The organism is Hymenobacter glacialis (assembly GCF_001816165.1).
GTDB classification, from domain to species: Bacteria; Bacteroidota; Bacteroidia; order Cytophagales; family Hymenobacteraceae; genus Hymenobacter; species Hymenobacter glacialis.
Window position 1 is genome coordinate 115,343 of record NZ_MDZC01000068.1, and the last position, 56,818, is coordinate 172,160.

Below are 56,818 nucleotides of genomic sequence, written 5' to 3' on the forward strand. Positions count from 1 at the left end.
GACGCCCTGGCGGGGAGCACTAAAGCTGGTAACCAGCGCGCCCGAAGTGCGGTTATAAATCTGCACCGTTACGTTGGCCGGTGGGTTGGCCACGGTGGGGTCGATAGTCGACAAGCCATTGCTATACAGCGTCACCGTGACTTCGTACCGGAATGGCGTGGTGCCGGGGCCGTTGGCGTCGAGGTAGCGGTAGCTCATCTCGCCGCCCAGCAAGTGCGAGGCCAGCGCCGGGCGCGCGCCCACCGCCAGCAGCGCCAGCAGCAGCAATGAACCAAGGAGCTGCCGTAGTAAAGATGTTGACATACTAACTATTAAAGAGGGGGGAAGCAATGAAGAAGCAATTGCCCAACGGCCTACTGTAGCAAGCCGTTGGGCAGGGAGAAAAAATCGCTGGCAGGAATGAGGCGAGGCGCAGAGGGCCTTACTCGCGTACTATCCGCCGCACGGCCGTCTGGCCCTGCGCGTCGCGCAGGTGCAGCACGTACACGCCGGGGGGCAGGGCGCTCAGGTCAAGCTCGGCATCGGCGGCCGGGCCCAGGCGCAGGGAGGTGCGGAGCACGGTGGCGCCCAGCACGTCCTTCACCTCAGTGGCATAGGGGCCGGCCGCGCGGGCATCGGGCAGGCGCAGGCGCACGCGGCCATCGGCCGTGGGATTGGGGAAGATACCGAGGGCGGGCAGGGCCTGGGCGGCACGGGCGGCCAGCGGCTGCACCCGCAACTGGTAGTCCTCCACTTCCGCGTTCAGCAGGTTCACGGAGCAGGGAGACGGCGTATTGGCGTTGGCCACGCTTAAAATGCGCATCCGGGTGTTCAGCGCGCTGGTCCGGGCGGGCAGCGCAATGCTGGCCGTGTAGGTGTTGGTGTTGTTGGGCGTCACGCCGGTAGCCACGAGTTCAGAAGAATCGAAGACCCCGTTTAGGTCGAAGTCAATCCAGACCGCCACGCGGTGGCTGATGGACAGGTTGGTGACCACGACCAGGCTGAGCACACTGCCCGAGTTCACAATAATGGGCGACCCGGTAAAGTCGGCGTAGCCCCCGGGGGCATTCGCAGTGTTATTCACAAAGGCCGGCAGCGCATTGGCCACCTGCACCGAAGTGGTGAATAGCGGGCTGGGCAGCGCCGTGCCGCCCGGCCCAATGCCGCCTGTGCCGTTGGAAGCGCAGTAGGTGAGGCAGGGCACGGTGATGACCACCGCATCGGGCCGGCTCGTGGCGTTGGTGCCAAAGGCATTGGTGGCCGTCAGGCTCACGGTGTAGGAGCCCGCGCCGGCGTAGGTGTGCGTGGGGTTCTGGACGGTGCTGGTGGTGCCATCGCCAAAATTCCAGAGCCAGGAAGTGGGCAGGTTCTGGCTGGCATCGGTGAATTGCACGGGGTTCACGCAGTTCCCGGGGCTGTAGTTGCTGGTGAAGTCGGCTATGGGCGGCCGCGTGTTGGCCAGGGCCACCACGGTGTAGTCTTCCACCTGGCCGTTGGCGGGGCTGGTGCACGGGCCGGGGTTGTTGCCCACGGCATCGGCCACCACGCGCAGGCGCAGGGGCTGGTTGAGCACCGTGTTCGCGGGCAGGCTCAGGCTAAAGGTGGCGCCGGGAGGGGGGGTGTTCAGGCGCTGAAACACCTGCTCGGCAGCCGTCAGCACGCCGTCGTTGTTGCTGTCCAGGAATAGCCGGATGTCGTGCGGATTGACCCCGCCCGTGGTGATGGTGACCGGGTAGGCCGCGCCCACAATTAGCTCGGTGCGCTGCAGGCAGGTGAAGTCCTCGTAGCCCGCGCTGCCATCTGCCGATGTGTTGTCGATGGTATTCAGCCGAACGCGGGTGATGCCGTAGTTGGCAAAGTAGTTCACGGTTTGGGGCGAGCAGCTGGCCGCCTTGGGCACGGCGCCGTTGTACAGGATGCTGGTGGCGGCGCTGGTGCTCGTGCCCGCCGCGTTGGTGGCGCGCAGCGTCACGGCGTAGGTGCCGGCGGCGGCGTAGCAGTGGCTGGGGTTTTGAGCGGTGCTGGTGGTGCCATCGCCAAACGTCCAGAGCCAGGCGGTGGGCAGGTTCTGGCTGGTATCGGTGAACTGCACGCAGCCGGTGCAGGTGGTGGTGCCGTTGGTGGTGAAGGCCGCCGTGGGGGCGCTGCTGTTGGCGGCCAGCGTCACGCTGTAGTCCTCGGTTTGGGAGTACTGCGGCGTGGAGCAGGGCGTGGGGATGGTGCCGTTGCTGAAATCGGCCGCCACGCGCATGCGCAGTCGCACGCCCACGGTGGCCGTGCCGGGTGGCACAATGCTGCCGGTGTGCAGGGTGGCATTATTGGAGCTGAAAGCCAGCTCGGTGGTGCCCGTGAATTGGCCATCGTTGTTGTAGTCTATCCACACCCGCACGTTTTCCGGGCTGTTGGCGCCCGTGCGAATGCTGATGGCGTAGCTCTGGCCCACTACCAGTGCCGCGTTGGTGCTGCAGCTCAGGTCCTGGTAGCCTTCGGCCTGGCCCACCGAGGTGCGGTTGATGAGGTTGTTGCCCAGCGTAACGTTGAGAATGCCCATGTTGAAGGCCGCGGCTTGCGCGTCGCTGGCTCGGCCCGGCGTGCAGGCCGCGGGTACAGGGCAGCTCCCGGTTTGGGCCTGCGCGGGTGCCCCGCCCGCCGCCAGCAACACCGCCACAACACCCGGTGCAAAGCGGGACCAGAAACGTAAAAATGGGGCCATACGGTATTCGAATTGTAAAGAATAGAATTCAGTGGCTAAATATAAGCACGGCAGGGGCTCGCTGGTGCCGGGATGGGCCGTTTGCCGGTTTTGTTTTCCGAATCGCTGAGCGGCTCTGCTTCTGCCAGGTTGGTTGAGCGTCTGGGCCTGGGCCGGCAGGACGCACGCGGAGCCCGGCGCACCTACAAAGCCATCAGCGGCCGTAATTTTGCCCGAACCCTTCTCATGCTGCTCACAGTTGCGGCGCGAAGCCACGGGTATTAAGCAGCCATGTCAACTTCCACAGTTCTTATTACAGGCGGCACGTCGGGCATTGGCCGGGCGTGCGCTCTGGCCTTTGGCCGAGCCGGCTACCAGGTAGCCTTCACCGGCCGCGACGAAGCCAAGCTGGCCGATACCGCGCAGGCGCTGGCCGCCGCCGGCATTGCGCACCTGGCCGTGCGAGCCGACGTGGGCGACGAAACCGCCGCCGAGCGCGCCATACAGGAAACCGTAACGCGGTTTGGCCGCCTCGATGTGCTCATCAATAACGCTGGCATCAGCATGCGCGCCCGCTTTCAGGACGCTGACCTGGACGTCATCAAGCGGCTCATGCAAACCAACTTCTTCGGCACGGTTTTCACCACCAAGTTTGCGTTGCCGCACCTGTTGGCCAGCAAGGGCAGCATCGTGGGCATCAGCAGCATTGCCGGCTACCGGGGCCTGCCGGGCCGCACCGGCTACTCGGCCTCCAAGTTTGCTATGAACGGCTTCCTCGAAGCCCTGCGCACCGAGCTGCTCGACCAGGGCGTGCACGTGCTCACGGCCGCGCCCGGCTTCACGGCCTCCAACATCCGCCAGATGGCATTAGCCGCCGATGGCGCCGCGCAAGGTGAGTCGCCGCGTGATGAAGGCACCATGATGAGCAGCGAAACCGTAGCCGACGAAATCCTGCGGGCGGTGCAGCAGCGCAAGCGCACGCTGGTGCTCACGGGCCAGGGCAAATTCACGGTTTTCATGAATAAATTGATGCCCGGCTTGATGGACAAGCTGGTGCTGAATCACTTTCGGAAAGAGGAGAAGGGGGTGTTGTAGGAAAGAAGAGAGTGTAAAATAGAACGTCATGCTGAGCTTGTCGAAGCATCTCTACCGCAGTAGTAATTCCTTACTTGCGCGGTAGAGATGCTTCGGCTGCGCTCAGCATGACGTTCTATTTGTCAGGTGCTCGGCCGGAGGGCGTCTTCTTACAGCGCCATCTTCTGCGCCAGCTTCACCGCCTCGTACATATCCACTACGCCACCAGTTATGGAGAGGGTGGAGAAGTCGACTTCCTTATCGGAGCCGGGCAGCTGCACTTTGGTGCGGTGCACCTGGGCCGACTGCATGATGATGCGCTTCAAATCAGCCGCAGTGAGCTTGGGGAAGTAGGCTTTGAGCACCGCCGCCACGCCGGCCGTGACGGGCGAGGCCATGCTGGTGCCGCTTTCGTTGCCAAACGTGCTGCCGGGCAGGGTGCTGAAAATGGCCACGCCGGGCGCGAACACGTCCACGGCTTTTTTGCTGTAGTTCGAGAAGTTGGCGGTGAGCTGAGAGTTGTCGCGCGGACCGGAAGCGCCCACGGTGAGCAGGTTCGGCACGGCGGTTTTGTCGATATAGAACGAGGCCGGGTAGTTGCCGGTCACGTCGAGGTTGGCGCCTTCGTTGCCGGCGGCGTGCACCAGCAGCACATTTTTGCCGGCCGCGTACTTAAAGGCGGCTTCCACCACCTCGCGCTGAGGCGAAAATTCCTTGCCAAAGCTCATGTTGATAATGTGCGCGCCGTTGTCCACGGCGTAGCGAATGGCGTTGGCAATGTCCTTGTCGCGCTCGTCACCGTCGGGCACGGCCCGCACCGTCATAATGCGCACCAGGTCGGGCGCGAGGCCCATCACGCCGAGGTTGTTGGCCCGCACCGCCCCGATGATGCCCGACACGTGGGTGCCGTGCATGGGGTCGGGGCCCTGAATGTCGTTGTTGCCGTAATAGCGCTCGGTCAGGTCGTTGGGGTTGTCCTTCACAATGTCGGCCCGCGGGTTAAAGTCCAGGTTTAACGAGTTCTCCAGCAGGCTGCGCTCCTGCTTGGCACCATCTTTCAGCTCCTTGAGCAGGGCGTCGGCGTCAGAGGCGCCGGTCTGGGTCATCATGTCCAGCATGCCTGCGATGGCGCGCTTCAGGTTGGGGTCGTCAGTTTTGGCGTTGCGCAGGGCGGTGGTGTCCAGCGTGGTAGTGCCCAGGGCCTGCTTCATGCCCGCTATCATCTGCGTGATGGGCTCGGTCATGCCCTCCAGCTGCTGGCTGCGCTCGGTTTCGTCCTTCACGCGTCTGGTGTAGGCCTTTTCGGCTTTCTGATAGAGCGCAAAATCCGCTTTTTCAGCGGGCTTCACAGTAGCGGCGGTTTTGCCTTTGAAGCGCTGGCGGCCGGCGGCCACGATGCGCGTCATTTCCAGGGTTTCGGCGTTCACGTTGCGGCCGTCGGTGCCGCCCAGGAAGTTCCAGCCGTGCACGTCGTCGATGTAGCCGTTCTTGTCGTCGTCGATGCCGTTGCCGGGTATTTCCCGGACATTCCGCCACAGCACGGACTTGAGGTCGACGTGCGCCGTGTCGATGCCCGAGTCGATAACGGCCACGATTACGGGCTGGGGCGTGAGGTTTTTCAGCAGCTCGCCGTAGGTGCGGGTGGCGGCTACGCCGGGCACCTTGTCCAGCCGCGGGTCTTTCAAATACCACTGCGAGGAGCTGAGGTCGCCCACCGGAGCCGGTTTGGGCGGCGTCGACATTACCCCCGGCGTGGTGGCCACCGCCGGCGCAGGAACCGGGGTGCTAATGGTAGTAGAGCCCGCGGCCGTGCTGGCCTGGGGGCGGCGGGCACACGAAGAAAGAAGCGTAGCGGCCAGCAACACCGGCAGCGACACGCGAGAAAGGTATAGCGTCATAAATCGGGAAAAGGCCGCGTAAAAGCAGCCAGGGTAAGTGGTAAAACCAAACTATCCGCAAATGAAGTTCAGTGCAGCTAAAAACGCGCATCCTAAGAGGATGTTGCGCGCCGCCCACCGGCCCGACTGGTTAAAGTTTCCGACCGGATGCAATAAGAACAGCACCCTTGGCTCAAACCCACCTTCCCCGCACCAGCGCCGGGTCAACCATGCCGAGCGATTCAACAACAAAATCTGATACCGCCTCCGGCAGCCCCAACACCTTTCTGCCCAGCGACAGGTCGCAAAGAGTGCCCTTGCGCAAGTTAGCGTAGTCCCGGTACGAGGAATAGGGCCAGTCGGCCAGCTCACCCGCCAACCCCGCCCGAACTGGGTTTTGGTGCATATACTGGAAGCAGAGCAGTGGGTACGCTGCCTCACAAAATGGACTGTCGAGCTGCTTGCCCTTGGTTTTGGGTTGAAACAAAGCGCCTCGCCGGCCCAACTGCTGGTTCAGCCCCTGGCTGTAGGCACTGAGCAGCTTGGCGATTCCGCGCACCATTGGCTGCCGCACGCTGCTAGTGGTTTCGTCCGCTGCGGTGCCCTCAGCTGTTGTGAGCAGTATAAAATGGAAATGGTTCGGCATCAAACAATACGCCACCACGTGAACAAACGGCGCCATATGCTGCCGAAAAAGCCGCAAAAAATGATGGTAGTGCGCCGGCTCAAAAAACAGTTGCTCTCCGTTATTACCCCGATTGTAGACATGGTAAAGCGAATCAGATTCGTAGTGCATACCGAGGGCTAAACCGCCCGGTCCGACCGCCCTAGGCGGTCCGACCGGTTGAAGTAAGAGGAAGCAAGATAGATACCCGACGAAATATAGCCAATTTCCAAACCAGCCCCCCTCCGGTCATCCGTCAGCCAGCCGGCCCCCCGTCGTTCTACCTGCAACCGGTCGGCCCGCCTAGGGCGGTCGGACCGGGCAGGCGTTAACTTCACGGCTCCAAAACCGGTTTCTCCCGCATGATTCGTTCACTCCGCCCGCTCGTCGCGGCCCTGCTACTGCTCACTGTTAACGGCTCCCTGTTAACTGACCTTAAGGCGCAAACGCCCAAAACCTACTCGTCTTCCGAAATCCTGCTGGGCCTCAAAAAGCTCAACGTCCTCGGCTCGGTGCTCTACATCGCCGCCCACCCCGACGACGAAAATACCCGCCTCATTGCCTACCTGGCCAATGAGCGCCTGCTCGAAACCGGCTACCTGAGCTGCACCCGCGGCGACGGCGGCCAGAACCTCGTCGGCCCCGAGCTGCGCGAGGGCCTGGGCGTGATTCGCACGCAGGAGCTGCTGGCGGCACGGCGCACCGACGGCGGCCGGCAGTTCTTCACCCGCGCCAACGACTTCGGCTTCTCGAAAACGCCGGAGGAAACCTTCCGCATCTGGGATAAGGAGCAGGTGCTGGCCGACATGGTGTGGGTTATCCGCCAGCGCCGGCCCGACGTGCTCATCACCCGTTTCCCCACCGATGGCCGCGGCGGCCACGGCCACCACACCGCCAGCGCCATCCTCGCCGCCGAAGCCTTCGACGCGGCCGGCGACCCCAAGCGCTTCCCCGAGCAGCTCCAATACGTGCAGGCCTGGCAACCCAAGCGCCTGTTCTGGAACTCCGGCAGCTTCTTCGTGAAGCCCGGCGACAAGATGGACGGCTTCCTCAAGCTCGACGCCGGCGGCTACAACCCCCTGCTGGGCCAGAGCTACGGCGAAATCGCGGCCCGCAGCCGCAGCAACCACCGCAGCCAGGGCTTCGGCTCGGCCGCCCAGCGGGGCGAGGCGCTGGAGTATTTCCAGCAACTGAAAGGCGACAAGGCCACCAAAGACCTGTTCGAAGGCGTGGACCAGACCTGGAACCGGGTGCCCGGCGGCGCGGCCGTGGGCAAGCTAATCGAGGAGGTAATTCGCAAGTATGACGCGAGCAACCCCAGTGCCAGCGTGGCGGGGCTGCTGAAGGTGCGGGAATATCTTTCTAAAAACGCTTTTCCCTCCGCTGATGGAATGGTTTGGAAAAGTCAGAAGGCTTCTGAACTGGATGAAATGATTAAACAGTGCTTGGGCTTGCGATTGGATGCTACCGCGCTACAATCTTCTGTAGTGGGTGACCAAAGAGTCAAGGTTGCTTTGGAAGCAATTAATCGGTCAAACTATTTGATTGAATTACGGAAAATTAACTTCGATGGGAGGGCTGGCAATGATTCAATCTTAAATCGGCAATTGGTCTCAGGCAAACCAGTAATTCTGAATCTGCAATCGTGCTGCGAACCGAATACGCCCAATGCCAGCACCTATAACAAGTCAATTACAGCCCCATATTGGTTGACTGAACTAGGAACGATTGGTATGTATTCCGTTCCTAGCCAGCTTCAGCGTGGTCAGGCTGAAAATCAGCCAGCTACTACGCTCGTTTGCACAATCAAATTGAATTCGCTGGATAAAAACACCGCTGGCAAGGGTTCGAAAGGTGAACTTAGTGCAGCAACTGAATTCCAATTTCTTGTACCCGTGCTATACAAGCACACCGACCCGGTGCTGGGCGAGCTGTACCAGCCGCTGGCCGTGGTGCCGCCCGTGGCCGTGAACCTGCCAGCCGCCCGCGCCTACGTTTTCGCCGATGCCCAGCCCAAGACCGTGCCCGTGACCCTCAAGGCCGGCCGTGCGGGCGTGGCCGGCACGCTGGCCCTCACCCTGCCCCCCGGCTGGACCAGCACCCCCGCCCGCCAGTCCTTCGCCCTCGCCACCAAAGACGCCGAGCAAACCGTGGAGTTCCGCGTGCAGCCCGGTCCCGGCGCCGCCCCCGGCAAAGCCGAGCTGCGCGCCGTGGCCACCGTCGACGGCCAGGCCTACAGCCGCGGCATCCAGCAAATCATCTACCCCCACATCCCCACCCAAACGCTGTTTCCCGAAGCCGTGGCCCCGCTCGTGAAGCTGGAGTTGAAGCGCCGCGGCCAGAACGTGGCCTACCTCATGGGTGCCGGCGACGAAGTGCCCGACGCCCTGCGCCAAATCGGCTACAACGTGACCCTGCTCGAACCCCAGGACCTCACCGCGCCCAACCTCAAGCAATACGATGCCCTGGTGGTGGGCGTGCGCGCCTACAATACCATCGACCGCCTCAAAACCCAGCAGCCCGAAATCCTCAAGTACATCGAGCAGGGCGGCAACGTGGTGGTGCAGTACGTGGTGGCCCGCGGCACGGTGATGCCCGAAATCGGCCCGTACGCCCTGAAGCTAAGCAGCGACCGGGTGACCGTGGAAGACGCCCCCGTCACGCTCTCAAAACACCCGCTCCTGGCCGCCCCCAATAAAATCACCGCGCAGGACTTCACCGGCTGGGTGCAGGAGCAGGGCCTGTACTACCCCAGCTCCTGGGACCCCAAGTACCAAACCGTCATCAGCAGCAGCGACCCCGGCGAGAAGGCCAAGGAAAGCGCCATCCTGGTGGCCGACTACGGCAAGGGCCACTACATCTACACGGGCCTTTCGCTGTTTCGCGAGCTGCCCGCGGGCGTGCCCGGCGCGTTCCGCCTTATTACGAACATGATTTCCTATGGGAAGGAGCCCGCGCAGTAGCAGCGGCTAACAGAACGTCATGCCGAGCGGAGCCGAGGCATCTCGCGTGCAGCAGTAATCAAAACCGAAAAACGATTGCTTTGCTGCCCCGCGCGAGATGCCTCGGCTCCGCTCGGCATGACGTTCTTTTGTAGGTAAAATCATCATCACCCACATCTGCACCTACTCGGCTCCCCCTCCCCACCGGGGAGGGGGGCGGGGGGTGGGGTACGCACATGCTCACAGTAGAAAAAATCGGCGGCACTTCCATGACCGCCTTCGCCGATGTCCTCCAGAACATCATCTTCCACAACCGCCAGGGCCAGGAGCTATACAACCGCATTTTCGTGGTCTCCGCTTACGCCAACGTCACCAACTGGCTACTCGAAAACAAGAAAACCGGCGCCCCCGGCGTTTACCACCGCATCACCCAAGGCCAGGAATTTGCGGCGGCGCTGCAGGAAGTGGCGAGTAAACTCCAAGAGTTGAACAAAGACTACGAGCCGCTGGGCCTCGACCTGTCCGTGGCCGATGCCTTCATCCAGCAGCGCATCGACCAGGCCCAGACCTACCTCGAAAGCCTCACCAACGTGCTGGCCTCGGGCTACGTGAACAGCACCAACATCCTGCAGGCCGCCCGCGAAATCCTGGCCTCGATAGGGGAGGCCCATTCGGCGTTCAACTCCGTGAATATCCTGCAAAACCGGGGCGTAAACGCCACGTTAATCGACCTCAGCGGCTTTGAGGATGCGCGGGCCCTGACCATTGACGAGCGAATTGAGCAGGCTTTCGCGGGCATCGATTTCGCCACTACCATCTGCGTGGCCACCGGCTACACCAAGGGCACCGAGGGCATTATGCGGGAGTTCGACCGCGGCTATTCGGAGGTCACCTTCAGCAAAATTGCCGTGGCGGTGCGGCCGGGCGAGGCCATCATTCACAAAGAATACCACCTTTGCTCCGCCGACCCCAACCTGGTGGGTCTGGAGAAGTGCCGCCCGGTGGGCTTCACCAACTACGACGTGGCCGACCAGCTCGCCGACGTGGGCATGGAGGCCATCCACCCCAAAGCCTCGAAGCCGCTGGAGATAAACGCCATCGACCTGCGCATCAAAAACACCTTCGAGCCCGAGCACCCCGGCACGCTCATCACCCGCGACTTCGTGTCGCCCCGCAAGCACATCGAAGTCATCACCGGCACCGACAAAGTGGTGCTCATCGACATTCACGACCCGCTGATGGTGGGCACCGCCGGCTTCGACCTGCACCTCATGCAGGTGTTTTTTGACCTCGATGTGAGCTACATTTTCAAGGCCACCAGCGCCAACAGCATCACCCTGCTCATCTGGCAGAAAGACCTGCACCCCCCGCTGCTGGAAGCCCTGAACGCCAAATACGAAAAAGTCACCATCGAAGAAGCCGCCCTGGTCTGCCTCATCGGCTCCAATATCGACGAGCCCGGCCTGCTGGCCCGCGCCGCCGGCGCCCTCGCCGAGGCCGGCATCAACATCCGTAGCGCCGGCTTCGCGTTGCGCAAAGTGAACATTCAGTTCATCGTAGGCCGCGAAGAGTACCAGCCCGCCATCGTGGCGCTGAACGCGGCGCTAGGCATGTAAAGAAGCAGTAAGCTCCACTTTCTGTCATGCTGAGCTTGCGAAGCATCTTGGCGCCGCCGAACGATTTGTTCCAGCTTGAGAAGGTCCTTCGCTCTGCTCAGGATGACAGACGAGGCGGTAGAAGGGCAATCAGCGTGAAGCCCTTACTATAACTTGAAATTCACTCCAGTTCCTTACATCAAGCCACTGCTGCTGCCATGACGCTTCGCCAGTTTCTAGCCTTCACGGCGGTGTCGCTGCCGGCTTGCGTGCTGCTCATTCTGTTTCTTGACCAGCCGCTGGCGTTTTTCTTTCATCGATACCTGGCCGGCGCTGTCCCTTTTTTTATAGCCTACACCAACCTGGTCGATGCTGGCTATGATGCCGTGGTGCGAATTCAGCTTTTCGGGTTTCCCGCCTTGTGGGTGCTGTTGTTGCTGGGGTTTGGGGTGGGGCGCTGGGGGCTGCGGCAGCGCTGGGCCACGGTGTTGCTAATCGTGCTGCTCACCCACATTGCTAGCCAAGTCAGCGCCAATTTGCTAAAAGGGGTGGTGCACCGTCTGCGGCCCGACGTGCTTTTTACCACCGGCTATTCCGGTACCGGTCTCTGGGCAGCCGGCCCGTATAACGACTCGTTTCCTTCCAGTCACGTGGCCGTTTATTTCAGTCTGTTTATGCCATTGGCCGTGGCTTTTCCCAGGTGGCGGGTGCCGCTGCTGGTGCTGCCCGCGCTGATTTTAGTAGGACGGCTGGTGCTGGGAATGCACTACCTCTCGGACGTCTGGTTTTCGGTGTGGCTGGTCGTTGCGTTCACCTTCCTGTTTGGCCTGCTGGGGCCCACCCGCGCGGCTAGTGCCGAAACGGCGCCCATTGATGCGGTGAACGCCGCTGAGTAGCCCCACCGCACGCCCCCTGCAGCAGTACTCGCCGCGAATTGGCAGTCTGCGGTACTGCTGCTACCTTCGTCGCGGCCGCGCGTGGTGGTTCATAGGCTTCATTCTGCATGAGAAAACCTGTTTACTGCTCCGCCGCCGTTGCGCTGCTGGGCCTGCTGCTGGCCACGGGCGCCACCGCCCAAACCCTGCCCGCCCCGGTGGCCGTCACCGATGCCGCCGCCGCCGCCCGCGCCGTGGCCGATACCGCCTACATTCACGAGCGCTACGTGAAGACGGAATATCAGATACCGATGCGCGACGGCACCAAGCTCTACACCATTGTGTACGCGCCCAAGGATGCCGACCAAGTGCGCTACCCCATCATGCTCAACCGCACGCCCTATTCCGTTGGGCCGTACGGGCCGGCCGGTTCAAAACCAACATCAGCCCCAGCAGCACCATGCTGCACGAGGGCTACATCTTCGCGTTTCAGGACGTGCGCGGGCGCTACATGTCCGAAGGCCAGTTCGTGGACATGCGGCCGCAGAAGGTGAAGTACGCTAGCAAAACCGACTTCGACGAGAGCACCGACACCTTCGATACCATTGAGTATCTGGTGAAGAAAGGGCCCAAAAATAACGGCCGCGTGGGCCAGTGGGGCATTTCCTACCCCGGCTTCTACACCTCCACCGGCCTGCTCAGCGGCCACCCGGCTCTGAAAGCCGCCTCGCCCCAGGCGCCTATCGCCGACTGGTTTTGGGACGATTTCCACCACAACGGCGCGTTTTTCCTGCCCCACGCCTTCAACTTCATGGCCAGCTTCGGCCTGCCGCGCCCCCAGCCCACGGCCGCTAAAAACCCGGCCTTTCAGCACGGCACCCCCGATGGCTACGACTTTTTCCTGCGCATGGGCTCGTTGAAAAACGCCGATGCCAACTACTACAAAGGCCAGGTGGGCTTCTGGAATGAGCTGACCCAGCACCCCAACTACGACGCCTTCTGGGAAGCCCGCAACCTGCGGCCGCGCCTCAAAAACATCAAAGCCGCCGTGCTCACCGTGGGCGGTTTCAACGACGCCGAAGACCTGTTTGGCGCCCTGAAAACCTACGAGAGCATCGAAAAGCAGAACCCCCGCATTGCCAACCGCCTCGTGATGGGCCCCTGGATACACGGCGGCTGGGCCCGCGGCACCGGCGAGATGCTCGGCAACGTGGCCTACGGCCCCTCGCCGTCCTACTGGTACCAGGAAAACGTGGAAGCCCCCTTCTTTAAATCCTACCTCAAAGACCCCAAGCCCACCGCCGCCGCCAAGCTGGCCGAGGCCTACGTTTTTGAGAGCGGCACCAACCAGTGGCGCACCTTCGATGCCTGGCCGCCCAAAGCCGCGCAGGACCGCACCATGTACTTCCAGCCCAACGGCAAAATCAGCTTCGAGCAGCCCGCCAGCGGCTCCGAGTTCGACCAGTTTCTGAGCGACCCGGCCCACCCCGTGCCCTTCACCGAAACCACCACCGTGGGCATGTCGCGCGAGTACATGACCGACGACCAGCGCTTCGCCAGCCGCCGCCCCGACGTGCTCACCTACCAGACCGACGTGCTCACCGACGACCTCACCCTGGCCGGCCCCATCCAGGCGCTGCTGCAAGTGGCCACCACCGGCTCCGACGCCGACTGGGTGGTGAAAATCATCGACGTGTACCCCAACGACACCCCCGACAACCCCCGCACCAAGCCCGGCGTGCGCCTCGGCGGCTACCAGCAAATGGTGCGTTCCGAGGTGATGCGTGGCCGTTTCCGCAACAGCTTCGCCAAGCCCGAGCCGTTTACGCCCGGCCAGGTCACGCCCGTGCCCTTCACCGTGCAGGACCTCATGCACACCTTCAAGAAAGGCCACCGCCTCATGGTGCAGGTGCAAAGCACCTGGTTCCCCCTCGTCGACCGCAACCCCCAGAAGTACATCGACAACATCTACCAGGCCGAGGAAAATGACTTTCAAATAGCCACGCACCGCCTGTACCATTCGCCCGCCAGCGCCTCCAAGCTGGTGGTAAAGGTGCTGTAGACAGAGCTGGCAACGCCTTTTTTGGAGGCTAGCAGAACGTCATGCGCATCTGGCGTCCGCGCAGCCGGAGCATCTCTACCGCGCTTTAAGTCATGCTGACGAAGGAAGCATCTTATCAGGTCAGAACAAATCGTTCTGCGATGAGAAGGTCCTTCGCAAGCTCAGGATGACAAGAGGCGCGGTGGAAATGCTCCGGCTACGCGGACACCAGATGCGCATGACGTCTTTTTATGGGGTTTGATTTGGGATGTAGGACATTGTAAGGGAAACGCAACATGAAGCAGTAATGCCACTTTTAACCGCAGCAATTAAAAGCGCTACCATAAGCGCGTATTATAATTGTTAAGAAAAAAATTGGTATATTATACTATTATAACCGCTGAGCCATGACCGGCGCCTGCCTGTTCAGGGCAATCAAGGGGCCCCAGTGACTTGTAGCCTTGGCTGCTAAATCGGATAGCTACGCGGTTTTCGATGTAATCCCTCACACCTAAATCCCTCATGCCATGAATGACCAAACCGCATTAATTACTGGCGCATCGAGTGGCATCGGCTTCGAGCTGGCCCGGTGCTTTGCCCGCGACGACTACCGGGTGGTACTGGTAGCCCGCCACCTCGACGAGCTCCGGGAGGCTGCCCGCCTGCTGCATCAGGAATTCGAGGAAGTTGACATCGTGCTGCTGCCGTTTGACCTGAGCCAGCCCGACGCCCCCGACCGGCTCTACGCCGAAACCACCGCCCGCGGCCTGCGGATTGACGCCCTCGTCAACGATGCCGGCTTTGGCGAAACCGGCTACTTCTCCGATACCGACGTGGACACGGAGCTGGCCATTATTCAGGTGAACGTGACCGCGCTGGTGCACCTGACCAAGCTGTACCTGCGCGACATGCAGGCCCGCAACGTGGGCCGGATTCTGCAGGTGGGGTCTTTGTCGTCATTCACGCCCAGCCCCTGCCAGGCCGTGTACGCGGCCACCAAAGCCTTCGTGCTCAGCTTCACCGAAGCTGTGCAGCACGAGCTGAAGCAGCAGAAATCGGCCGTTACCATGACCGTGCTGTGCCCGCCGCCCACCGACACCAACTTCTTCCGTACGGCCCACGCCGAGAACACCCGCGCCGCCCAGAACACTGCCTCGGCCCGGGAGGTAGCCCAGGAAGGCTACGACGTGCTCATGGAAGGCGGCGCCCGCAGCCTCCCCACCATGGCGGCCAAGGTTAACTTTTTCACCAGCCTGGTGCTGCCCGATTCCATGCTGGCCACCATCATGAACAACCAGCTGCACCCGGCGGCGTAGCGTCGCGGTAGCGGTTGGTTGGAGATTCCCAACTCCAATGACCACAAAAAAGGCCGCAGCACTAGTGCTGCGGCCTTTTTTTGCTTCAACGAAGCACCTTATTTACCAGCCTTTTTGGCGTCGGCCATCAGGTCTTCGTTCATCTTCACGTACTCCCCGTTGGGGGGCGTGGAGGCAAGGGCAGCTTTCTTGGAAGCTTCTGCAGCTTTCATGGCGCCGGCGTAGTCCTTCATTTTCAGGCGCATTTTGGCTTCCGAGTGCAGGTTCCAGAACTTGGCATCGGTGGCGTTGGCTTTTTCCATCCAGGCCACGGCCTGCTTCATGTCCTTGTTGTTGTCGGCGTAGTACACGGCCGCCGCGGCGAGGTCGCCGGGGGTTGGATTGGCGTTGTTGGTGATTTTCTCGTCAATCTGCGCCATCACCTTGCTGTCCACATCAGCCAGTATCTTGAATTTAGCACCGGTCATTTCCCATTCCATGGCCACGTTGGCAGTAGCGGGGGTGAGGTCGGTGAAATTGATGGTGAAGGTCTCCGCCTTGCTGCCCATTTTGTAGGGCTTGATGGAAAAGCGGGCCACGTCCTGGTCCTCCTTGTAGCCGTCTACATCGGCTCCCAGCTTGGTGTTTTTGTTGAGCACCACCATCCACTCGGTCTTGTTTGGAATGGTGTAGATGCCGTACTCGCCGGCCGCCACCTTTTTGCCTTCCACCGTCACATCGTCCGAAAACTTGATGGTGGTGGAGTTGTTGGCGCCCGTGCGCCAGCGCTTGCCGGTGGGAGCCAGCGGGCTTTTGTCTCCAAATACGGCCCGGCCTTTCAGGCTCGGCCGCGAATACACAATGGTAACATCCGTCAGGCCCACGCGCTGCGTGATGGTGCTTTGGGGGCTGGCGGCGGGCGTTCTGATTTGGGCCTGGGCAGCCGGGGCAGCCAGCAAGGTAACGGCCGTAGCGAAAGCAACAGGGAGGCTTAGCAAGTACTTGCTCATGGGTAAAGGGGAAAAGGTTGGTGAGGGATATAAAAGTACGAAACCCGCGCTTAGGGCGCGGGTTTCGAGTTTAGAACAAGCCAGGAGCTGGTTTCGCAACTATTTTCCGGTTTGATTTTTAGCTCAGCTCAAACTGCAGCTTCAGCAGGTTTGCATAGAGGCCGTTGTCGTTATCGGCCAGCTCCTCGTGCGAGCCTTGCTCCACGATGCGGCCACCGTCGATGACCAGGATTTTATCGACTTTGCGAATCGTGCTCAGGCGGTGGGCGATGATGATGGACGTGCGGTTTTTCATCAGCTCGTCCATGGCGCCCTGCACCAGCTTTTCCGACTCGGAATCCAGTGCCGAAGTAGCTTCGTCGAGCAGCAGAATAACCGGGTTTTTGAGGATGGCGCGGGCAATAGCCACGCGCTGCCGCTGCCCGCCCGAGAGCTTGATGCCGCGCTCGCCCACCACCGTGTCCAGGGATTCGGGGAAAGAGGAAATGAACTGCCAGGCATTGGCCTTGCGCGCCGCCGCTATTATTTCTTCGTCCGTAGCCGAGGTGTTGCCGTAGGCAATGTTCTCGCGGATGCTGCCGCCGAAGAGCAGCGTTTCCTGCGGCACAATGCCGATGTGCCGGCGCAATTCCGTGAGGTCGTAGCTGTTGATGGGCCGGTTGTCAATCAGGATTTCGCCGCCGCTGAGCTCGTAGAACTGCATGAGCAGCGACACAATGGTGCTTTTGCCCGCCCCGCTGGGGCCGACCAGCGCAATTTTTTCGCCGGAAGTAATGTCAAACGAAATGTCCTGCAGCACCGGCAAATCGGGCCGGGTGGGGTAGGTGAAGGCCACGTTGCGGTACTCAATGTTGCCGTGCAGCTGCAGCGGCGCCTGGCCGGCGGGCAGTGGCAAATGGGTAGGCTCGCTCGCCTCGTCCAGTATTTCCAGAATGCGCTCCGAAGCGCCCAGCGTGCTCTGCACTTTGCCGTACAGCTCGCCCAGGCCCGCCACCGAGGCACCGATAAACATGGTGTACAGCGCAAATGAGGTGAGGTCGCCAATGGTCATCTGGCCGGTTTGGGTGAGCGTGGCCGCCCGCCACAGCACCAGAATAATGCCCCCAAACAAGCCGATGATAACGAAGGACACAAACGCCCCGCGGTACAGATTGCTCTTGAGCGCAGCCCGCACCGTATTGGTGAGCGAGGCCGTGTAGCGGCGCGTTTCAAACTGCTCGTTGGTAAACGCCTTCACGGTGTTGATGCCCTGCAGTGTCTCTTCCACTACCACGTTGGCCTTGGCCAGTTCGTCCTGCGTGAGTTTGGACAGCACCCTGATTTTGCGCCCGAACACCATGGCCAGTACCACAATAGGAGGGAAGGTGGCCAGCATAAACAGCGAGAGCTTCACCGACACCACCATGATGAAGACGATGCCCGCCAACAGCGTGGACACCTGCCGGAAAAGCTCAGCCAGCGTTACCGAAAACGTGTCCTGAATCTGGGCCACGTCGGAGGTAATGCGGGAGGTGATGGCGCCCACCCGGTTTTTCTCAAAATACGGAATGGGCAAGCTCACAAACTTGGCGTAGAGCGCCTGCCGGATGTCGCGCACCGTGAACTCGCTCACGCGGGTAAAAAACCAGATGCGCCCGAACGAGAAAATCCCCTGCAGCACGATGACGCCAAACAGCCCCAGCGCAATGCGGTTGATGCCCACCGTGAGCCCGCCCGGCAAAGCCACGGCCCGGCCGTTGGCCACGTCCACCAGCTTGCCGATTATCCACGGAAAGAGCATGGTGGTGCTGCTGCTGAGCACGAGCAGCACCATGCCCGCAATGAAAGTGCCCCGGTAGGGCAGCACGTACCGAAACACCCGCAGGCTGCGTCGGAAGGCTTCTTTGGTAAACTTGGGCTTGGGGGCGTCGGGCGCGCCGTCGCCGCTGGTATTCAATCCGCTACGGGCCATCTACTGCTTGGGGAATCAGGGGCGTGCGCGGGCGGTGCCCGCACACAAATAAAATTATTACTTCTGCTTGTTGAGCGGCTGGCGGCGGGTTTGCTCCACTTTCATCTCGCCGGCGCCTCCAAAAGGCACGGGCAGCTGAATGAGGACCGGCAGTGGCCGGCCGCGCCGCATGGCGGGCTGCCAGCCGCTCATCAGGGCCACCACGCGCTGGGCCTCGGCGTCGCACTCGGGCGAGAGCGCCTTGGCCACCACGGGGTTGGTCACGGTGCCGTCCACGTTCACGGTGGCATTCACGAGCACCACGCCGGAAAGCTGCTTGGCCTTGGCAGCAGCCGGGTAATTGATGTTTTGCAGGAAAAACAGGCCCAGCGCCTGCTCCCCACCGGGGTACACCGGGGCGCGGTCGGGGCGGTTGGCGGCGGGCTTGGCCTGCACCTGCATGCTGCCCGGCTTGAGCACAATGGTTTTCTGGTCGGTGGCCTCGGGCGCGGTTTGCTGCGCAAATGCCGCCGGGGAGGCCGCCAGGGCCATTAAAAGCGAGAAAAAAGTCTTGTTCATAGAAGGGATAGGATAAAGGCCGTCTCCGAAAGGTAGACGAACCGGCCAGCATAATATTTCGACAATTCGATAAATAGCTAAACCGCCGCCTGGGGCAACGGGTTCACATCGGCAGGCCGCGAGATGGCCAGCAGGCCCAGGTACACCAGCGCGCCGTTGAGCAGCAGGATTTCAAAACCAAACTTGTAGCCGTTCAGCCATTCCACGGAATGCGATACGATAAGCCAGGTCAGGAGCACGGCCGTGACGCAGGTGGGCAGCACCAACCGGTCGCGCAGGTTGCGCTTGGTGAGAATGCCGAAGGCGAAAAGCCCTAGCAGCGGCCCGTAGGTGAAGCCCGCCGCCTTGTACACCGCATCAATCAGGCTCTGGTTGTTATACACTCTAAAAATCAGGATGATAACAATCAGCACCACCGACCAGCCCAGGTGCGTGAGCTGGCGCAGCGTGGTCTGCCGTCTTTCCGGGTATTGCTGAATGTTCAGAAAATCGACGCAGAACGACGTGGTGAGCGAGGTCAGGGCCGAGTCGGCCGAGGCGTAGGTCACGGCAATGATGCCCAGAATGAAGATGACGCCCGCCACCAGCGAAAACTGCGTGGTAGCCAGGAACGGGAACACCTTGTCGGTGTTCAGCGAGCCGTTCAGGTTCAGCAGCTGCGGCAGCTGCTCCAGCTGCAGGCCGCGGGCCGCCGCGTACTGGTACATGAGCACGCCCAGCGTGAGGAACATGATGTTGACGCCCACGATGACGGGCGTGAACCAGAACAGGTTTTTCTGGGCCTCGCCCAGGCTGCGGCAGCTCAGGTTTTTCTGCATCAGGTCCTGGTCAAGGCCCGTCATCACGATGGTGATGAACATGCCGGAGGCAAACTGCTTCCAGAAGAACTTATCGTCCCGGAAATCCGAGAAATACACCTGCGACATCGGGCTGTCCAGCACCGAAGAAACCAACTGCTTAAAGCCATAATTGAGCTCATCGGCCATGAAGTAGATGCTCAGGCCCACGCAGCTCAGCATGGCCAGCGTCTGGAAAGTGTCGGTCCACAAAATGGTTTTCAGCCCGCCCTTAAACGTGTAGAGGTAAATGAACATGATGCTGACCACCACCGTTACCGAAAACGGCACGCCCATAGCATCAAATACTGCCAGCTGCAGTACGCCCGCCACCAGGTACAGCCGCAACGCCGAGCCCAACGACCTGGAAATCAGAAAGAACAACGCGCCCGTTTTGTAGCTCCAGTAGCCAAATCGCTGCTCCAGATATGTATAGATGGACACCAGCCGCAGCCGGTAGTACAGCGGCATGAGCACGGTGCCGATGACCACGTAGCCGGCCACAAAACCCATGGCCACTGCCAGGTAGCTCCAGCTTTTGCCGTACACATTGCCCGGCACCGATATAAACGTGACCCCCGAGAGCGAGGTGCCAATCATGGCAAACGCCACCATATACCACGGCGAGTTGCGGTTGGCCACAAAGAAACTTTCGCTCGTTGCCCCCCGCGAAGTGAGCAGGGCAATGACGATGAGGACAGCAAAATATCCTCCAACGAGGCTTAGAACGAGAGTAGGTGACATTTTATAAGCTGTTAGCCAATGGCCATTAGCTGTTGGCTTTTAGTAGCAACAGCGCAACAGGAATCCGCAAAGCTAACAGGTAGCGGCGCGGGCGCCTATATTCAGGCCTTCAATGGCTGGGTACAACGTGGCCGGCATTACTTTCCCTGGTTCTATTGCTGCATGCGTCACTTTCTCCTCTGGGTTTTTCTGTTCTGCGCTGTTGCCGTGCAGGGCCAAACTACCGCCCTTAACTTTCGGGCAATAAAATGGGCAGAAGTGCTTGCTACGGCCAAAAAGACGCACAAGCCCATTTTCTTCTATGCATGGTCGCCCAGCTGCGGCCCCTGCGTGGGCATGGCGCGCGACGTGTTTCCCGATAGTGCGGTGGCCCGTTATTACAACGCCAACTTCGTGAGCTACAAGGCCAATATTGATGAAGGCGAGGGCAAAGTTCTGGCCAGTAAGTACGGTATTCAGTCGTTGCCCGCTTACCTATACTTCACCCCCGAAGGCAAGCCGCTCCACCGAAGCGGCAGCGGAAAACCCGCCGCTGCATTTATTGAGGATGGAAAAGATGCCCTCAACCCCAGCAAGGCATACTTTGCGCTGAAAGAACGTTACGCTAAGGGCGACCGGACGCCAGGGCTGCTGTACAGCCTGAGCAGCGCTCCGGGTATCATGCAAGAACAAGCGCTTTGTAATCAGGTAACGGACCAGTACCTGAAAACCCAGAGCGCCCAGGAAATGGCTTCTCCGAAAAATCAGGAATACATTTTCAACCAAAACGTGGCCTACGAGTCGGCGGCATCGCGGTACTTTCTCCAGCATCAACCCGCATTTGTGTCGCAGTTTGGGCAGGAAGCGGTTAGCAGGAAAACCCTGAACATCATCAGCCAAGCTGCCAGGCCTTTTGGTGGAAAAAATGACTTGGTTGGGCTAGGGAAATTTCAGCAATCAATCGGCCAACTGCTGCCAGGTGAAAGCAAGCAGTGGCAGGACGTTGCCCACATCCAGTACCTTCTCAGCCAGCGGCAGCGCAACTGGCCCGCCTACGTTGAGGCCATCCTTGCCTACGGGCAGCAGTTTACCGCACAGGACAGTCATACGCTGTACGAAGCCACCGTCTATCTCACCGCTTTTGTCGAGGACCAGTCTTTGCTGACCAAAGCAGACCAGATAATTCTGCAAGCCATCAGGGTTGCCAAAACGCAGACATACTTGGTGGCGCGGGCCAAGCTGCTGCATAAGCTCGGCAACGATGCGGAAGCTACCATTGTGGCCACCGAAGCAATTGCCGCTGCCACCAAAGCGGGAGAAAGCCCCAGAGACGCCACCGCGTTTTTAGCAGAAATCAAGAAATAAAGCCGCTCAGGATTACTCCCAGTCCTGCCAGTGCAGCACCTCGCCCACGGCGGGCGCGTGCAGTTCACCCCGCAGCATGCCGCTGGCCGTGATATCGGTGAGCTGCCGGAGCGGCTCAGAAGCGGGCTCGTCCGACAAATCAAACGTGCCGTAGTGCATGGGCACCACGTGGCCTGCCCGCAGCACGTTGGCGGCCTTCGCGGCTTCGTGCGGGTTCACGTGGCTCTGGGCCATCATGTAGGCCGGTTTGTAGGCGCCAATGGGCATGAGCACGGTATCGATGGGCCCAAACAGCTTCTCGATGGCCTCAAAATGGTCGCCGTAGGCCGTATCACCCGCGAAGTACAGGAGCTTGTCGGCGGCGCGGTCCCGAATCAGGAAGCTGCCCCAGAGCACGCGGTTCACATCGGCCAGGCCCCGGCGGTGCCAGTGGGCAGCGGGCAGGTAATAGATATCCAGCGGCGAATCGGGGCCCAGGTCGTACTGCTGCCACCAACTGGCCTCCTGCACCGCAATGCCCGGTGCCATATCGCGCAGCAGCCCGGCCATGCGCAGGGACGAGAGCACCTGCATCTGCGGGTTCTGAGTGGCCAGCAGGCGCATGGTTTTTTCGTCCAGGTGGTCGCGGTGCCCGTGCGAGAGCAGCAGGTAGTCGATGCCGCGCACCGCTTCGGGCCGGCAGGGCAGGGCGTGGCGGTGCCGCAACCCCAGCGAGCCGAACAGCACTGGGTCGAAGAGCAGCGTGACGCCCGCCACACGCAGCAGGAAACTGGCGTGGCCCAGCCACACCAGCAGGTCCTCGGTAGCTGAGAAAGCGGCGTCGCACGCCACCACGGCCGGCACCCAGGTATCGGTCTTCTTCTCCGCTTTCTGCGGATTGGTCGAAAGCTGCCACTTCAGCAGCGTGGAAAGCGCGGGCTCGAACAGCACTTCGCCGTTGGCAAATTCGTTGCCGAACACCTTGTTGCCGGGGTAGCCGGCGCGCACGGTGGGCAGTTGCTCGTTGCGCAGGTAGGAAATGCGTTTGGCCATCTTCTATTTACTACTGCGGTAGAGATGCTTCGACTCCGCTCAGCATGACTGGTTTTATTGCCCCAGGCAGTTTCTTGCCGGGACTACGACTTATTTTGACGCCTGGCTGGCCAGCCAAGTTTCCCGCAGCGCTTTCTGGGCAGGCGTGGATACCATTTTTCCTGTTTCTTCCACCGGTTTTACCTGCGCATTGGGGTCTTCCTCCAGAATAAGTTGCGTGGTTCTTTCCTCGCCGCTGCGGGTTTTAACCTTCACAAAAACCACGTCGCTGGGCTTGTGCTTGCGCAGCACGCCTTCAAGGTCGGCCGCGCTTTTTAGCTCTTTGCCATCCAACGCCACCAGCTGGTCGCCCCGGTCGATGCCGGCTTTGTAGAGGCCCGAGCCGGTCTGGGTATTCACCGCCACCAAAATGCGCCCTTCGCCATCGAACTCCAGCTGGCGCTGCAGGGCCGTGCCCAGCACCCGCGCCGGGACCATCGCCAAGCCAGCCGTCAGCAGGCCTTCAGCGAAGCGCGGCTGCTCGCGGCCGTACACGTGCTGCCGGAAAAACCGGTTGGCAAACGCCGTATCCTTGCTCACCTCGCCCAGCACGCGCTGCAGGTCCTTTATCGTGTAGGGGTTGGTGGGGGTGTAGGCCTTCTGCTTCTGGCCGTACTGCTGCCACATGGCTTGCATAAACTTGTCCAGGGTGGTGCGGTAGCTGTGCCGCAGCTCCAGGTCGAGCACCAGCGCAATGCCCGCGCCCTGGTCGTAGTACGAGAGGTAAGTGTTGGCCGCGTTGAGGGGGGCGATGCTGGTACCGGCATCCATGAACGCCGCATGCTGGCTCATCTCAATGGGGGAGGCGTAGCGGGCACCGGGGCTGTTCTGCCGCAGGTTTGCCCAGCGGGCAATATCTTCCAGGAATTCGCTGTCCTTAATCAGATTGGCCCGGCGCAGGGCCAGCCGGCCGTAGTACTGCGTAAAGCCTTCGGCAAACCACAGGGCGTCGCTCATATTGGCCCGTTGGAAATCGAAGGGTTCCAGGTCGCGCGGGCGCAGGCGCTCCACATTCCAGGCATGGAAAAACTCGTGCGATACCGTGCCCAGGTTGCGGGTGCCCGCCGCCTCAGTCAGCGGGCGGGGGCTGGTCACCGAAGTCGAATTGCGGTGCTCCATGCCGTCGCTGGTGGCCTGGGGCAAGTAGTTGGCAATAAACGTATAGCGCCCAAAATCAAACGTGGGCAACTCGCCGAAAATGGCTTTCTGCTCCTTCACCACCTGCTGCACCTTCTTGGCGTACGCGTCAACCTCGGCCACTGGGCCCGCATAGAGCGTGGCCAGCTCGATGGTCTGGTCGCCTTCCTGCCAGCTACGCACCTGCTGCGCCCCCAACGACACCGGACTGTCCATCAGGTACTGCAGGTTGGGGGCTGTGAAGGTGTTTTTATCGGCACCGGGGCGCAGCTGCGTGGCCACTTTCCAGGTGGCGGGCAGGTCAAATTTTACCTCCGCCGTCCGGCTTTCCAGGCCCGTGGCGTAGCACAGGGTAGCGGGAATATTCAGGTGTGCGTGCTGCTGGTCAATGCCTGCGTAGGTGCCGTCGGTGCGGTCGCCATACAGGGTGTAGCTGAACACCACGGTGCCGTCGGCACCCGGCGTCACGTCCCAGCCGTAAGGGTCGGGGCGATTGAGCGGCAACGGGTGGTTGCTACCATCAGTAGCCACCACGTAGTATACAAACTTCGCAAATTCGTGCAGGGCATAGCGTCCCGGCGAGCTGCGCGCCATGCGCACGTGCAGCGGCCCCTTGGGCAGGCCCGTAAACGTTGCGGTCACTTTCGCTTCGTGGTGCACCGCGTTGGGAAACGATAACGCATAGCGCACCGCCGGGCCGGTATCAGGCTTGGCCTGTGCCTGTGCCTCGCTTGCTCCACCCGCCAGTGCTAATAGAAGGGCGGCTGTAATGGTGAATTTCATAGAGAATGAGGATGATAAGCCCAAAAAGGAAGCCAGTGGAATCAGTGAGGCCGTACAAAGTTGCGGAAAAATTGCAGTACCGCCGCCCCGCTACGCCTCAGTAAACACGGTAGCCTCCATGGCTCCTCCAAAAAAGGCTGCGGAGCGTTTCGGGCGCAGTCCGAGGCGCTTCAGCGCCGGGTGCAGGTCCGGCAGTTCGCGGGCCCGCAGGCCGGTAGTAAGGCGAAAAAAAGCGTACATCAGCCGAAGCAGCACCCAGCGCCATCCCCGGTGGGCAGGGCGGAAATCGGCCAGGAGCCACACCGCGCCCGGCCGCATGGCCGCCCGTAGCTGCGCCAGGGCTTGGGTGATTTCGCTGGCGGAAATGCAGTCCAGCACGAAAAAGGTGACCAGTGCCCCAAACCGTTCGTGGGGCTGCAGCATGGCCTGCGTACCGTGCCGGAATTCAACCCGGGCAGCCGCCTGTGGCATCTCGCGGTGCAGCCGGGCCTGGGCACGGGCCAGCATTTTGGTAGAGGCCTCCAGGTACAGGACCGTGGCCTCAGCGCGGAGCTGCAGCACCTCGGTGAGTGCCCAGCCCGTGCCGTCGCCCAGCACCAGCACCCGGGGCGCTCCCGCGGGCAGGCCCGCCAGCGCGGCCCGCTGGGCCTTTTTCAGCGCGGGGCCAAACACCAGCCCGGCCATGGCGTCGTAGCACCAGGCCACGGCATCAAAACCCGTGGGCGGCGGGGGCGACGGTGGCAGGTGAGGGGCACTGGCAGCGGGGTTGGGCATGTATAAAACAGAAACAGTCAAGAAAATATGCGCTGGCAAGTAACTGAGAAACAATCCCCGATGCCCTTGAGACAGCACAAAACACGAAAAAAAAGCTGCGTATGTTGCGCCGCCGCGAAATAGGGCCGTATCTTTGTATCATCAAAAGGCCGCACTTTCTAACGGAAAGAGCGGCTTTTTGTCCACTGCATGCGCTTGTGGCGAAATTGGTAGACGCGCTGTCTTCAGGCGGCAGTTCCGCAAGGTGTGGGAGTTCGAGTCTCCCCGAGCGCACGTTTTTGAAAAAGCCAGCCCATTTGGGCTGGCTTTTTTCGTTTTGCGTATTTGGGCTATTATCCCGTGGCCCTGCCGGCTTACTCCCACCTGCCTATGAACCGCTTCACATCCCGCTTATTAACGCTCATTGGCCTGCTCACGGCCGAAGTGGTGCTCGGCGCCGTGCTGTTTGTGGCGGGATTTGCCCTGTTTTTTTACATGAGCCGGGTAGTGTTTGTAAATAACTCCATGGCCCTCGACGATTGGGCCGGGGGACTGATGGACGAGCTGCGGTACCGGTTTCCCGGCCTTACCGGCCCGGTGCGTTTCGTTACCTTTTTTGCGGCGCTGCCCTTTCTGTTGCCGGCGGGCATCGTGGTGCCGGTGCTGCTGCACCGCGCCGGCCACACCCGCGAGGCCTGGCACCTGGTGCTGGCCATGCTGGGCGGCATCATCCTCAATCAACTCCTGAAGACCTATTTTAACCGGCCCCGGCCCAGCAACGGCCTGTTGGAAACGCTTGGCCTGAGCTTTCCCAGCGGCCACGCTATGCTGGCCGTCACGTTCTACGGCTGCCTGGCGTGGCTGCTGGCCCGGCACTTTGGGCGGCCGGGCTGGGTGGTGCCGCTGCTGCTGTGGGTGCTGCTCATCGGCCTCACGCGCGTGTACCTGCACGCTCACTACGCCACCGACGTGCTGGCAGGCTTTGCCGGCGGAGCCGCTTGGCTCGTGGCCTGTCGCCTCGGCATCCGGCTTTTCTGGAAAGAAGAAAAGGAAGTAATGGGAGCCGATACCCTGTCCGAATAACCTACGCAAAAACGGGGCGATGCCGGGCCTTAACAGCTCCGCATCGCCCCGTTTCTGCTGCTGCAGTTGCTTGCCGCTAAAGCCGCACGCGTACGCGCAGGGCCAGCAGGCCCTTCACGCCCTGTAGCTCTTCCAGCTCCAGTTCCTCCACTTCAAGCTCCAGCATGCCCCGGTCCTGCAGGTAGTCAATGTACTCGAAGTACTCCATGGCCTCGCGGCTTTGGGCATACACCAGGGCAATGGTGCCGGGCTGCGTCAGCCGCTCGCCGGTGCCCATCACCGTCGCCTTATCAATCCGCTTTTTGATGATTTCGTAGCGAATGTTGTAGGCACCGTCCACGTCAAACTGCCGCTCGTCCTGCCGGAACCGGATGCTAAGCGGCTGCCCGTGAATGAGAATCAGCTGGGTGGTGTCCAGCGGTACGGGCAGGGTTTCCTTCAGCGCGGCGGTGCGGCGCGTGATTTCAACCATGGTCAGCAACTGCCACAGGCGCAGGTTTTTCAGGAAAACCAGGTCGAAGGGCTTGTTGTCAACCAGCGTGCCGCCTACGTAAATGTTGAACTCTACGCCATCGGTCTTATACCGCTGGAAGTAGTGCGGAAACATGTGCTGCGCCTTTTCCTCCTCGTCGTCGAGGTAGTCGCTCACGGCATCGTTAAGCGTTGTTATGCTGGTTTCAAAATCCTGACGCCGCTTATAGAGAATGCCCAGCTTGGGGTCAATGTTGCTCCAGTACTTGGTGATGACCGGCCGCAGCTCCGGCGTGTGCGTGGCCAGGTACTCAAACAGCGGCTCAACTTCGCGCTTCAGCGAGTCGTAGATGTTGGCCTCATCCCCGGAAAGCATGCCCTCGTTCAGGCGCTTCAGGTTTTTGGTCACGTAAAACTTCAGCTCGTCCAGAATAGGCAGCTGCTGGAACTCGGAGGCCTTATTCAGTACTTTCTTGGCCAGCGTGAGGTGCTCAATCAGGTCGCCCTGAATGGCTTCGTTGCGCACCGTGCTGCTGCCCCTGATGTCGCAGGAACCGTGCAGCGGGTACACGTCCTCAAACACAATGGCTTCCATTTCGGCCGTGCGGTTGCCGGCTTCAAGCTGGGTGAGCAGGTTGCGGGCCGCGTCCATAAAGCGCCACTCCATGGTGGGGTGGATGGCCGTAAACTTCTCCCGAATAATAGCGTGCACCCGGGCCTGCAAGTCCTCGGCGTTGCGTTTCACGGCCACGGCAAACAAGGGCAGGAACTGCGCCACCTTGTCGAGCTCAAACTCGTCGAGCCCGTTCACATCGGGCGTGCCCAGCTCCAGCAGGCCCACGGTGTCGTTGCCGTAGGGCAGCAGCGCCAGAATGGCCGAGCGCGTGCCCAGGCTCATGATTTGCGCGCGCAGGTCCTCGGGAATATCGGCCGTGGCCACGTCCTTGAGCACCAGTGGGTCCCGCTCTCGCAGCAGCCGGTCGTAGAGCTGTCGGAAGCTGCTGTCGGCCGACTGATGCTGCACCTGCTTGGTGAGAAAGCTGTGGTTGATTTTGCGCCCGAAATCCACAAAAGCCCGCTTTTTCTCGTCGTACGCCGCAATGCCGAGCTGCAGCGAAGGCTGCGAAAACAACACCCGCAGCTTTTCCTGAATCTGCTCAAAACGGGCTGGCGTTTGCAGCACGTCGCGCTCCAGCAGGTCGTATTTCAGCTCCGAGAGTATTTCCTGGTCCGTGATGTCCACCAGTTGAATGACGTTGAAGCCTTCCAACTCAAAATGCTCGGCCGGCAGCAGCGACTGCCACAGGTCGGGCCGGTGGCGGTTGTGCACCAGCAAATCCATTTGTTCGGGCGTAAGCACCGGCGGCTCGCCTACTACTTTCACGTTCACAAAATCGGAGTTGAAATCTACTCCGTAGTGCCGATACAGGCCAATCTGGTAGTCGGGTACCGTAAATACTATGGTGCCCAATGGCGGCATTTCGGCTCCATACACGCGGTGCAGCACCAAGTGGTACGCCATCAGGCCCATCTGCCGCTCCATGGCGGTCATGTCAATGTTGAGGGGCTGCTTGATGATGCCCTCCTTGTTCAGCATTACCTCCTGAAACAGCTTCGTGGAGTAGAAGCTGCGCCGCTGAAACGGCGCCACCACACCGCTGATGTCAGTGGCAAAGGACGCCGGCGGAAACACCGCCAGCATCAGGGTTTCCACTAGGTCGCAGTTGCATTCCAGCACCGAATAGTCGGTGAGCGGGCCGCGGGCCCAGGGCGCCTGGTCCACTTGCTCGCCAATGGCCCGCGCCAGCAGCACCACCCCGGCGTTGCTAGCTTGCTCGCGCTTGGTCCAATAGTCAATCAGCGGCTCCAGGCTGAGCGTGGAGCGGAAAGGAAATGCGAAGGGCGCAGCCGGCTTCGGTACGATGGGTACCGGCGGGGGCGTAAGGGTAGGGGAGTCAACGGGCATAAGTATGGTAATATACCGGTTGCGGGCCAAATGGTGCAGCGCGGCAAGTACAAGTTATACGCAAGCCGCCTCGTCCTGGCTACTTAGTCAGCTCAATAACGGGCTTCTGGTTCAGGTCGATGGTGAAGGTACTGTCGGCGGCCGTGGTGGCGCCCTTGGGCTTGGTGGCGTTCACTACTTTTTCGGTGTTGATGTAGCAGGTGCAGCAGCCGTCGCCATCGAGGCGGCCACTAAGCGCCACTTCGTTAATTATGAGCAAGGTAGTGGCTGCCGGCTTGCTTTTGGGCTGCTGCGTCAGGTATTGGATTACGTAGCGGTAGCCATCGAGCTTGGTGGTACTCACCTGCGGAAAGGGGGCATTGTTGTTAATGCGCAGGGTATCGCGGAGCTGGGCCGCCGTTCGGATTATCGTCACCGATTCTACCTTGTTGGTGGCAGAAAAGGGGAGCGGCGAGCGCTGCACCACGATGGTATCCAGGTCGGCTGCTGTGAAGGCCGACGAAAACCGCAGGTTGATGGCATCGGCCCGGGCGTCCTGGCAGTCGCAGGTGTTGTTTGCGCAGCAGCCGCTAAAGAGCAGCGCGCCGAGAAGAAAGACGGTAGTTGGACGGAAGAAAGAAAGAAGAGCCATAGCCATCCAAAGATAAGGCCCGTGGCGCTCGGCCCCCTCGCTAGCAGAGAAGGAGAGCGCCACGGGCCCTGGTAAGGTCAGTGGAAGAAAGCGGCGATGGCCTACCGGCTACCAGTAACTACCGAGGACGAAGGCAGCGTGGGGTTGTCTACGGTGCCGCCGGCTAGCAACAGGGGCCGCAGGCGGGCCGTGGCGGTATCGAGCTGGGGGCGAATCTGGGCCATGGCGCCGCGTAGGGCAATGACGTCGGCCAGTCGCGGCGCGGTGGTTTGCGAGTAGCCGTGGTACATGGCCACTTTCACAGCGGAGGTACCGGTACCCACGTAAGAGCCAATGAGGTTGCCGGAGGCGTCGCTCACTTGCAACTCCGCCTGCAGCGTGGTTTTGTACCACTCCAGGGGCACGCCCACTACCGCCGGCAGCAGGAAAGTAAGCACCTGAATACCTTGCAGACCCCGGCCAGTGCGCAGGGTCTTCACCTTTTTCACCACCAGCTTGGCGTAGCCAAAGGTGGCGGTGTCGGTGGGCTCGGTGAGGTTGGCGTGGCACTCTTGGGTGAAGAGCTTCAACGGGTCTTCGGGCAGGGCACCGTCGTTCATCGCCAGCGGGCCCTGGTCAGCCATAATCTCCAACGCGGGAAGGCGGTTGGAGATAGCCGACGTGGGAGGACCTTTCATCATGGACTTTACCGACACACAGGCCGGCGCTGCCAGTAGGACAGGCGCAAAGGCCAGCAGGGCGAGGCGACTAGTAAGTTTCATAGATGTAAAGTAATGACGGTAAGGAAAAAGAACAAGCAGAACAATAGAAAGTACCAGTAGTCCGAATGATAGACGGCTGTGGCTGGTACCGTTTGCTAAATTACCACAAGCCCACCATAAATTGGCGTGAATCTCGGTGAGTGAGACGAAAAAACCTGCGACTGCCTGAAAATTGGCCGCCCATTCACCTGCTTAAATACGGACCTGACGGGCCTTATTCAATCGCCGTGGGGTCGGGCCCCTGGTAGTCGTCAATGAACTCGCCTTCCCAGCGGGCCACTACGGCCGAAGCCAGGCAGTTGCCCAGCACGTTCACCGCCGTGCGGGCCATATCCATCAGGGCATCAATGCCCAGAATGATGAACACCGGCCACGGCGGCAGGTTGAACGAGGCCACAGTAGCCAGCAGGATAACCAGCGATGCGCGGGGCACGCCGGCCACGCCTTTGCTGGTGAGCATGAGGGTGAACACCATGAGCAGCTGCTCGCCAAAGGTGAAGGGCACGCCCGCCGCCTGCGCCACAAACACCGCTGCCAGCGAGAGGTAGAGCGTGGTGCCGTCCAGGTTGAAGGAATAGCCCGTGGGCATTACAAACGCCACAATGCGGCGCGGCACGCCAATGCCCTCCATGGCCTCCATGGCCCGGGGCAGGGCTGCCTCGGAAGAAGTGGTGGCAAAGGCAATGCTCACGGGCTCGGCCACGGCCGCCACGAAGCGGCGCAGCGGTAGCCGCGCAATGAGGGCCACCGGCAGCAGTATCAGCAGCACAAAAGCAATGAGGGCACCGTAGAGGGTAAGCAGCAGCTGGAGGGCATTGAAAAGCGGAGCGAAACCCATTTTTCCTACCGTGTAGGCCAGGGCACCGCCCACGCCCAGCGGAGCGAAGTACATCACGACGTTGGTGAACTTGAACATCACCTCCGACAGGCTCTCGCAGAACTCCAGCATCACGCGGCGGGGGCGTTCGGGCGTCATGGCCAGGCCAATGGCGAACAGAATGGCGAAGATGACCACCTGCAGCACCTGGCCCTCGGCCACGGACTTGGCAATGTTTTCGGGGAAGATGTGCAGGATGATGTCGGCGGCCGACTGTTTGGGGGCGGCAGCCAGCACTTCTTCTTTCACGCCAGCCTGGCTAATGCCCACACCGGCTTTGGTGAGGTTGATGGCCGCCAGGCCGATGAAGAGGGCGAAGGTGGTCACGACTTCAAAGTAAATCAGCGACTTCAGGCCCATGCGGCCCACTTGCTTGAGGTTGGCGTGGCCGGCAATGCCCACCACCAGCGTGGCAAAAACAAGCGGCGCGATAATGGTTTTTACCAGGCGCAGGAAGGCATCGCTGAGCACTTTAAAGTTGACGGCCACATCGGGGGCGTCGTTGCCGAGCTCAATGCCTACCAGCATGCTCACCACAATCCAGAGGGTGAGCGAGCGGCGCGGAGCCGCAGCGGCGGCCACTGCCACCAGGGCCAGCCACCGCAACGCAACCGGGACCGCAGCGGGCATGGCCAGTAAATTGTTTGCGGCCAGAACGGTAACTATACCGGCTATCAGCAATAGGATAGCCGCCAGGAGAGGTAAACGTGATTTCGTCATGCAACTAAAAAAGCCGTGAAAACGGAATGAAGGCCTAAAGAACGGCATTATCCCGACAGTAACCCATCAGATGCCGCTAAACTTCCAAATGGAGTGGACCAAAAAAGCCCCGCACGCAGTTGGTACGGGGCTTCCGAGGGGCACGTAAATCCATATTCAGCCCAACGGGCTAGGGGAGGCTGAGTAGGTAGCCAATGGTGAAGTTGGTGTCGTAGCCGAACACAAAATGGGTGCAGCCGGTAGCCGCAGCCACGGCCTGGTAAATATTCAACCCTGCTTTGCTCTTGGCGCCGCCCAACTGGGGGTAGGCGTCGGGACCGAGCAGCGTGGTGTACGGCTCATCGCCCTGGCGCACGGCCTTGGCCATCTCATAGGGTACGCCGCCGATGATGAAGCAGGTTTTGCTGAGGCCAGTGGGCACTTGGCCGGCCTTGGCTTTTACATCGGCCGCCACGGTTGCGTCTTCGATGCCCTTCTCATAATACTTGGCCCCGTAGGTGCTGTTGGTACGGGGTTGGCTGCCGTCCATCCAAGAAATTTTGGTGTTGCCCGAGCCCATGTCCACTACAAAAGCCTTGTCGGCAAATTCTTTGGGCATGGCGGCCTGCAGGCCCAGTACGCCTTCGCTTTCCGGCGTCACGGTGTTGACCCGGAATTTAAGCGCCTCCAGCGACTTCACGATGCGGCGGGTGCCCTCGGCCATGGAAGCCCCGGAACTCACCACGAAATGAATGTCGCGGCCGGCCACGCCAAAATCGAGCATCTTGCCGATGTAGGTCTTGAGACCGTTGCGGATGTCTTCCTCGGTGGCCATGTTCTCCATCACCAGGCTGTTGCCGAATTCTGATTTTTCGAGCTTCCAATTTCGCTTGGTATCGATGCGGATGATGAACATGTTGAAGCCGCTGGCTCCGAGTTCCACCACGCCCTTCAGCTTGCCGTTGACGGGGGCCGCTGGCTGGTACTTAAATGCCGCCGAGGCAACCGACTTTGTTGCAGCTGGAGCCGGAGCCGCTGCCACCGTCCTTGCCGGCGCGGGAGCCGGCGAGATTTCTGCCTTTTTACGGATAAACTCGCCGTTCAAACTCAACACGTCGCCTTCTTGCATCGGAACGCGTGAGCCATCGGCTAGCCGCAACGATTGGGTGCGGTACTCTACCTGAATGCCGTTAGGCAGGGTTACGTTTCTGTCCAGCGGCTTGCTGTTGGCCCCGTTCTGCACCACCACGGCATAGTTCTGCACCGTAAACCAAGGAATGGCGCCATTGGCCTGTGCCTGTGCCCGCTGGGGTCCGCCAGCAAGGAGTGCAATGCTCAGAAAAAGCGAAGTAAGTAAGGGTTTAATCATGAATTCTTTGCGAAAATGTGAGATGAAACGAGAGAGCCGCGGTAATGAATTGCTCTAAAACCATGGTTTAATATTGATAAACAAAGATGGCCTTTGTTGCTAAAACCGACAGGGAATTTATCCGAAACGTAGTTTTGGCGGGGTAGATGGGCCAAATCGTCCGGTGGCGCGCGGGCAGGGTTCCCTTTTTTGGCAGCATCTTAGGGGCCAGTTTCCCCGCTCCTCCACATGCCCAATTGGTCCATCTCCTCCCAGCAGCTGCTCTTACGTTATACCTGGAAAATTTCGCGCAACGCCTCCTCCAGCAAAACCAACCTGCTGGTGCGGGTGGCGGGGGAGGGCTGCGCGGGTACCGGCGAGGCCGCCCCCAACGTGCGCTACGGGGAGTCGCCGGCGCTGCTGCTGCAGCAGTTTGAGGACTTGCAAGCCCAGGGCCTGCCCGGGGTAGACTCGCTGGCGGCGCTCGATGCCTTACTGGCGGCCACGCCGGTGGCGCATGCGCTGAGCTTTGCGCTGGAAGCGGCGCTGGTGCACTGGCTGGCTGCGCGCGCAGGCCAGCCGGTGTGGCAATGGCTGGGCGTGCCGGCCCCGGCCGCAGCCGTGCCCACGGCTTTTTCGCTTCCTATTATGGAAATCGGCGCCATTGCCGATTTTCTGCAGACTCAGGACGCCAGCCGGTTCCAACTCCTCAAAATAAAGGTCAACCAGCTCGAAAGCCTGGACCTGCTGCGCGAAGTGGCGCGCCTGCTGCCCGGCCACGCCCTGCTGGTAGACGGCAACGAAACCTGGCCCGACGCCGACAGTGTGCTGCGCTTTCTGGAACAGGCCGTCACGCTGCCCGGCTTACACCTGCGGTTTTTGGAGCAGCCGCTGCCCGCCGCCCTAGCCGCTGAGTACCGCTACCTGCGCCCGCGCAGCCCGGTGCCGCTGCTGGCCGACGAGTCGGTGACGGACACGGCCGACTTTGCCAACATCGCCACCCAGTTTCACGGAGTGAACGTGAAACTGATGAAGGCGGGGGGCTACCGCCGGGGCATTGCGCAACTGCGCATGGCCCGGCAGCACGGCCTGGTGCCCATGCTGGGCTGCATGGTGGAAACCAGCGTGGGCATTGCCGCCGCCCTGCACATCAGCGGGCTGGCTGATGTGCACGACCTCGACGGATTCTTGATAGTGAAAGACGAGCCCTTTGGGCTGGTAGTGGAGCACGCCGGGCTGCTGACGCTACGGGAATAGCTCACCTGCCCGTGCTACTGGGGTGAGGCAACGAGCTGGGTTTCGAGTTGGGCAAGCTGGTCGTCTATCTCCTTGGTGTTAGGCAGGTCGGTGCGGCCCTGGCTGAGCAGGTTGATTTTTTCGGTGAGTAGCTCCACTTTTTTGGCGAGCAGGGACGCGCGCATGGCCGGGTCGGCGTAGCCGGGGCCGCGCTGCACGTAGGTGGTGTACTTGCCGCTGGGGCCGTTGGGGGCCTTGCCCCGGGCCGCGGCGGCGCTGCCGGGCGTGGCAAACACCACCCCGCCATCGGCGCGCACGTAGTCGCCCTCGCGCAGCGTCAGCTTCTTGCCCTGCGGATTAATCTTGTCGGCGGGCATTTCCACGATGCCGTTTTTGTAATTGATTTTAACGCCGCTGCTCAGCTTGACGTTTTGGGTGAGGGGCGTGAGCATGTTGCCCTCGCGGCGCATTACCTCGCCGTCTTTGAACACGAATTGGGTGCGGGCCGTGGTTTGCACGGGGAAGCCGCCCGCCTGGGCCGCCGCAAAGCGGGGTGCTGTGGCCAGGCAAGCTCCTACCAGCGTTATCAGGATAATACGAGACATAAGGAATGGAAATGGAGGTGAATAGGTCTAAATACGTGAAGCGCCAGGTTTGGGTGATTTGCGGTTTATTCGGAAAATAATAATTCCTATTATTTGAAACAATGTTGCAACATTAAATGTATGTACATAAATTTGCAGCAAGTTCTACTTCCTTACTATGCGCATCGAAGACGAAATCAAACAGCCCATTTTCCGCGACGAGCACCAGAAGGGCCACATCAACTTGGTGTATACGGCTGGCTGGCTGCAGCTGCGCCAGGCCACGGCGTTCAAGCCCTACGGCCTCACGCTGCCGCAGTTCAACATCCTGCGCATTCTGCGGGGGCAGCACCCGCTGCCCGCCACCGTGGCCCTGCTGATTGACCGCATGCTGGATAAAACCAGTAACGCTTCCCGCATAGTGGACCGTCTCGAAGAAAAGCAGCTGGTGACGCGCACCGTGTGCCCCGCCAACCGCCGGGCCGTCGATATACGCATTACCGCCACCGGGCTCGACCTGCTCAGTCGCATTGAGCAGGATGGCGTCATCGACGTAAGTGGTCTGCGCCGCCTGAGCACCGCCGAAGTGCAGCAGCTCAACGCGCTGCTGGATAAAATTCGAACCGAAGAATAACCCACCGGGCCTGGGCACCGGCAAAAGAACCGTTTCTATGCGGTTTTCGCCGCCGCTCCGGCTCAATCCTTAGACTTAATCACCCCCTGTTTTTTTAAATTTCTTTTTTAGATGAAAAAATTCCTGTTTCCCGCCTTGTTTGCCATTGCTGTGTTAGGCGGCGCTCCTGCTGCTTCCGCTCAAAAGATGAACAGCGCCAAAATGGCCACTAAAGCTCCCGCCTATAAGCTGCAGCCGCAGCTGAGCACCCTGGGCTGGGAAGGCAAAGCCGTAACCCACGGCCACAACGGCACCATGCAGTTCACCAACGGCGAGCTGCTGGTGAAGGGCAACGCCATTGTGGGCGGCACCGTGACCGTGGACATGAAAACGCTGAACGCCACCGACATCAAAGACGCCGAAACCCAGGGCAAATTTGTGGGTCACATGAGCAGCAACCAGTTCTTCGACGTTGCCAACAACCCGATTTCTACCTTCAAAATTCTGAGCGTAACGCCCCTGAAGGGTGCCGCCAAGAATGCTGACAACGCCACCATCGCCGGCGACATGACCATTAAAGGCGTGACGCAGCGCATCAGCTTTCCCGCCAAAGTGGGCGTGAAAGGTGGCGTGGCCGCTGCCACGGGCAAAGTGACCATCGACCGCACCAAGTTCGGCCTGACCACGATGTCGAAATCCTTGCCCGACACCATTGCCGACAAGGCCATCTACGACGATTTTGACTTGACCTTCAACATCATCGCCAAAATCTAAGCGTTGGTTTGAATGGCGCGAGCCGCTCCACAAAAAAAGACCCTGCCGATACCGGCAGGGTCTTTTTTGTGCGGTAGCAGGGGAACATTTAGCTTGGAATAGCAAACTCCCGGGGCAGCTCGAATTTGAGGTGGCGGCTTTTGTTGCGGTTGTGAAGCTGGCCCAGCACGTCGTCGATATCGGATTTGTATTCCAGCCATAAATCTTCGTGCAGGGCTTTGAGGACCAGGGCCGGCACGCGGGCCGCCAGACGGGCCGTGGCGTTGAAAAATCCATCGTACACGCTGTCAAACTGCCCGGAGTAGTTGTCGGTGCATTGCCGCAGGATGTAGAGCAGCAGGTCGATTTCGACCTGCTTGTTTTTGGTGATGCGCCGGGCCCGGGCAGCTTCCTGCACGCTGGCGCGCAGGGCCTTCACGAGGCTGCGGTTTAGCAGGCGGCCCGACACGGCCAGGTTGAACAGCTCGTGGATGCGGTCGGCGGCCTCCTCCTGAATCTGGGCCAGGGTGACGTCGGCCAGCAGCTCAAAACGGAAGGTTTCGTAAAGCTCCGCGTCGCGGCGCACGGCCCGTAGGAGCAGGGCCTCCTTCTCGCTTTCGGGGAGGCGCTTGAGGGCTTTTTTGAAATCGGAGGAAGGAACGGGCACGTGGCGGGTGAAATCGAGCGGGAATAATGCGGCACAAACGGGACGCCGGAATGGTCCCGGGGCCATGTTGCCTACCAAGACGGACCGGGCCCGGCGCGGGTTGCGGCGGCAGGTGTCGCGGGAGACCATAAAGCCACCTTTTCAGCCTCTTTCCGGGTACAGGCTGGCCCAGCTTGGGTAGCCAAGCGGTGTGGAGCAAAAGGATGCCGTTCTATTTTGGAAACAGCCGCTTTCAACGAAACGAAACGCCGCGATTTGCAGTTATTACAAGCTGCCCCGCGCGGCCTTTCCTGCGTAATTTTGCCGATATGAATACCCGCCCACAAATTCCACAAATTGAGAGAGAAGAGGACGTCCTGCTGCTGGAAGAAGAAGCCGAGCTGCGCAACCTCGTGGTGTACAACGACGAAGTCAACACCTTCGACCACGTCATCAAAACGCTCATAGACGTGTGCGGGCACCAGCCGGAGCAAGCCGAGCAATGCACCCTGCTCATTCATTACAAGGGAAAGTGTGCCGTTAAAATAGGCAGTTACGAAGAACTGGAGCCCCTTTGCACCGCCATCCACGACCGCGGCATATCGGCCGAAGTGATATAAAATCAGCTGTTAGCCCTTAGCTTTTAGCCGTTAGCTGTTCTTCCGCATTGCGAATGATATGCTTTCGGGTTAGGCTAAAAGCTAACGGCTAAAAGCTAACAGCTGAATAAATGGAGTTTCCCTCTAAACTGATTGAAAACGCGGTAGGCGAACTGGCTCGGCTGCCCGGCATTGGCCGCAAAACCGCGTTGCGCCTGGCGCTGCACCTGCTCAAAGCTGAAATGGACACCACTGCTTCGCTGGCCGAAGCGCTGGCCAAGATGCGCTTTGAAATTACGTATTGCCGCACCTGCCACAGCATCTCCGACGCTGAGGAATGCGGCATTTGCGCCAACAAGCTGCGCGACCACAGTCTGGTCTGCGTGGTGTCGGATGTGCGCGACGTGATTGCCATTGAAAATACGGGCCAGTACAAAGGCGTGTACCATGTGCTGGGCGGCGTCATTTCGCCCATTGAGGGCGTGGGGCCTTCCGATTTGCACATCGATTCGCTGGTGGCCCGCGCGGCCGAAGAGGAGTCGGAGGTACGCGAGGTCATCCTAGCCATTAGCCCCACCATGGAGGGCGACACCACGGCGTTTTACCTCTCGCGCCGGCTGCGCGACCTGCCCCACGTACACATTAGCACTATTGCCCGCGGCATTCCCATGGGTGGCGAGCTGGAGTACGCCGACGAAATCACCCTGGGCCGCAGCATTGTGGACCGCCTGCGCCAGAAATGAGCCGTTAGCCATTAGCGGCTAGCCTTTAGCTTTGTTGGTCCTTCGCGAGCGGCTCCTCATCGCCTCCCTTGAAGCTGACAGCTAACAGCCAGCCGCTAACAGCTTAAAAGTGAAGCTCTCCGTCGTTATTGTTAATTACAACGTCTGCTATTTTCTGGAGCAGGCGCTGCTCTCGGTGCGGCGGGCGGTGGAAAAGCTGGGCCAGCCGGTAGAGGTTTTTGTGGTCGACAACAACTCCGTGGATGGCTCAGTGGCCATGGTGCGGGCCCGCTTTCCGGAGATAATACTCATCACCAACCGCGACAACCCGGGTTTTTCCAAGGCCAACAACCAAGCCCTACGGCGCGCCACCGGCCAGTACCAGCTGTTGCTGAACCCCGACACCGTGGTGGAGGAAAACACCTTCCGGGCGTGCTGCGACTTTATGGATGCGCACCCCGACTGCGGGGGGCTGGGCGTGAAAATGCTGGACGGCCAGGGCCGGTTTCTGCCCGAGAGCAAGCGCGCGCTGCCTACGCCCGCGGTGGCGTTCTACAAAATGTTTGGTCTGGCCAAGCTCATGCCTAAGTCGCGCACGTTTGGGCGCTACCATTTGGGCTTTCTCAGCCCCGAAGAAACCCACGAGGTGGAGGTGCTGAGCGGGGCGTTTATGCTGCTGCGCAAAGCGGCTTTGGACCAAATCGGGCTGCTCGACGAAGCCTATTTCATGTACGGCGAGGACATTGACCTCTCGTACCGCCTCACGCAGGGCGGCTGGAAAAACTGTTACTTCCCCGGCACGCGCATCATTCACTACAAGGGCGAGAGCACCAAGCGCACCAGCGTCAATTTCGTGTTCGTGTTTTACCGGGCCATGGTCATTTTTGCCCGTCAGCATTTCGCGCCGGGCCGGGCCGGACTGTTTTCGCTGCTCATAAACGCGGCCATCTGGCTGCGAGCCGGCGCGGCGCTGCTCGAGCGCCTGCTGCGACGGGCGGCCCCGCTGCTGCTCGACGCTGGCCTGATTTGGGTAGGCATGTACTTTCTGAAGTCCTACTGGGAGCACAACCATAAGTTTGTGCCCGGCAACTACCCGCCGCAGTACCTGACCGTGGCCGTGCCTGCCTACATTCTGGTGTGGCTCACCTCGGCCTACATCAGCGGGGCTTATGACCCGCCGGTGAAAACGTCGCGGGTGGTGCGCGGCATCTTCGTGGGCACGCTGCTGATTTCGGCCGGGTCTAATTTTCTGGACGACTGGCGTTTTTCCAAGGCCCTCATTATTCTGGGCGGGGCCTGGGCGGTGGCAGCCGTGGTGGGCCGGCAGCTGGTGGCCCATTTTGCCAGGCACGGCAACCTGCGCCTGAGCAAGCGTCGGCCTAAAAACATTGCCATTGTAGGCTCCGGGCCCGAAAGCCGCCGTGTGCGCCGCCTATTGGAAGCGGCCGGCGTGCCGGCCCGCGTGATAGGCTACATCAGCGTGGTACCCGTGGCCGCGCGCACCGAAACCCCGCTGGCTTCGCCGCTACCGGTAGGTCCACCGCCGCCCGACGAGCCCTTAGGCGAGCTGCACCAGCTGGCCGATATCATCCGATTGTACGCGCTGGACGAGCTTATTTTCTGCGGCAAAGACCTGGCTGCCAGCCAAATTATCGCCCTGATGCTTAGCCTGCCCAGCGAGCCGGCGGTGGCCTACAAAATCCTGCCCGAAGACAGCCAATACATCATTGGCAGCAGCAGCAAAGACACGCCTGGCGACTACTACACCCTCGAAATTGCCCTCAACCTCTACAAGCCCCAGGAGGCGCGCGCCAAACGCCTGCTCGACCTGCTGAGCAGTGGTGGGCTGCTGCTGCTGGCGCCGGGACTGGTCTGGTTTCAGGCCAGCAAGGGGCAGTACGTGCGCAACTGCCTGGCGGTGCTGCTGGGCACCCGCACCTGGGTGGGGCTGCGCCACATGGCCCCCTCGGCGCGGGCCGTGCCAGCGGTGCTTTCGCCGGCCGATGCCGCGGTGTCGAGCACGCCGCTCAACGAAGTGACCAAGCGGCGGCTGGAGCTGCTGTATGCCAAAGATTACGAGCCCGGCATGGACTTGAGTGTGCTGTGGAGGTGCTGGCGGCGGCTGGGATAGGAAGGAGGCGGCACGGCCACGTCACCGGTGCCCGGAGCGTAGCTTTACGGTCCAATTTCCCCCTTCTCTTTAGTATGTCCAGTTCTGCTACCCTCGCGCCGGTTTCGCCGCTCTCCGACCGTATTCAGGCCATGAACGAGTCAGCCACCATTGCCATGGCTAAAAAAAGCCGGGAGCTCCTCGCCAAGGGCTTCGATGTTATCAACCTGAGCTTTGGTGAGCCCGACTTCCAGACCCCGCAGTACATCAAGGACGCGGCCAAGCAGGCGCTGGACGATGGCTACACGTTCTACACGCCCGTGCCCGGTATTCCGGAACTGCGGCAGGCCATCTGCGACAAATTCAAGCGTGATAACGACCTGGATTTCCTGCCCAACCAGATTGTGGTGAGCACCGGCGCCAAGCAGTCATTGGCGAACGCCGTGCTCAGCCTGGTAAACCCCGGCGAGGAGGTAATCGTGTTTTCGCCCTACTGGGTGAGCTACGAGGAGATGGTGAAGCTGGCCGAGGGCATTGCCGTGCCCTTGTCTGGCACGCTGGAAAACGACTACAAGGTGACGGCCGCGCAGCTCGAAGCCGCCATCACGGAGCGCACCAAGCTCCTCATGTTTTCGTCGCCATGCAACCCCACGGGGTCGGTGTTCAGCCGCGCCGAGCTGGGTGCCATTGCCGAAGTGCTGGCGCGACACCCACACGTGTACGCCCTGGCCGATGAGATTTACGAGTACATCAACTTTGTGGGCGAACACGTGAGCCTGGCGCAATTCCCAGCCGTGACGGACCGAGTGATTACCGTGAACGGCTTCTCCAAAGGCTACGCCATGACCGGCTGGCGCTTGGGCTACCTGGCCGCGCGCCCCGACATCGCCGCCGCCTGCGAGAAAATGCAAAGCCAGGTGACGTCCGGCACGTGCTCCATTACCCAGCGTGCCGGGCTGGCGGCCCTGCAAGGTGGCCGGGCCTCGGCCGATGAGATGGTGGCCGCCTACCGCCGCCGCCGCGACCTGGTGCTGGATATTGTGCGCGACATTCCCGGTTTCAAAACGCCCACTCCGAGCGGCGCTTTCTACATTTTCCCGGAGGTATCGGCCTATTTCGGCCGCACTGCACCCGACGGCAGTACCATCACCAACTCCATGGACCTGGCCATGTACCTGCTCAACGACGCGCTGGTATCGGCCGTGTCGGGCGACGCCTTTGGGGCGCCGGATTGCATTCGCTTCAGTACCGCCGCCGCCGATGACAAGCTGGTAGAAGCATTCCGGCGGGTAAAAGAAAGTCTGGCCAAGCTGTAGAAACGCGCCCTTGCGCATTCGGCGTCCGGCCCGATTCTGCGCCGTCCGGCGCACCATTGCCGTTCAACGATTGAACGCGCCAAGGCGCGTCCCTACCTTTGCCGCATGCCCGTTGATTCCCTGACAACTCTTTTTGATAATTTCAATAATCTTCGCGTCCTCATTATTGGCGACGTGATGGTGGATGCTTACGTGTGGGGCCGCGCCACGCGGCTCTCGCCCGAGGCGCCCGTGCCCGTGGTGCACGTGGCCCGCACCGAAAACCGCTTGGGCGGGGCCGCCAACGTAGCCCTGAATGTGCAGGCGCTGGGAGCCACGCCGCTGCTCTGCGCCGTGATTGGGGCCGATGCTGGCGGCGACCAGCTCCTGCAGTTGCTACACGAGCAGCAGCTGGCTTCGGAAGGCCTCATTCGTAGCGCTCACCGGCCCACCACAGTGAAGCAGCGCATCCTGGCCCACGGCCAGCAGCTGCTGCGTATCGACTCCGAGGTGGAAACCGACCTGAACGACGATGAAAGCACGCAGCTACTGGCCGCCTACGACGACCTGCTGGACCGCGCCGACGTGGTGGTGTTTGAAGATTACGACAAGGGCGTGCTCAACGAAGCCATTATCACGGAGTGCATTGCGCGGGCCCGGCAGCGCAACATTCCCACGGTGGTGGACCCCAAAAAGAAGAATTTTCTGGCCTACCGCCACTGCACCCTCTTCAAGCCCAACCTGAAGGAGCTGCGCGAGGGCTTGAAGCTGGAGTTTGGCGAGCCCACCACCGACCGGCCCGGATTTGAGGCTGCCGTGGCCCGGCTACGCGAAGAGCTAACGCCCAAGACGGTTCTGGTAACGCTCTCAGAGCACGGCGTATTTGCCCAGCAGGAGGAGCAGAAAACTTACCTGCCGGCACATTTGCGCACCATTTCTGATGTGTCTGGCGCGGGCGACACCGTCATCAGCATTGCCGCGCTGTGCGTGGCCCTAGGGCAGCCGGCGGCGTTCACGGCCGCGCTGGCCAACCTAGGCGGCGGGCTGGTGTGCGAGCAGGTGGGTGTGGTGCCCGTGGAGAAGCAGCGGCTGCTGAAAGAAGCGCAGGAAGCAAGGTTGCTGTAGCCTGGGTATCACGCTTTCTTCAAAAATTCGGTCTTCAGCACCATGGTGCTGCCGCCGGCCCGGCCCTCTATTTCGCCGGCGCTGTTGGTGAGGTGAATGTTTTTGACCACCGTGCCGCGCTTCAGGGTGAGGGAGGAGCCTTTCACCTTGAGGTCTTTGATGAGGGTAACCGAGTCGCCTTCGGCGAGCAGGGTGCCGTTGCTGTCTTTAACGTCCATGGGCAAGGGAGGTGCTGCGCTGAAGCGGTGCTACCGGCGAAACAGCCAGAGGTAGAGAAGGAAAAAAACGGGCGAGAGGCTGCTCAGCGTAATCAGCGCCACCATGAAGGTTTCCGTGCGGGTGCGCTCGGGCTTGCGCAGGAGCCACCGCCACATGAAAACCATGAGCACGAAGAGAGCGGCCAGCGTGAAGTAAAAAGTGGAGCCGAATGCAGGCATTATCAGTTTCGAATTAGTGAGACGCGGAAAGTTCTCGCGGTTTGCTGTTGGTTACCCGCGCCAGGCCTTCACCGTGTTCACAAACACGCGCACGTTGTTCGGGTCGGTGTCGGGGTACACGCCGTGGCCAAGGTTAGCGATGTGCGGGCCGCCGGCAAACTTGCGGAGCATGGCCTCGGTGGCCGCTTTCACCTGTTCGGGCGTGCCGTAGAGGGCGCAGGGGTCGAGGTTGCCCTGCAGAGTTTTGTTGCCGGCCTGCATGCGCACCTGGGCGGGGTCCTGGTTCCAGTCGAGTCCTATCGTGCGGCAGGACGTGGCGGCAAAGTCCTCCACGGCCCACCAGGCGCCCTTGGCAAACACCGTGACGGGCACCAGCGGCGAGAGCGCCTCCGTGATTTCGGCGATGTAGCGGCTCGAGAATTCGCGGTAGTGGTCGGGCGGCAGGGTACCGGCCCAGGAGTCGAATATTTGCACCACTTGGGCCCCGGCGGCCACCTGCGCCTGCAGGTAGGCAATGGTGGTAGCCGTGATTTTGGCCAACAGGCGGTGGGCCAGGGCGGGCTCGCGGTAGAGCATGCCGCGGGCTTTGCTGAAGGTTTTGGAGCCCGAGCCCTCTACCATGTACGCCAGTAGCGTCCAGGGAGCACCGGCGAAGCCGATGAGCGGCACGCGGCCGTTGAGGGCTTTTTTGGTGATGCGCAGGGCTTCCAGAACGTAGCCGAGGCCTTCTTCGGGGTCGGGCACGCGGAGCTTGTCCACGTCGGCCGCCGACTTAATGACTTCGGGAAAGAGCGGGCCGCGGGCTTCCACCATTTCGTAGCGCAGGCCCATGGCATCGGGCACCACTAGGATGTCGGAGAAGATGATGGCGGCGTCCACATCCAGCGCATCAATGGGCTGGATGGTGACTTCGGCGGCCAGCTCGGGCGTTTCCACCAGCTCTTTGAAGCCGGAAAGACGGCCGCGGAGGGCGCGGTATTCGGGGAGGATGCGGCCGGCCTGGCGCATCAGCCACACGGGGGTGCGTTCGGTGGCTTCGCCGCGGGCGGCACGGAGGAAAAGGTCGTTTTTTAGCATATCGAAGGGCAAAGGTACGATGGCCGGACGCCGCGTGATTACTTAGATTTGAAGCAAAAGCCCCCTTTGGGGCAAGCAGGTGTGTAAGTAGGAAAGTTGGATTAGGCCACTCATAGAATTCCAGCAGGCGGGAGTGACTAATTGCCACTGCAATAGCGCTGCTTCGGTCCACTCGGTTTGCCAGCTGGTGCGGCAGTTCAAGTCTTAGCGCGTGAGACCCGGGAAGAGGGCCCCAATGGCCGAGGCCAGGAAATTGACCCCAATGGCCAGCGTGATAAAGCCGATGATGCGCGCCATGGCCGCCATGCCCGGCTTGCCCAGCACTTTGGTTAGGCGCAGCGAAAACAGCAGAATGATGAACGCCGCCAGGGCCACCAGCGCAAAGGCGGCCACGGTCATGGCCTTGTCCACGTACGTCGGGCGGATGAGGCCGATGCAGATGGCCATGGAGCCCGGGCCCGACAGCATGGGCATGGCCAGCGGCGTAAAGCTGATGTCGTCCTTGTTCTTGCTTTCTTCGAGCGCGGCGGGTCCCACCCGGTCGCGGTTGGCGCCCGGCGTGAGCAGCTCAAATGCCGAGCGCATGAGCAGAATGCCGCCCGCTATGCGCAGGTGCTGGATACTAATGCCAAAAAAGTTGAGAATGTACTGGCCGCCAAAAAAAGCCACGCTCAGAATGCACACCATGTAGATGCAGGCGCGCAGGGCCGTTTTGGCCCGGTCCGACGGCCTGTCATCGGCGGTGAGGGTGAGAAATACCGGCATCGCCCCAAACGGATTGACGATGGAAAAGAGCGTGGTGAAGGTGGCGAGCAGAATTTCCATAGCCCGCAAAGGTAGGAGAAGCGTCGGGCTGAGTGGAAAAGTCTTATTTTGCCGCTTCATCGGCGAAATTTCGTGCTCTGCCGTGTGAATCCTGTCTTCTTTACGCTTCCCCACCATGTCTCCTGATTCCTCCGCTACCGGCCCTGCCCCCGGCTCCGACACCGACCGTCCCATCACCGAAACCCCCATTGTGGGCATCATCATGGGGTCGAAATCAGATTTGAAAACCATGTCCGGCGCGGCCGACGTGCTTCGTCAATTTGGTATTCCCTTCGAAATTACCCTCGTTTCACCCCACCGCACGCCCCATCGGATGGTGGAATATGCCGAGTCGGCGCGCAAGCGTGGCCTGCGCGTGCTCATCGCCGGTGGGGGTGGGGCCGCGCATCTGCCCGGCATGGTGGCCGCCTTCACTACTATTCCCGTGATTGGGGTGCCCATCAACAACACCATCTCCATTCAGGGGCTCGACTCCATTCTGAGCATGATTCAGATGCCGGCGGGCGTGCCCGTGGCCACCGTGGGCATCGACAGCGCCGCCAATGCCGCCGTGCTGGCCACCCAAATGCTGGCCATTCACAACGCCCGCCTGGCCGATGCCCTCGAAAAATACCGCACAACGCTAAAAGACCGGGTAATGCGCACCATTGAGGAGCTGCGCAAAGGCGGCTTTCAGGACGATGTGTAACTCCTTAGTACCCTTCAATGTCTGATTTTTACGCTTTGTCACTCACCGTGGCCCACTGGGTGCTGTGGGGAGTGGGAGGAGTGGCTTTGCTGGCCACGCTGCTGCCCATTCTTCGCCAAACCGCCTGGTGGATTCGCGCCTGTGATTTTCCGCGCCTGCAAATTGTGGCCGGCTTGACCCTGAGCCTGCTGGTTGCGCTGGTACTGCCCACCGCATCCAGCCTGGGCCATACTATTTTCGTAGTGGCCTTGGCCGTGGCCATGGTGTACCAGGCCAGCCGCATCTGGCCCTACACGCCCCTGCACAGCCGGCAGGTGGCCGACGCTTCCCGCTCGGCTGATGACAACGACAACCACCTGAGCATCATCGTGGCTAATGTGCTCATGTACAACCGCGACGCGTCGCGCCTGCTGGGCCACATCAACAACCTGCAGCCCGATGTAGTGCTGGCCGTGGAAACCGACGACTGGTGGCTGAGCCAACTGGAGCGCATCGAAGAGCAGTACCCGTACACCTGCCACGCTCCCCTGCCCAATACCTACGGCATGCTGGTTTTTTCGCGGTTGCCGCTGCAGGAACCGCAGATGCGGTACATCCTCGATTCTGATATTCCTTCCTTTCACGGGTGCGTAGTGCTGCCCAACGGAGTGGCCGTCAACATGCACTTCCTGCACCCCAAGCCGCCGGCACCACAAGAGTCCAAGACCAGCGCCAAGCGCGATGCCGAGCTGCTGGTGGTGGGCAAAGTCATTCGAGGACACGAAGGCCCCACCATTGTGGCCGGCGACCTCAATGACGTGGCGTGGTCGCACACGTCCGAACTGTTTCGGCGCATTTCGCGCCTGCTGGACCCCCGCATTGGCCGGGGCCTGCTGCCCACGTTCCACGCCGACCACAAGCTGCTGCGCTGGCCCCTGGACCACGTGTTTCACTCCTCTCACTTCCGGTTGCAGCAGCTGGAGCGGCTGGCGCACATTGGCTCCGACCACTTCCCCATTTACATCCGCCTCAGCTACGAGCCGGGTGGCTGGCACGAACAGGAAAAAGAGCTGGAAGCCGCCGACCAAGGCGACCACGAGGAAGTGGCAGAAAAAATTGAGGAAGGCGTAGCCGAAGCTGCCCAGCCCGATGAGGACTAGCCCCGGGCCGGGCAGTTCTGCGCGCTAGCGCTTTTTAGTTACCAGCTCAATGGGCTGGAAATCGGCCTGCGGAGCCACTCGGCCCGATATGCTCGCGTAAGTAGGCCGGATGCGCATGGTGAGGCGGCGGCCACTGCCCGTGAAATCGGCCAGGTTGGCGGCAAAAGCTGCGGGCGTGCTGCCGCTAAGCAGGGCCGTGGGTACGTTGAGGTCCACATTCACAGGCAGGGTGATGATGGCGCTGGGCTCCAACTCCTCATTCGCTCCCGTAACGCCTTTGGTCAGCTCGCGGCCGTCCAGCATCACCTGGTATTCCAGCTGCTTGAGTTGCAAATTGACCGTGCTGGGGTTGCGGGCGTAAATGCGCATGCGCAGCTTAAGGGGCAGGTTGTTGGCCTGCAGCGCCGTTTGCAGCTTGGCTTGCTGGGCCGAAGTAAGGTCGGTGGCCTGGCGCACAAACAGGATGTCCTGCCCACCGAGGCGGGCTTCGTCCATAAAATTGAGGCGGAACTGCATCTGGTCAAAAGCCTGGTTTTCCAGGGCCTGAGCCGAAAGGTTGCTCTTCTTGGCGTTGGGCGACTCTTTTACCTTGTCGCTCACGCTGCATTGGGTGGTGGCTGCTAAAAGAATGCCCAAGGCTGCGGCACGAACTGGATATAAGTAGGCAGTTGATTTCATAAGGTAGGTAAATCGGTAACGGAATGCGGGGTTTCCAAAGCGCGGTGGGCACCAATAGGCCCCATACGAGAAAGAGTTGATGTTGGGCTAAAATTACGGCGTAGCGCGGGCATTGCCGGCATACACCTCGCAGCCGGGGAGCGGATGCCTACCCGGAATGAGTGCGCAGCCGGCCCACCAGCCAGGTAGTGGTTCTGCAGTAATGGGGCTGTCTGGTGCACTTTATGTCTTGTTAAACAATGAGTTAATAATACGTCATCAACTGCTTTCAACCAAACAACAATTTATAAAAGTCCCAAACAAAAAAAGGCCGGAAGCTTGCGCCTCCGGCCTTTCCATTGTGGCAAGTGCCTTACTTGGCGTCCTTGCCGTCTACTTCTTCGTAGTCCACGTCGGTCACGTGTCGCCGGCCTCCTGGCCGTTGCCGTCCTGCGGCTGGCCGTCAGCGCCAGGGAAACCACCGGCTCCGGGCTGGCCGCCTTCGGCACCGCCCGCAGCGTACATCTCCTGCGAGGCCGCCTGCCAAGCCGTGTTGATGGCCTCCATGGCGGTATCAATACGGGCAATGTCCTTGCTCTCGTGCGCGGCTTTCAAGTCAGTCAGGGCACCTTCGATGGCGGTTTTGTTGCCATCGCTCAGCTTCTCGCCGTACTCTTTCAGCTGCTTCTCGGTCTGGAAAATCATCGAATCGGCGGCGTTTACCTTGCCGATGCGCTCGGTTTCAGCTTTGTCGGCATCGGCGTTGGCGGCGGCTTCGTCGCGCATGCGCTTGATGTCGTCGTCGGTCAGGCCGCTGCTGGCTTCGATGCGGATTTTCTGCTCCTTGCCGGTGCCTTTGTCCTTGGCGGTCACGTTCAGGATGCCGTTGGCGTCGATGTCGAACGTTACCTCAATCTGGGGCACGCCACGGGGAGCGGGCGGGATGCTGTCGAGGTCGAATCGACCGATTTGGCGGTTCTGACTGGCCAGCGGGCGCTCGCCCTGGAACACCACAATCTGCACCGACGGCTGGTTGTCGGAAGCCGTGGAGAAAGTCTCCGACTTCTTGGTAGGGATGGTCGTGTTCGACTCGATGAGCTTGGTCATTACGCCGCCCATCGTCTCAATGCCCAGCGAAAGCGGGGTCACGTCGAGCAGGAGCACGTCCTTCACTTCACCGGTGAGCACACCGCCCTGGATGGCGGCGCCAATGGCCACCACTTCGTCAGGGTTCACGCCTTTTGAAGGCTTCTTGCCGAAGAACTTCTCCACTTCCTCCTGAATGCGGGGAATGCGGGTAGAACCGCCCACGAGGATAACCTCGTCGATGTCGGAAGTCGACAAGCCGGCGTCTTGCAGGGCCTTTTTCACGGGGTCCATCGAGCGGCGCACGAGGTTGTCGGCGAGTTGCTCAAACTTGGCGCGGCTCAGCTTCACCACCAGGTGCTTGGGCCCCGAGGCCGTGGCGGTGATGTAGGGCAGGTTTACTTCGGTTTCGGTCGAACTGGACAGCTCCACTTTGGCTTTCTCGGCAGCTTCCTTGAGGCGCTGCAGGGCCATGGGGTCGTTGCGCAGGTCGAGGCCTTCGTTGTCCGACTTAAACTGGTCGGCCAGGAAGTCGATGATAACCTGGTCGAAGTCGTCGCCGCCCAGGTGGGTGTCGCCGTTGGTGCTCAGTACTTCAAACACGCCATCGCCCAACTCCAGAATGGAGATGTCGAACGTGCCGCCGCCGAGGTCGTACACGGCGATTTTCTGGTCCTTGTGCTTCTTATCCAAGCCATAGGCGAGGGCAGCCGCAGTAGGCTCGTTGATGATGCGCTTCACATCGAGGCCGGCAATGGCACCGGCTTCTTTGGTGGCCTGGCGCTGGGCGTCGTTGAAGTAAGCCGGCACCGTGATAACGGCTTCGGTCACGGTGGTGCCGAGGTAATCTTCCGCCGTCTGCTTCATTTTCTGAAGCACCATGGCCGAAATTTCCTGCGGGGTGTAGTTGCGGTCACCGATTTTCACGGCCACCGTGTTGTTGGAGCCGGGCGTCAAATCATAGGCTACGTACTTGCTTTCGGCGGTTACTTCCGAAAACTGGCGGCCCATGAAGCGCTTGATGCTGGCGATGGTATTCTTGGGGTTGGTCACGGCCTGGCGCTTGGCCGGGTCGCCCACTTTGCGCTCGCCCTTGCCCCCGTCGAGGAACGCGACGATGCTGGGGGTGGTGCGGCGGCCTTCGCTGTTGGGGATTACAACGGGTTCGTTGCCTTCCATTACGGCCACGCACGAATTGGTGGTGCCGAGGTCAATGCCGATTATTTTGCCCATGGTGGGTGTGTGTTGGTTATTGGAGTGGAATTGTCAGGTCGAAGCAGGCTTTGCAGCCGCTACCCGACGATTACAAGCAACGTACCAGCGTGCTTTTGGTGACAGATTGTCACCGATTCGGTCTCAAGCGGCACATTAGCCGACGAGGTGACCTGAATTGTTTCGGGCAAAACTGCTTTTCCTGACAAGCGTGCAGCAGAAGCAGCCCTCAAGATTCAAAATCAGCTTAAATATTGCCACAGGGCCCGCCGCTACTACTCTGCCTTGCCGCGGCGGGGTGCAGCCGACACTGGCGGCGCTCCGGGCGCGCCTTTCACCGCCACCTTTCGGTTTGCCGGGTTCTTCGTGGCCGAGAACTTCGCTTTCAGCTTGCCCGACTCGGCGGGCGTCAGCTCGCGCCACTGGCCGGGGGCTAGCTCGTCCAGCGTCAGCTCGTCGATGCTGGCGCGGATGAGGCGCAGGCAGGGCAGGCCCACGGCGGCGCACATCTTGCGCACCTGCCGGTTCATGCCCTGCGAGATGGTGATGGCCAGCCAGCTGGTAGGAATGCTGGCGCGGAAGCGAATGGGCGTGCTGCGCTCCCACAGCTCGGCGGGCTCGGGCATGGCCACGGCCCGGGCGGGCGTAGTGCGGCCGTCTTTTATCTGCACGCCGCGGCGCAGTTTCTCCAGGGCTTCTTCCGTCACGGTGCCTTCTACCTGGGCCCAGTAGGTTTTCGGGACTTTGAATTTGGGGTCGCTCAGGCGGTGCTGCAGGGCTTTGTCGTCGGTGAGCAGGAGCAGGCCTTCGCTGTCGAAATCGAGGCGGCCTACCGGGTAGATGCCGGTCACGGGCACGAAGTCCTTGAGCGTGGCGCGGCCGTGCTCGTCCGTGAACTGGGTGAGGACTTCGTAGGGCTTGTTGACGAGGATGTAACGCATGATATTTTGTACAGTGTGACCGTCATGCTGAGCGCAGCCGAGGCAGCTCTACCGCGCCTGCTGTCATCCTGAGCTTGCAAAGTACCTTCTCACCCAGAAACGATTTGTTCTTTGGTAAAAGGATGCTTCCTGCAGCACGCCAGATTAAACATGACAGATGGCGCGGTAGAGATGCTTCGGCAAGCTCAGCATGACGTTCTGTTTTGTATCCTGATGTAATGTTCAGGGCTGCTATTCCCACCAGCGGGCGGTGGGCAGCGGGGTGCCCAAAGTTACGGGTTCGCCCAGGCGCGGCGTGGTGAGGGGCTGGCCCAGCCGGGTGGCCTCGGCGGTGGCGCGCCTGATGGGGTCGTCCCAGGCGTGGTTGGCTTCGGTGAACGCGGCCCAATGCACGGGCAGCATCACGGCGGCGCGCACGTCGCGGGCGGCCTGCACGCTCTGCTCGGGCATCATGTGTATTTGGGCCCATTGCCGGTCGTACTGGCCGCATTCCATCAGGGCCAAATCGAAGGGGCCCTGGGCGGCGCCAATGGTGCGGAAGTGCGGCCCGTAGCCCCCATCGCCGCTGTAGAACACCCGCTTCGTGGCCGATTTCAGCACCCAGGAGCTCCACATGGTGGAATTGCGGTTGGTGAGGCCCCGGCCCGAAAAGTGGCGGCTGGGCGTGCAAACCACCGTCAGCCCGTCGACTTGCACCTCGTCGTTCCAGTTCATTTCGGTAATGCGCTCGGGGGCCACGCCCCAGGCCCGCAGGTGCGGGCCGATGCCCAGCGGCACGTAAAAACGCGCCACCTTGTGCTTGATGCGCCGGATGGTCTGGTAGTCGAGGTGGTCGTAGTGGTCGTGCGAAATCAACACCGCGTCAATGGCCGGCAGTTTTTCGGCGCTGATGGGCAGGCTGGGGTTGTAGCGGTTGGGCGTGAGCCAACTCACCGGCCCCATTTCCATGCCCAGCATGGGGTCGAGCAGGATGTTTTTGCCGGCCAACTCCACCAGGCTGGCCGAGTGGCCAAACCACGTCACGCGCACCATGTCCGGCGTTTTGCGGGTGATGGCCACCGAGTCGAGGGACTGCATGGGCAATGGGCCAGCGGGAGTGGCATTCGGCGCTTTTTTGAACAGGAATTTCCACAGAAGGCCCATCGTGCTGCCTTCGGTCAGCTGCAGGGTAGGTATCAGGTTCATAAACTCACCGTCCTGGTAGTGGCCGGACTTGGCATAAGCCTGCTTGTCAGCCTCGGTGGGCTTGCCCCCAAACTGCGGGCTCAGGCCAAGAAAGGCAGCGCCCGCCACCAGCAAAATGCCCACAACGCTGCTCGTTGCCATGAGAAATGATATTAAGAGTTTGCGCATTACTTCATAACGGCTTTAGCATCAGAGTGCTTTCAGTGTCGGTTTAGAGGGGTCCTGCTGCGCCTCATTAAGAAAAGTACAAAACGTCATGCTGAGCGCAGTCAAGCTTCTCTACCGTAGTAGTAAATGAATTACTAGCACGGTAGAGAAGCTTCGACTGCGCTCAGCATGACGTGCTTTTATCGCAATAAAACCCACTTTCCCCGCAGCTCTACAAGCTGCCCGAATACTTCCGCACGGCCCATTCCACCGTTAAAAAGGCCAGAATCACGAAGAAAATCCACTTCAGATTAATCAGGTCCTTTACATTTTCCTCGGCGGTGATTACGGGCTTGTAGTTCGCTTTCAGAATGTCCTGCGCCAGCTTGTCAAACTGCGTGGGGTAGTAGAGCCGCGCACCGCTGCGGCGCGACAACTGCGCCAGTAAATTGTGGTCGGCGCGGGATTCCAGCGCCTCCAGCGGCTGCGACTGCACCAGCAGCTCGCCCGCGTCCTGCTGAGCCTGGCCGCCCAGGGTGGCGCGGGCCTGGTAACGGTAGAGGCCGGCCGGCAGCGGGCCCAAGCGCAGAGGCGAGCCGTCTTCGGGATTGGCAAAGTTGAACCGCCGGACTTGCTTTTTCTCATCGGTCAGGATGAGGTCGATTTTCTGGTTGTAGAGGCGCTCAAATACGGCGTTGTAGGTTTCGGCGCCCAGCGTCACGTCGTCCTGCGTGCCGAAGTTTTCCTGCGTGGGGTATACGTCGAGGCGCTTTTTGTTGGCGTTTTGGGTGAGCAGCTGCAGCGTGCGGACAATGAGCCGGTCGTAGACTTCGGGGCGGTCGTCGTGCTCCACGGCCTCGCTCAGGCGCCATTGCCAGCTGCCGTCGGTGAGCAGGGTGGCCTGGCGGCGCTCAGCCGACCCGCCAAAAACGAGCAGCGGCTTCTGGGTGGCCACCCGGCCCACCTGCTGCCACAGGGCCGCTTCGGCGCCCGGCCCCAGGCGCAAATCGCCGAAGGGAACCGGCGCCGGCGGGTACTGGCCGTAGCGGCGCGCGGCATCCTCGTCGGTAGCAAAGCGGGCAAAGCCGGGGTTGGGCACCGGCGTCACCTCGTCGGTCTGCGAGCCGCGGGCCTGAATGGTGAGTCCCGTGCCCAGCTGGTTGTAAGCCGGCAGGTCCGACTGCGCCCCAATGATGTAAAACGCCGGGGTACGCCGCGCTTTCACCTGGGCCAGAATGTCGTTGCCCAGCCCGCCCTGGGCCGGTAGCTGGTGCATTATGGCCACGTCGAAATCGGCGCCGGCCTTGAGCGGCGACACACCGGGCAGGGCCAGCGTCAGGTCAAAGTTGTCGTTGGCCAGGATGGCGGCGCGCAGGGCTTTCAGGTCGGGGTGGGGGGCGGCCCCGGCCAGCAGCACGCGCAGCTTCCCTTTCACAATTTCAATAAAAGCCGTGCGGGCGTTGTTGAGCGGCGTAAACTCGCCGGGCTGCGGCACCACGCGCACTTCGTAGCGGCGCTTGCCGGGCGCGGGCGCCGTAAGCTGGAACGTGGCCTTGGCGCGGCGGCGGCCAGCGGGCAAAGTCACGCGGCGGGTATCCAGCACGCGGGTGCCTTCGCGCAGCTCCACGGTAGCGGTGCCCCCGGCATAGCCCTCAAACCCCAGCTCTGCTTCCAATGGAAACTTGTTGCCGCTGAAAGCCACGCGGTTGTAGGTGAGGCCGGTGAGGCGCAGGTCGCGCTTGGGCACGGTGTCGCCCACGGCCACGCTGTAGATGGGAAAGTTGTAGTCCGAGTACACCGGGCTGCGGCCCTGGTTCACCAGGCCGTCGCTTAGCAGCACCACGCTGGCCAGGTTGCGGCCGTCGTAGGCGTCGCGGGTATCGGTCAGCACCCGGTCCAGGTCGGTGGTGGGGACGCCGAAACGCAGCGAATCGAGACGCGCCGGCCGGTTGGGGCGGGAGCTCAGGGTGCGGGTTTCCACGGTGAAGCCCTTGGCGCGGAGGGTTTCGGCCAAGCCCGCGAGGCCGCTAGTAGCCTGGCTCAGCACGGCTTTGGGCGTGAAAAGCTCCACCGATTGCGAGTTGTCGACGGCCAGCACCACGGTGGGCTGCTCGGTGCGCGTGGTGGTGGTTTTGAGGTAGGGCGCCAGCAGCAGGTAGCACAGAAAGCTCACCACCACGAAGCGGAGCGTGGCCAGCCCGTAGTTCAACTGCTTGCTCCACGGGGTTTTGGCCGAGTATTGCAGGGCCGCGTAGCCAGCCCCAACCAGGAGGCACAGCAGAATCAGCCAGGGAGAATATTGAGTGGTCAGCAATTAGAATAAAAGGAAAGGAAGCATGGTAGCATAGGTAGCAGGAGATAACGCTTTGGTTTCGATTTATTCGGAGAAAGAGCAGTCAAATGGCTCTTATTGCTCTAACAAAGCCGGCTGCGAATTTAGAAAGTTGCGCAACGCGACAATCATAAACTCTTCCAGAGTAACATCCAGTTCAAGGCTAAGAGCCTTTGAATGAAGTAATAGCTCATTATTGGGCGTGATAAGTACAATATTCATTGTAAATGAATTACATGAACGTTCGACGCCAGTCATCAATCTAAAATTGGCGTAGGTGCTTCATTTACTCGGTGTCCTTTATTAACCAATATTGTTCGAGAGGCTGCCAGTCGTTGCGAAGAGCATCAGCGACAACTTGAGGAAAATTTTGGTAGTTATTTGAAGTAACCTGATAAGTTTTTCCAATAACATAGTGGTGAATATCTGGCTCTATCTTATGAAGCCGTGCTTGTTCAGTTGTTGACAACACATCACGCCAATATTTCGCTTTTTCAATGTTTCCGTCCTCTGGCAGTAGAGCTATTCTGTAGTTTGGCGCGTCGTCGCCTTCGTGAAACAGATAGTAATAAGACAAAATGTATTTGAGCGAATGCTTGCCTGGCTTCTCAATAATTAGCCAACCATCCATATTCTCATCCTTTTTGGGCAAAACAACATATGTGGCAGCAAGAGCTTCCCTAAGTTCGAATGCAATTCGTTCCATAGCTTGGTCTCGAATCTGTATAGCCCGGCTGATTGCAGCCCGGTTTTGTTGCAAGAACCCCATCAATTCATTAAAGTCCTCTTTAGCATTGGTCATAGTGCGAATATTTTCAATGAATTCTAAAAGCAAAGTGATGTAGCGCGGTTCTGCTCTGTAAATCCGACTACCTAAGAGAGCCTCAACGGCCCTAGCCCATTCAAGATGAGAAACACAAACCCAACTAGTTCGCAAGTCCAACGGTAATTTCTCTCGTTTCAATCCTAGTACCACACCAATCTTTTCCCCGTTGGGATTACGCTTTTCAACAGAATGCCAGTAATTGTCCAAATCATTAGCAAGCCAATGGTAAACTTTATTTTCAATTAGGATAAGAGCACTAGCATTCTCCCAACTCTCACCCAATTGGGCATTATGAACCAAGATATCCAAGCGCTGGTTTTCGTCCATAGATTCCTCACGTCGAGCAAGAACTTTGCGAAATGGTTTACCCTCCCAAGGCAAAGCTCCTTGCTTGCAAATTGCATCAAGTAGAGCATCAATACACAACGTGCCTAATCCATGTGGTCCATCCGAATCAAAAAAGAATTGATAAACATTACTCATGACGTTCTCATAATGCGGAAACTTCGCAATTGAGAAAAATGTAGGACGACGTTCAGAGATTTCGGGCCAATGAGCTGCGCGAAAAGCGGAAGTTAATTTATCAAGCTCAAGTTGGGTAGGCTGCATTCTGTCGAAATTTAAAAACGAAAATATTCCCCTACGTCAGCATCCCCCCGTCTACCTGAAGCACCTGCCCGCTGATGTAGCTCGAATCATCCGACGCCAGAAATGCTGTGGCCTTGGCCACGTCCTCTGGGGTGCCGCCACGCTTGAGCGGAATGGCCTTGCGCCATTCATCCACCTGCTTAGGGTCGAGGGCATCGGTCATTTCGGTTTCGATGAAGCCGGGGGCAATGGCGTTGCAGCGGATGTTGCGCGAGCCCAGCTCCAGGGCCACCGATTTGGTGAAGCCGATGATGCCGGCCTTGCTGGCCGCGTAGTTGGCCTGCCCGGCGTTGCCTTTGATGCCCACTACGCTGGTCATGTTGATGATGGAGCCGGCCTTTGCGCGCATCATGGGCTTGGTGGCGGCCTTGGTCAGGTTGAAAACCGACTTGAGGTTTACGTTCATCACTTGGTCCCACTGCTGCTCGCTCATGCGCATGAGCAGGCCGTCCTGCGTAATGCCGGCGTTGTTGACGAGGATGTCGAGCTTGCCGAAATCGGCCAGCACGTCCTCCACCAGCTTTTCGGCCTGGGCGTAGTCGGAGGCATCGGAGCGGTAGCCCTTCACCTTGGTGCCGGCAGCAGACAGCTCGGTTTCCAGAGCCTGGCCTTTTTCGACGGAGGAGAGGTATGTGAAGGCCACCTGGGCGCCCAGGTGGGCAAAATGTGCCGCGATAGCGCGGCCAATTCCTTTGGAAGCGCCCGTTACGAGGGCCACTTTTCCGGTCAGCGTTTGAGTCATGGGGGCGAAGGTAGCTAATCCAGCTGTTAGCTTTTCGCCATTAGCTGTCAGCTTTCGGAGGTAGCTTGCGTTGCCGAAAGGCTGTTTATCAAAAGAGCTAACAGCTATAAGCTGCCAGCTAATAGCTAATGAACCA

The 56,818-nt window shown here is 60.5% G+C and carries 48 protein-coding genes, 1 tRNA gene and 1 pseudogene (2 of these 50 cut by a window edge); 21 read left to right on the forward strand and 29 right to left on the reverse strand.

Features of this window, described 5'->3' with window-relative positions; translation table 11 throughout:
• Together BEN48_RS10795 and BEN48_RS20105 are read right to left on the reverse strand one after the other, a co-directional pair.
• Nucleotides 1–303 carry the start of a gliding motility-associated C-terminal domain-containing protein gene (locus tag BEN48_RS10795; RefSeq protein WP_083320973.1) on the reverse strand. It extends 3,921 nt beyond the left edge of the window, so only the first 303 of its 4,224 coding nucleotides appear in the window; its start codon is at nt 301–303; the stop codon falls past the left edge of the window.
• Nucleotides 304–421: 118 nt separating this feature from the next.
• Complete coding sequence (locus tag BEN48_RS20105; RefSeq protein WP_083320974.1) at nt 422–2,692, reverse strand: GEVED domain-containing protein; 2,271 nt, start codon at nt 2,690–2,692, stop codon at nt 422–424.
• A 270-nt stretch (nt 2,693–2,962) separates the two neighbouring features.
• On the opposite strand from BEN48_RS20105, the gene BEN48_RS10805 reads away from it, so the two are divergent.
• A complete protein-coding gene (locus BEN48_RS10805; protein ID WP_070734757.1) occupies nt 2,963–3,766 on the forward strand; it encodes an SDR family oxidoreductase in 804 nt (267 codons plus the stop codon).
• Nucleotides 3,767–3,915: 149 nt separating this feature from the next.
• Here BEN48_RS10805 and BEN48_RS10810 read toward each other — a convergent pair whose 3' ends face one another.
• Both BEN48_RS10810 and BEN48_RS10815 read right to left on the reverse strand, forming a co-directional pair.
• Nucleotides 3,916–5,643 carry a S8 family peptidase gene (locus BEN48_RS10810; protein WP_241502242.1) on the reverse strand — a complete coding sequence of 576 codons (1,728 nt, stop codon included), beginning with the start codon at nt 5,641–5,643 and terminating at the stop codon, nt 3,916–3,918.
• 172 nt (nt 5,644–5,815) lie between these two features.
• Nucleotides 5,816–6,418: a hypothetical protein gene (locus BEN48_RS10815; RefSeq protein ID WP_070734759.1), complete on the reverse strand. Its 603-nt coding sequence runs from the start codon at nt 6,416–6,418 to the stop codon at nt 5,816–5,818.
• A gap of 230 nt (nt 6,419–6,648) precedes the next feature.
• Between BEN48_RS10815 and BEN48_RS10820 the strand changes: the two genes are divergently transcribed.
• The 6 genes from BEN48_RS10820 (at nt 6,649) to BEN48_RS10840 (ending at nt 15,055) form a co-directional block, all read left to right on the forward strand.
• Nucleotides 6,649–9,249, forward strand: coding sequence for a PIG-L family deacetylase (locus BEN48_RS10820; protein ID WP_070734760.1), 2,601 nt, complete (start codon nt 6,649–6,651; stop codon nt 9,247–9,249).
• Between the two features lie 215 nt (nt 9,250–9,464).
• Nucleotides 9,465–10,844 carry an aspartate kinase gene (locus BEN48_RS10825; RefSeq protein WP_070734762.1) on the forward strand — a complete coding sequence of 460 codons (1,380 nt, stop codon included), beginning with the start codon at nt 9,465–9,467 and terminating at the stop codon, nt 10,842–10,844.
• A gap of 197 nt (nt 10,845–11,041) precedes the next feature.
• Complete coding sequence (locus tag BEN48_RS10830) at nt 11,042–11,719, forward strand: phosphatase PAP2 family protein (protein WP_070734764.1); 678 nt, start codon at nt 11,042–11,044, stop codon at nt 11,717–11,719.
• A gap of 107 nt (nt 11,720–11,826) precedes the next feature.
• The gene (locus BEN48_RS19775; protein WP_241502243.1) at nt 11,827–12,252 is read left to right on the forward strand and encodes a hypothetical protein; all 426 of its coding nucleotides are present in this window, start codon (nt 11,827–11,829) and stop codon (nt 12,250–12,252) included.
• On the forward strand, nt 12,159–13,760 hold the full coding sequence (locus BEN48_RS10835; RefSeq protein WP_070734766.1) for a CocE/NonD family hydrolase: 1,602 nt from the start codon (nt 12,159–12,161) through the stop codon (nt 13,758–13,760). The genes BEN48_RS19775 and BEN48_RS10835 overlap by 94 nt, the downstream gene beginning before the upstream one ends.
• Before the next feature lie 506 nt (nt 13,761–14,266).
• Nucleotides 14,267–15,055 carry an SDR family NAD(P)-dependent oxidoreductase gene (locus BEN48_RS10840; RefSeq protein ID WP_070734767.1) on the forward strand — a complete coding sequence of 263 codons (789 nt, stop codon included), beginning with the start codon at nt 14,267–14,269 and terminating at the stop codon, nt 15,053–15,055.
• A gap of 98 nt (nt 15,056–15,153) precedes the next feature.
• Here BEN48_RS10840 and BEN48_RS10845 read toward each other — a convergent pair whose 3' ends face one another.
• The 4 genes from BEN48_RS10845 to BEN48_RS10860 form a co-directional block, all read right to left on the reverse strand.
• On the reverse strand, nt 15,154–16,044 hold the full coding sequence (locus BEN48_RS10845; RefSeq protein ID WP_070734769.1) for a DUF2911 domain-containing protein: 891 nt from the start codon (nt 16,042–16,044) through the stop codon (nt 15,154–15,156).
• A gap of 118 nt (nt 16,045–16,162) precedes the next feature.
• Nucleotides 16,163–17,995: an ABC transporter ATP-binding protein gene (locus BEN48_RS10850; protein ID WP_070734771.1), complete on the reverse strand. Its 1,833-nt coding sequence runs from the start codon at nt 17,993–17,995 to the stop codon at nt 16,163–16,165.
• A 57-nt stretch (nt 17,996–18,052) separates the two neighbouring features.
• A complete protein-coding gene (locus BEN48_RS10855; protein ID WP_070734773.1) occupies nt 18,053–18,553 on the reverse strand; it encodes an energy transducer TonB in 501 nt (166 codons plus the stop codon).
• Between the two features lie 77 nt (nt 18,554–18,630).
• Nucleotides 18,631–20,133: a sodium:solute symporter gene (locus tag BEN48_RS10860; protein WP_070734774.1), complete on the reverse strand. Its 1,503-nt coding sequence runs from the start codon at nt 20,131–20,133 to the stop codon at nt 18,631–18,633.
• Nucleotides 20,134–20,151: 18 nt separating this feature from the next.
• Here BEN48_RS10860 and BEN48_RS10865 point away from each other — a divergent pair, with 18 nt between their 5' ends.
• The gene (locus BEN48_RS10865; RefSeq protein ID WP_083320976.1) at nt 20,152–21,477 is read left to right on the forward strand and encodes a thioredoxin family protein; all 1,326 of its coding nucleotides are present in this window, start codon (nt 20,152–20,154) and stop codon (nt 21,475–21,477) included.
• Between the two features lie 12 nt (nt 21,478–21,489).
• Here the strand turns inward: BEN48_RS10865 and BEN48_RS10870 are convergent, their stop codons facing one another.
• From BEN48_RS10870 to BEN48_RS10880, 3 genes are all read right to left on the reverse strand, one after another.
• Nucleotides 21,490–22,509: an MBL fold metallo-hydrolase gene (locus BEN48_RS10870; RefSeq protein WP_070734777.1), complete on the reverse strand. Its 1,020-nt coding sequence runs from the start codon at nt 22,507–22,509 to the stop codon at nt 21,490–21,492.
• Between the two features lie 90 nt (nt 22,510–22,599).
• A complete protein-coding gene (locus BEN48_RS10875; RefSeq protein WP_070734779.1) occupies nt 22,600–24,468 on the reverse strand; it encodes a M61 family metallopeptidase in 1,869 nt (622 codons plus the stop codon).
• A 90-nt stretch (nt 24,469–24,558) separates the two neighbouring features.
• Entirely contained in the window at nt 24,559–25,242 is a 684-nt protein-coding gene (locus BEN48_RS10880) for a class I SAM-dependent methyltransferase (protein ID WP_070734781.1), read from the reverse strand.
• Nucleotides 25,243–25,433: 191 nt separating this feature from the next.
• Between BEN48_RS10880 and BEN48_RS10885 the strand changes: the two genes are divergently transcribed.
• Nucleotides 25,434–25,515 (forward strand) — tRNA-Leu (locus BEN48_RS10885).
• A 96-nt stretch (nt 25,516–25,611) separates the two neighbouring features.
• Nucleotides 25,612–26,304 carry a phosphatase PAP2 family protein gene (locus BEN48_RS10890; RefSeq protein ID WP_125932590.1) on the forward strand — a complete coding sequence of 231 codons (693 nt, stop codon included), beginning with the start codon at nt 25,612–25,614 and terminating at the stop codon, nt 26,302–26,304.
• Between the two features lie 76 nt (nt 26,305–26,380).
• Here BEN48_RS10890 and BEN48_RS10895 read toward each other — a convergent pair whose 3' ends face one another.
• From BEN48_RS10895 to BEN48_RS10915, 5 genes are all read right to left on the reverse strand, one after another.
• Nucleotides 26,381–28,741 carry a hypothetical protein gene (locus BEN48_RS10895; protein ID WP_070734785.1) on the reverse strand — a complete coding sequence of 787 codons (2,361 nt, stop codon included), beginning with the start codon at nt 28,739–28,741 and terminating at the stop codon, nt 26,381–26,383.
• Between the two features lie 79 nt (nt 28,742–28,820).
• Entirely contained in the window at nt 28,821–29,372 is a 552-nt protein-coding gene (locus BEN48_RS10900; protein ID WP_070734787.1) for a hypothetical protein, read from the reverse strand.
• Between the two features lie 101 nt (nt 29,373–29,473).
• Nucleotides 29,474–30,133 carry a hypothetical protein gene (locus BEN48_RS10905; RefSeq protein WP_070734789.1) on the reverse strand — a complete coding sequence of 220 codons (660 nt, stop codon included), beginning with the start codon at nt 30,131–30,133 and terminating at the stop codon, nt 29,474–29,476.
• Nucleotides 30,134–30,347: 214 nt separating this feature from the next.
• Nucleotides 30,348–31,640, reverse strand: a complete 1,293-nt coding sequence (locus tag BEN48_RS10910; protein ID WP_241502244.1) for a dicarboxylate/amino acid:cation symporter — start codon at nt 31,638–31,640, stop codon at nt 30,348–30,350.
• Nucleotides 31,641–31,899: 259 nt separating this feature from the next.
• Nucleotides 31,900–33,078, reverse strand: a complete 1,179-nt coding sequence (locus BEN48_RS10915) for a DUF6799 domain-containing protein (protein WP_070734794.1) — start codon at nt 33,076–33,078, stop codon at nt 31,900–31,902.
• Between the two features lie 228 nt (nt 33,079–33,306).
• Here BEN48_RS10915 and BEN48_RS10920 point away from each other — a divergent pair, with 228 nt between their 5' ends.
• Entirely contained in the window at nt 33,307–34,314 is a 1,008-nt protein-coding gene (locus BEN48_RS10920) for an enolase C-terminal domain-like protein (RefSeq protein WP_070734796.1), read from the forward strand.
• 14 nt (nt 34,315–34,328) lie between these two features.
• On the opposite strand, the gene BEN48_RS10925 is transcribed toward BEN48_RS10920, so the two are convergent.
• Entirely contained in the window at nt 34,329–34,898 is a 570-nt protein-coding gene (locus tag BEN48_RS10925; RefSeq protein ID WP_070734798.1) for a DUF6799 domain-containing protein, read from the reverse strand.
• 157 nt (nt 34,899–35,055) lie between these two features.
• On the opposite strand from BEN48_RS10925, the gene BEN48_RS10930 reads away from it, so the two are divergent.
• Both BEN48_RS10930 and BEN48_RS10935 read left to right on the forward strand, forming a co-directional pair.
• Nucleotides 35,056–35,511, forward strand: coding sequence for a MarR family winged helix-turn-helix transcriptional regulator (locus BEN48_RS10930; RefSeq protein ID WP_070734800.1), 456 nt, complete (start codon nt 35,056–35,058; stop codon nt 35,509–35,511).
• A gap of 111 nt (nt 35,512–35,622) precedes the next feature.
• Entirely contained in the window at nt 35,623–36,264 is a 642-nt protein-coding gene (locus BEN48_RS10935; RefSeq protein WP_070734802.1) for a YceI family protein, read from the forward strand.
• Between the two features lie 88 nt (nt 36,265–36,352).
• Here the strand turns inward: BEN48_RS10935 and BEN48_RS10940 are convergent, their stop codons facing one another.
• Nucleotides 36,353–37,039 carry a hypothetical protein gene (locus tag BEN48_RS10940; protein ID WP_241502245.1) on the reverse strand — a complete coding sequence of 229 codons (687 nt, stop codon included), beginning with the start codon at nt 37,037–37,039 and terminating at the stop codon, nt 36,353–36,355.
• Between the two features lie 179 nt (nt 37,040–37,218).
• Between BEN48_RS10940 and BEN48_RS10945 the strand changes: the two genes are divergently transcribed.
• The 5 genes from BEN48_RS10945 to BEN48_RS10965 all read left to right on the forward strand — a co-directional run bounded on the left by BEN48_RS10945 (nt 37,219) and on the right by BEN48_RS10965 (nt 42,740).
• Entirely contained in the window at nt 37,219–37,509 is a 291-nt protein-coding gene (locus tag BEN48_RS10945; protein WP_070734805.1) for an ATP-dependent Clp protease adaptor ClpS, read from the forward strand.
• 110 nt (nt 37,510–37,619) lie between these two features.
• On the forward strand, nt 37,620–38,231 hold the full coding sequence (gene recR / locus BEN48_RS10950; RefSeq protein ID WP_070734807.1) for a recombination mediator RecR: 612 nt from the start codon (nt 37,620–37,622) through the stop codon (nt 38,229–38,231).
• Nucleotides 38,232–38,340: 109 nt separating this feature from the next.
• Complete coding sequence (locus BEN48_RS10955; RefSeq protein ID WP_070734808.1) at nt 38,341–40,341, forward strand: glycosyltransferase family 2 protein; 2,001 nt, start codon at nt 38,341–38,343, stop codon at nt 40,339–40,341.
• 74 nt (nt 40,342–40,415) lie between these two features.
• Nucleotides 40,416–41,636: a pyridoxal phosphate-dependent aminotransferase gene (locus BEN48_RS10960; protein WP_070734810.1), complete on the forward strand. Its 1,221-nt coding sequence runs from the start codon at nt 40,416–40,418 to the stop codon at nt 41,634–41,636.
• A 105-nt stretch (nt 41,637–41,741) separates the two neighbouring features.
• Nucleotides 41,742–42,740, forward strand: coding sequence for a bifunctional heptose 7-phosphate kinase/heptose 1-phosphate adenyltransferase (locus BEN48_RS10965; RefSeq protein ID WP_070734812.1), 999 nt, complete (start codon nt 41,742–41,744; stop codon nt 42,738–42,740).
• 8 nt (nt 42,741–42,748) lie between these two features.
• On the opposite strand, the gene BEN48_RS10970 is transcribed toward BEN48_RS10965, so the two are convergent.
• From BEN48_RS10970 to BEN48_RS10985, 4 genes are all read right to left on the reverse strand, one after another.
• Nucleotides 42,749–42,958 (reverse strand): zinc ribbon domain-containing protein YjdM, encoded by a 210-nt coding sequence (locus tag BEN48_RS10970; protein WP_193408673.1) that lies wholly within the window; start codon nt 42,956–42,958, stop codon nt 42,749–42,751.
• Nucleotides 42,959–42,988: 30 nt separating this feature from the next.
• Nucleotides 42,989–43,177 (reverse strand): hypothetical protein, encoded by a 189-nt coding sequence (locus BEN48_RS10975; RefSeq protein ID WP_070734816.1) that lies wholly within the window; start codon nt 43,175–43,177, stop codon nt 42,989–42,991.
• A gap of 51 nt (nt 43,178–43,228) precedes the next feature.
• Nucleotides 43,229–44,254 carry a uroporphyrinogen decarboxylase gene (gene hemE, locus BEN48_RS10980; RefSeq protein WP_070734818.1) on the reverse strand — a complete coding sequence of 342 codons (1,026 nt, stop codon included), beginning with the start codon at nt 44,252–44,254 and terminating at the stop codon, nt 43,229–43,231.
• A gap of 204 nt (nt 44,255–44,458) precedes the next feature.
• Nucleotides 44,459–45,079 carry a MarC family protein gene (locus tag BEN48_RS10985; RefSeq protein ID WP_070734820.1) on the reverse strand — a complete coding sequence of 207 codons (621 nt, stop codon included), beginning with the start codon at nt 45,077–45,079 and terminating at the stop codon, nt 44,459–44,461.
• Between the two features lie 202 nt (nt 45,080–45,281).
• Between BEN48_RS10985 and purE the strand changes: the two genes are divergently transcribed.
• Nucleotides 45,282–45,767, forward strand: a complete 486-nt coding sequence (purE, locus tag BEN48_RS10990) for a 5-(carboxyamino)imidazole ribonucleotide mutase (RefSeq protein WP_070734911.1) — start codon at nt 45,282–45,284, stop codon at nt 45,765–45,767.
• Between the two features lie 17 nt (nt 45,768–45,784).
• Nucleotides 45,785–46,906 (forward strand): endonuclease/exonuclease/phosphatase family protein, encoded by a 1,122-nt coding sequence (locus tag BEN48_RS10995; RefSeq protein ID WP_083320978.1) that lies wholly within the window; start codon nt 45,785–45,787, stop codon nt 46,904–46,906.
• A 24-nt stretch (nt 46,907–46,930) separates the two neighbouring features.
• Here the strand turns inward: BEN48_RS10995 and BEN48_RS11000 are convergent, their stop codons facing one another.
• The 7 genes and pseudogenes from BEN48_RS11000 to fabG all read right to left on the reverse strand — a co-directional run bounded on the left by BEN48_RS11000 (nt 46,931) and on the right by fabG (nt 56,682).
• Nucleotides 46,931–47,584, reverse strand: a complete 654-nt coding sequence (locus BEN48_RS11000; RefSeq protein WP_125932591.1) for a hypothetical protein — start codon at nt 47,582–47,584, stop codon at nt 46,931–46,933.
• A 352-nt stretch (nt 47,585–47,936) separates the two neighbouring features.
• Nucleotides 47,937–49,882, reverse strand: a pseudogene (gene dnaK, locus BEN48_RS11005) (molecular chaperone DnaK).
• A gap of 254 nt (nt 49,883–50,136) precedes the next feature.
• On the reverse strand, nt 50,137–50,802 hold the full coding sequence (locus BEN48_RS11010) for a pseudouridine synthase (RefSeq protein ID WP_083320979.1): 666 nt from the start codon (nt 50,800–50,802) through the stop codon (nt 50,137–50,139).
• A 231-nt stretch (nt 50,803–51,033) separates the two neighbouring features.
• Nucleotides 51,034–52,128: an MBL fold metallo-hydrolase gene (locus BEN48_RS11015; protein ID WP_094122949.1), complete on the reverse strand. Its 1,095-nt coding sequence runs from the start codon at nt 52,126–52,128 to the stop codon at nt 51,034–51,036.
• 238 nt (nt 52,129–52,366) lie between these two features.
• Nucleotides 52,367–54,448, reverse strand: a complete 2,082-nt coding sequence (locus BEN48_RS19140; protein ID WP_158010157.1) for a VWA domain-containing protein — start codon at nt 54,446–54,448, stop codon at nt 52,367–52,369.
• A gap of 304 nt (nt 54,449–54,752) precedes the next feature.
• A complete protein-coding gene (locus BEN48_RS18170) occupies nt 54,753–55,901 on the reverse strand; it encodes a PD-(D/E)XK nuclease family protein (protein ID WP_083320980.1) in 1,149 nt (382 codons plus the stop codon).
• 31 nt (nt 55,902–55,932) lie between these two features.
• Nucleotides 55,933–56,682 carry a 3-oxoacyl-[acyl-carrier-protein] reductase gene (gene fabG, locus BEN48_RS11030; protein ID WP_070734826.1) on the reverse strand — a complete coding sequence of 250 codons (750 nt, stop codon included), beginning with the start codon at nt 56,680–56,682 and terminating at the stop codon, nt 55,933–55,935.
• A gap of 128 nt (nt 56,683–56,810) precedes the next feature.
• On the opposite strand from fabG, the gene BEN48_RS11035 reads away from it, so the two are divergent.
• Nucleotides 56,811–56,818: the 5' portion of a geranylgeranyl reductase family protein gene (locus BEN48_RS11035; protein ID WP_070734828.1), read on the forward strand. 1,231 nt of this gene lie beyond the right edge of the window; the window shows 8 of its 1,239 coding nt (coding positions 1–8); its start codon is at nt 56,811–56,813; the stop codon falls past the right edge of the window.

Excerpts from the sequence above, each read along its gene's own strand:
- BEN48_RS20105 (WP_083320974.1), bottom strand. The coding sequence starts at position 2,692 with ATGGCCCCATTTTTACGTTTCTGGTCCCGCTTTGCACCGGGTGTTGTG.
- BEN48_RS10805 (WP_070734757.1), top strand. The coding sequence starts at position 2,963 with ATGTCAACTTCCACAGTTCTTATTACAGGCGGCACGTCGGGCATTGGC.
- BEN48_RS10810 (WP_241502242.1), bottom strand. The coding sequence starts at position 5,643 with ATGACGCTATACCTTTCTCGCGTGTCGCTGCCGGTGTTGCTGGCCGCT.
- BEN48_RS10815 (WP_070734759.1), bottom strand. The coding sequence starts at position 6,418 with ATGCACTACGAATCTGATTCGCTTTACCATGTCTACAATCGGGGTAAT.
- BEN48_RS10820 (WP_070734760.1), top strand. The coding sequence starts at position 6,649 with ATGATTCGTTCACTCCGCCCGCTCGTCGCGGCCCTGCTACTGCTCACT.
- BEN48_RS10825 (WP_070734762.1), top strand. The coding sequence starts at position 9,465 with ATGCTCACAGTAGAAAAAATCGGCGGCACTTCCATGACCGCCTTCGCC.
- BEN48_RS10830 (WP_070734764.1), top strand. The coding sequence starts at position 11,042 with ATGACGCTTCGCCAGTTTCTAGCCTTCACGGCGGTGTCGCTGCCGGCT.
- BEN48_RS19775 (WP_241502243.1), top strand. The coding sequence starts at position 11,827 with ATGAGAAAACCTGTTTACTGCTCCGCCGCCGTTGCGCTGCTGGGCCTG.
- BEN48_RS10835 (WP_070734766.1), top strand. The coding sequence starts at position 12,159 with ATGCTGCACGAGGGCTACATCTTCGCGTTTCAGGACGTGCGCGGGCGC.
- BEN48_RS10840 (WP_070734767.1), top strand. The coding sequence starts at position 14,267 with ATGAATGACCAAACCGCATTAATTACTGGCGCATCGAGTGGCATCGGC.
- BEN48_RS10845 (WP_070734769.1), bottom strand. The coding sequence starts at position 16,044 with ATGAGCAAGTACTTGCTAAGCCTCCCTGTTGCTTTCGCTACGGCCGTT.
- BEN48_RS10850 (WP_070734771.1), bottom strand. The coding sequence starts at position 17,995 with ATGGCCCGTAGCGGATTGAATACCAGCGGCGACGGCGCGCCCGACGCC.
- BEN48_RS10855 (WP_070734773.1), bottom strand. The coding sequence starts at position 18,553 with ATGAACAAGACTTTTTTCTCGCTTTTAATGGCCCTGGCGGCCTCCCCG.
- BEN48_RS10860 (WP_070734774.1), bottom strand. The coding sequence starts at position 20,133 with ATGTCACCTACTCTCGTTCTAAGCCTCGTTGGAGGATATTTTGCTGTC.
- BEN48_RS10865 (WP_083320976.1), top strand. The coding sequence starts at position 20,152 with ATGGCCATTAGCTGTTGGCTTTTAGTAGCAACAGCGCAACAGGAATCC.
- BEN48_RS10870 (WP_070734777.1), bottom strand. The coding sequence starts at position 22,509 with ATGGCCAAACGCATTTCCTACCTGCGCAACGAGCAACTGCCCACCGTG.
- BEN48_RS10875 (WP_070734779.1), bottom strand. The coding sequence starts at position 24,468 with ATGAAATTCACCATTACAGCCGCCCTTCTATTAGCACTGGCGGGTGGA.
- BEN48_RS10880 (WP_070734781.1), bottom strand. The coding sequence starts at position 25,242 with ATGCCCAACCCCGCTGCCAGTGCCCCTCACCTGCCACCGTCGCCCCCG.
- BEN48_RS10890 (WP_125932590.1), top strand. The coding sequence starts at position 25,612 with ATGAACCGCTTCACATCCCGCTTATTAACGCTCATTGGCCTGCTCACG.
- BEN48_RS10895 (WP_070734785.1), bottom strand. The coding sequence starts at position 28,741 with ATGCCCGTTGACTCCCCTACCCTTACGCCCCCGCCGGTACCCATCGTA.
- BEN48_RS10900 (WP_070734787.1), bottom strand. The coding sequence starts at position 29,372 with ATGGCTCTTCTTTCTTTCTTCCGTCCAACTACCGTCTTTCTTCTCGGC.
- BEN48_RS10905 (WP_070734789.1), bottom strand. The coding sequence starts at position 30,133 with ATGAAACTTACTAGTCGCCTCGCCCTGCTGGCCTTTGCGCCTGTCCTA.
- BEN48_RS10910 (WP_241502244.1), bottom strand. The coding sequence starts at position 31,640 with ATGCCCGCTGCGGTCCCGGTTGCGTTGCGGTGGCTGGCCCTGGTGGCA.
- BEN48_RS10915 (WP_070734794.1), bottom strand. The coding sequence starts at position 33,078 with ATGATTAAACCCTTACTTACTTCGCTTTTTCTGAGCATTGCACTCCTT.
- BEN48_RS10920 (WP_070734796.1), top strand. The coding sequence starts at position 33,307 with ATGCCCAATTGGTCCATCTCCTCCCAGCAGCTGCTCTTACGTTATACC.
- BEN48_RS10925 (WP_070734798.1), bottom strand. The coding sequence starts at position 34,898 with ATGTCTCGTATTATCCTGATAACGCTGGTAGGAGCTTGCCTGGCCACA.
- BEN48_RS10930 (WP_070734800.1), top strand. The coding sequence starts at position 35,056 with ATGCGCATCGAAGACGAAATCAAACAGCCCATTTTCCGCGACGAGCAC.
- BEN48_RS10935 (WP_070734802.1), top strand. The coding sequence starts at position 35,623 with ATGAAAAAATTCCTGTTTCCCGCCTTGTTTGCCATTGCTGTGTTAGGC.
- BEN48_RS10940 (WP_241502245.1), bottom strand. The coding sequence starts at position 37,039 with ATGGTCTCCCGCGACACCTGCCGCCGCAACCCGCGCCGGGCCCGGTCC.
- BEN48_RS10945 (WP_070734805.1), top strand. The coding sequence starts at position 37,219 with ATGAATACCCGCCCACAAATTCCACAAATTGAGAGAGAAGAGGACGTC.
- recR (WP_070734807.1), top strand. The coding sequence starts at position 37,620 with ATGGAGTTTCCCTCTAAACTGATTGAAAACGCGGTAGGCGAACTGGCT.
- BEN48_RS10960 (WP_070734810.1), top strand. The coding sequence starts at position 40,416 with ATGTCCAGTTCTGCTACCCTCGCGCCGGTTTCGCCGCTCTCCGACCGT.
- BEN48_RS10965 (WP_070734812.1), top strand. The coding sequence starts at position 41,742 with ATGCCCGTTGATTCCCTGACAACTCTTTTTGATAATTTCAATAATCTT.
- BEN48_RS10970 (WP_193408673.1), bottom strand. The coding sequence starts at position 42,958 with ATGGACGTTAAAGACAGCAACGGCACCCTGCTCGCCGAAGGCGACTCG.
- BEN48_RS10975 (WP_070734816.1), bottom strand. The coding sequence starts at position 43,177 with ATGCCTGCATTCGGCTCCACTTTTTACTTCACGCTGGCCGCTCTCTTC.
- hemE (WP_070734818.1), bottom strand. The coding sequence starts at position 44,254 with ATGCTAAAAAACGACCTTTTCCTCCGTGCCGCCCGCGGCGAAGCCACC.
- BEN48_RS10985 (WP_070734820.1), bottom strand. The coding sequence starts at position 45,079 with ATGGAAATTCTGCTCGCCACCTTCACCACGCTCTTTTCCATCGTCAAT.
- purE (WP_070734911.1), top strand. The coding sequence starts at position 45,282 with ATGGGGTCGAAATCAGATTTGAAAACCATGTCCGGCGCGGCCGACGTG.
- BEN48_RS10995 (WP_083320978.1), top strand. The coding sequence starts at position 45,785 with ATGTCTGATTTTTACGCTTTGTCACTCACCGTGGCCCACTGGGTGCTG.
- BEN48_RS11000 (WP_125932591.1), bottom strand. The coding sequence starts at position 47,584 with ATGAAATCAACTGCCTACTTATATCCAGTTCGTGCCGCAGCCTTGGGC.
- BEN48_RS11010 (WP_083320979.1), bottom strand. The coding sequence starts at position 50,802 with ATGCGTTACATCCTCGTCAACAAGCCCTACGAAGTCCTCACCCAGTTC.
- BEN48_RS11015 (WP_094122949.1), bottom strand. The coding sequence starts at position 52,128 with ATGGCAACGAGCAGCGTTGTGGGCATTTTGCTGGTGGCGGGCGCTGCC.
- BEN48_RS18170 (WP_083320980.1), bottom strand. The coding sequence starts at position 55,901 with ATGCAGCCTACCCAACTTGAGCTTGATAAATTAACTTCCGCTTTTCGC.
- fabG (WP_070734826.1), bottom strand. The coding sequence starts at position 56,682 with ATGACTCAAACGCTGACCGGAAAAGTGGCCCTCGTAACGGGCGCTTCC.